The following is a 57,671-nucleotide window of genomic DNA, read 5'->3' as shown; positions in this document are numbered from 1 at the left end:
CCGCATAGGCTTCACCCACGCTGTACGGAGTGACCGTCATAAAGGCCGCGATCGCCAGCAACGCCGCAGCCAGAGGATCAACTTTCTTCTCTTCAGCCAAGGCCATACTGATAAAGAATGGTGTCATTAACGACATAATACCGAGCGTACCATTATAAACGTTGCCACCAATTCCTTTAAAACCATTCAGCATAGTTATTGTATCAGCGTCTAATCTTACGCCCATTGAGAAGAAAAATGACCCTTCACCAAAACTTAAGAACACATTATTGATAAGAACGAACATGGCCCCGGTCAGGGTTAATGGCATCAACCGGATAAATCCATTTTTGATGGCATTGATGTGTTGCTGTCTGCCTATTTTAATAGCAAAAGGCAAAACAACCTTTTCCAGAGAATTAATAAATGCGCTCACAGTGATCCCCTTATTGTTTTGTCTTTTTTTATTGCGGCCACAGCTGCTTTTAATACCCCCAAACCATCTACCTTGCCGTAGAGAAGAGTGTCGATCACTTCAACCGGCTTATTCGGATACATTTTTGATATTTCAGGTAGCATATAAGCTATCTGCGGCCCCAGAAGGATCACATCTGCATCAGTACCACGTTCCGCAGCCAGCGCTTCTGGGTAGGCATTGATGATCACGGGTACTTCATATTTTTCCGCCTGCACTTTCATTTTAGAAACCAGTAGCGAGGTGGACATACCGGCAGAACAAAACAGATAGATCTTTTTCTTTTCCATACCAACACCTTTTGAAGTTCAAAAGACACGAGTGATTCATATGCCAGTGCAATGGTGAAATTCCCTTTATCTTTGTTTCATTGCCACCTTGCCCATCCCCATTGTTTCTGGTTGTCGTCAGTATACGGCGTTGATAGATAAGACAGTAATTCGCGGCCTACCACAATCGTCTCTCATTGACTTCCTACATTGATGACGTTCACATTTCTCAGCGATTAGAATGTGATGTTTATCGCAAAATTGTTTATTTTTTTGCTTGACGAATTAAGTTTAAATCATTTGTATTTCATATGGTTAGTTTTTATTTTTAGATCTCGATGTAGAACATTCAACAGTAAAAACAATAAAAGTTCAGATGAGGATAAGTTAGGGAAATTTATCTGTTTGGCAAATTTTTCAACTGTTTGAAGTGACAGAGAAAACGGTGGCCGGAATCACTCCCCGATTTAATCGACAGTATGTAGAACATCGCCCGATAGACGTCGTGAGCCGACAACAGCGAATAGCTGATTCTCCCTTAATACTCTAAAGTTAACGGGTGATTGCACATTTATGGAGTGGCGGATGACAATATTTGGGAATAATACACTGGGTTACAGCTTGTCAGGATTATTACTCGGCGTGTTTATTTCGATGTCTACGCTTGCAGCCCCGGCACTGACAGTAATGGAATTACAGAATGGGCTAGATCACCCTTGGTCACTGGCATTCCTGCCCGATAACAGTGGCATTTTGATCACTGAGCGATCAGGTCAACTGCGCTTGTGGCAGCAAGGGAAGAAACTGTCTGAGCCACTAATCGGCGTGCCGCCAGTGTATGCCAACGGACAAGGTGGCCTACTAGAAATCGCATTATCACCGAATTTCGTTCAAGATCACCGCATATATCTGAGTTTTGCAGAAGTTGGTCTGGATGGTAAAGCAGGCACAGCTGTGGGATATGGCCGTCTTAATCCACAGCATACCGCCATTGAGAATTTTAAGGTGTTGTTCCGTCAGCAGCCGAAACTGTCTACCGGAAACCATTTTGGTGGCAAACTGGCTTTCGATGAACAGGGTCATCTGTTTATTACTCTTGGCGAGAATAATCAGCGCCCTACCGCGCAAAACCTGAGCCTACATCAAGGTAAAATCGTGCGGCTGACCCTCGATGGTAAGGTACCTACAGACAATCCCTTGGTGAATAAATCATCGGCCAGACCTGAGATCTGGTCCTATGGTCATCGTAATCCGCAGGGGCTGGCGCTGAACCCGTGGAGTGGTGTGATGTGGGAAAATGAACACGGCCCTAAAGGGGGTGATGAGAACAATATCCCACAAGCTGGCAAAAACTATGGCTGGCCACTGGCGACACATGGCGTTAATTATTCGGGTTTGCCGATCCCTGAGGCCAAGGGTGCCTATGTGGACGGTACTGAGCAACCGGCTTATTACTGGGAGATCTCGCCTGGTATCAGCGGGATGGCATTCTATAATGCAGATAGATTTCCGACATGGAAACATTCACTGTTTATTGGCGCACTGGCACAAAAAGAGTTGATTCGTTTGCAATTAGAGGGCGATAAAGTGATTGCTGAAGAGCGTCTACTGAGCGAGCGAGGCGTGCGCATCCGTGATGTCCGCGTCGGGCCTGACGGCTATGTTTACCTGTTAACAGATGAGAGTGACGGTAAGTTACTGAAAATAGGTCTTACCGCAGTTAAATAACCATCTTACGGTTAGATGCTGGCTATTAATTAATAAATTATAATACCGAAGTGCTTCCCGAAGTTATATTATATATCGTTGACCTCATCTATTTATACTACAATTATTCCTATTGTGATGGATAGCTATAAGGATATTATTATGACTGCAATCGATATAATGTGGGTAGGGCTTGGAGGAGGTGTCGGCTCGATTTTACGATGGTGGATAGGACTCAGTGCAGGCAAAATATATAAAGGAAATTTCCTCTCGGTACGTTTCTTATCAATATTTCAGGTGCATTTGTCATCGGCTACCTGAGTATTCTATTCAGTGTTGACTGGCGTGATCGCTATGGTGATGTAATGAATGCTGCGGTATTAACCGGTATTTTAGGCGGCTACACCACCTTTAGTAGTATGCAATTAGATGCGGCAAAACTTGCTACCGCACGAGGCAGAGCCATTGCTGCCGGCTATCTAATTATTTCTGTAGTCGTTGGTCTGGCAGCTGCGGCATTTGGCGCATGGTTGGCTTATTAATCAGAAAACTAATTTATTAATCGGAGAGAGTTATCATGCCAAATCTTGTTATTCTGGTTTTTGTCGGTGGTGCTTTTGGTGCGATGTGTCGTGAGTTTATTATGCTGTTAGTACCAAGACTGGCAGATGGTTTCCCAATGGATATTTTCATCGCCAATATAATTGCGGCATTCTTATTGGGGTTAGCGACCTCTTTCTTTAAGAATGGGAAGATCAACCAATATGTGCATCTGATGGTAGGCACAGGAATTATGGGAGGGCTTTCAACATTCTCCAGTTTTGTATTCGGTGCCGTCGAAATGATGAAAACTCCCACTGGGGTTTTAGTCTCAATCTGTTATTTGGTCACCAGTCTTATTGTTGGTTTTATTGCTATAGAGTTAGGTTTAATGATCGGGACAAAAGAAAAACCTAAAGATCCCCCGGCAACGGCCTAATAATAACGGCATTAACATCGTCGTCGTGAGATAGAAAATAAAACGCCCTCGATATGAGGGTGTTCAGCATAAATACACCCAAGTAACAGATACCAGAATTAATCCAGCTTCACGCATTTACCAAAAAACATTTCAGTAATAAGGTCATTATTGATAGTATCGCCATTCAAGGTTCTAACCAACAACTCACTTCCCAATAACGGCAATGAGAACACCATATCAGGGTTAACTCGTTTCACTTTCTGCATATTCTGAGTTTCATTGACTAATGCCAATGTCTTAGTGAACTCACCAGCAATTTCTTTCGCTGCCAGAATAGTGAAGGTGTTATCAGCATCACTATTGCATAGCGCAATAATATATTTAGCCTTAGCTGCACCTGCTAATTTCAATGTGGCAACTGAGGAAGGGTCGCCTTCGATAATATCTGCATTGGCAGGAAAACCGTGCTGTTCTCCCACTGCGCACACTACCGTGACATCATCACCACGGTCACGCAGACCGTTATATACATTCAGCGCCAGAGAGTTGGTACCGACAATAATAAAATGATTTTTACGTTCCACGTGAGATATCCTACCTTTAACTATCCGTTTGATATTATCACTGATAATTGGCCCAGCAATAGAAGCCACTGAAGCAGCAAAGACCGTGATACCAGAAATAATTACTGTAAGCGTAAACATCCGCGCCAGCGTGGTATGCGGGATAATATCCCCAAAGCCCACGGTCGACATACAAACAATTGCGAAATAAAAAGCCGTAGGTAAATCAGTGACTACCGGCGAGAATTGATCACCGATATAAAGGGTGCCCAACATGCTATAGACAATCAATGAAGCAATACTGACGATAGCAAAGAACGTAGCACTGCCGAGACTATAATAATCAAACTTACGCCAATAAAAGAGTAGAGCCAGCATAACTATGCTGGAATACGTCGTGAGGCTATTATGATCTTTAAGAATATAGAGATTGATAATAACAATGGTAAACAGTAACAATACCGAGAAAAACCATGCCGTGCGCACTTTCATCGATAATGAAAATGCCATAAATATCAATACCAGACCGATCATAAAACGTGGTATTTCGAATAGTTCCAGAAAACTGAGCGCATCCTTCCAAGTGCTGAAATTATTTATTGCATCGGTTGAGTGAGAGATTGCTCGATGGAGTACGGGGCTTAAAATAAGATACCCATTAATGGCTACCAATATAGCCAAAAAAATGGGGATCGATAACTTAGACTTAATTTCCTGTAATATTTTCATCAATAGAGTGACTAAAATTGTTATAGGTAACTTAAGTATAGATAAAAAAACCACAAAGATCATGGATGAATTTAATTGTTTTTGATTATAATCAAATGACAATTCGTTAATTTTACAAGCATCCAAATCGCAATATTAATTTTACATCTTGTAAAGTTATCCATACTCAATAACAAGTGAAATGACAGGGTAACTGTTGGCATTAATGATTTTTTGGTTAATAATATAACGGTATCTGGCATATCATAAATGCTAGTGTTCGTAGACTTGAGTGATATCTATCACCCTTAATTTAAGTATCTTAAATATCTAATCATATTTAACAGATAAATAAGGAAATAAGCATGTCCTACAAATCACTTCGTAATATTGCATTGACTGGTTTACTGCTTTCAGTTGCTGCAACTTCTTTTGCAGCTACTCCCACCGCGACTAAAGCAACCGGTACAACCCCCAGTGATATGACCTGCAAAGAATTCCTGGATCTGAATCCTAAGTCATTTACTCCGGTAGTTTATTGGGTATTAAATGATGATACTCAGTATAAGAAAGGTGATTATGTTGATTTTCATGAGACTGATACAATAGTGACGCCCAAAGTGGTCGAAGTCTGTAAAAAATCACCTGAAAGCAAACTCTCTGAAATAAAGCAGGATATCTTAGGTTTTGCTAAAAAACATATGTAACCTGTCAATATAGACCTTACAAAAAAGGTGCTTATTAAGTTAATTTAAGCGCCTTTTTTATTAAATTGTAAATTAACGATTAATACTTAATTTATCATAACCACGAACATAATAATTAATTGCGGAAATTAACCAGCACAATATGAACATACCAATGATCCAGTAACCTATCTCACCTAAGCTTCCACTAATATTATTAATCGGTGTCCAAATCCCTCCAGTTAGATTCATTTTATCTGCAATTAATCCCAATACTTCAATTCCGCCGATAAAGAAAGCAATAATCACGGAAGCTGCCGTGATGGTAATGTTATAGTACAATTTCCGTACCGGTTTGGAGAAAGCCCAACCATAAGCTCCGATCATCACAAAATTATCAAGTGAGTCGACCAATGCCATGCCCGCAGCAAATAAAATTGGAAATACCATAATCGACCACAAATTCATGCCATGAGCTGCACTGGCTGCGGAAATACCCAATACGCCCACTTCTGTGGCGGTATCAAAACCTAAACCAAATAAGAAACCGACTGGATACATATGCCAACTTTTATTGACCATATTAAATACACGTCTGAAGATTCTGGCTAATAGACCACCATTATTCACAACTAAAAGATCAAGTTCTTCTTCTTGATAGACATGGCCTGCTTTGACTTTTTTGAATTTTTTATAGACTGAAATTAGGATGGTTAAATTAAGAAAGGCGAATAACAGTAGAAACACCGATGACACCAGCGTACCAATCAAACCTCCGGTTTCACGAAACCACACCATATCATTTTTGAACGCCATCGCTGTTGCGGCAATCGCTAGTGAAGCTAATATCACAATGGTGGAATGGCCGAGCGAGAAAAAAGTGCCAACGGCAATCGGTGTTTTACCTTGCTGCATCAGTTTACGGGTGACATTATCGATAGCCGCAATATGATCCGCATCGACGGCATGTCGCAAGCCAAAGCTGTATGCCAAAAAGGCCATTCCCATGAGTACCGCATTGTTATTAAACTCACTAAAAGCCCAAACCCAAGCCAGTCCATTAACAACCAATAAACCAATAAGCAGGTAGATGGCGCGACATTTAGTTTGCTGATTACCAAACGCCACTCTTTTTTCTGTCACTGTTGTCATGTTCGCACTCCAGATTATTATCAACCGTCCTGCGGATAAAATGTTCAGAACAAAGCGTCCAGAGTGAAATAGTTATTGTCGATGTGCTGGCATCACATCTTTATTAGGAACCAGAAATAGCCATGAGGCTAAAACAAACGGCATGGTCAGGGTTGGAATACCAATGGGTGACAATAAAGTATTCATAGCCCCCTGCACCAACACAGTAAAAATAACCCCCACGATGGTGTAAGTCAGAACACGCCAACTGGGTTGATTAAAGGTTGATCCTAAAGCAATTGCGGTTAATACGGCGCTAAAAGCATAAAGCCCGGCATGAATACTGTGAGGGCTGGCATCGAGAAAAGCAGCGGTAAAGATCGCTAATAACGCGCCTAAAAGGGCAAAGATGGCGGCCCATAAAGATTCAACAGCTAATCCGATAACAAATATAATCCCTCCGACCAAGCTACTGAATAGAAACACCTGAGAAATACCGTTAAACATGCTGACAAAAACATTGCCACCACCAAAAATGGTGCCGGGCTCAGAGATTAATTGTTGCGGCAACGTCGGTGTCGGTAAGCCACTGCTATGCAAACCGGTAAAGGCATAGCTGGCGAGTAAAATCATCCAGGTCGTGAAGACGAAGGGGGCGGTCAATGCCGCAACTTTCCAGGTTTTTAAAATATCGGCAATACACACAGTAGCGATCACGGACACGATACTACCCAACACAATGCAGGCCCAGGCCACCGGAGTAGCCACTAAAAATGTGGGCAGAGCTGCGCCCACCAAGCACCCATTGTAGCCATACAGCCCTGCGCGCCATGATTTACGGTCGCGCATGGCTAAGCCGGTGAGAGTAGCAACGATGGTGCCTAAAACACAGCCATAGGCCACCGCCGGGCTTCCTTCACCATAAGCACCAACAAATATGGCAATAAAGAAGAGTAACCCAGTCAGAGGGTTATTCTGAAACATGACTTGAGCACAGCCGCGCAGCGTTGTATCGATAAATTCAATGAAAACATTCGAAGCACACAGTTGTGCCCAGCCGAATTGATTGCCCGTTTTCGCGTTCATTATTTTACCCTTCTAACTTGAAGCCGCAACTGTATTAGCTGCACTCACTTATCGTTGCACCCATCTATTGTTGCACCCATCTATTGTTGCAACGATGTTTTGCTGCAACGCCAATACTTTTGGGCAACACCTTAGCGCCACAAGAATTTCTCCGGCAATGTCACGCCGAGAATTTCCTCACGGGCTATCTTCCAAAACTGTCGAATTTCGTTCTTAACACCGGCGCTATCAATTCCCAGTGCTTTAAACACTAATCCGCAATCATTCGGTAAGCGTGTCGCTCCGCTGGCGATACCACCTTTGACATCAAAATGGGCAGGAACCCGCGCCAGAATGCGGTCGTGATGCTCTTTGGGCGTGAGTAAAATCACGTTGCCGAACACATCAAATGTCTGCATTACCCCGATGGCATCAAGGCTCTCTGACTTCGGCTCCAGTACATACTTTTCAACAAACAGCTCTTTACCTGTGGGCTGTTCTTTACCCAAAAAAACGTGTGCCGCCACTCGGGAGGAATAAACATCAAAACCGAATCGTTCGTCCGCATGGTGATATTTCCGCCCAGACATCAGCACTTCTGAATAAATCGCCGTCGCCGTAGGATGAATATTAATGGTGGTATCAGTAATAAAACGCGAATTACGATGTGGAATCAGCGGGTCTGGTATAAATTCCAGATAACCCCCCTCTTCCACCGTAAAATGCTGTATCTGCGAGGCATAGTTGGCATTCATCATATGAACTTTGGTCGCCGACTGCGTGGTGACATGGGCGCACGCCCCCTCCTCGACAATCACGTCAGTGGCCAGACGGTCACCTTGCAGAATACACCCTGACGTCGAAATCATGGTGATACACGGCAGTTCGGGCATTTCTTCATCCCAGTACAGTGCTTTTTGCACCATTGAGGGCACCCGCCGCTCCATTTCCGCCAAAATACTACGATGCTCACGTTTGGCGAATCTCAGTTTGAGATAGCCACTTTTCCCTACCGCTCCGCTACGCATCTGCGCCGGTTCGTCCTGATACTTCGCTAATTCCGGCGCGTTAACACCCAATGCGTGAGCGCGAACCCGTGAAGGAGTCTCCACGATATTCTTGCTCTGCGAGGTCATGCGTTGGCTCCTTGAGGCTGGACGTGAGTAAACAGGAAATCACGCATAATCATATCCACCAGCTCTTCAATGCCTTGCCCGGTTTTGCAATTGGTCAGGATATAAGGGCGCTCACCACGCACCACTTTGGTATCACTTTCCATCACATCCAGGCTGGCCCCCACATAAGGCGCAAGATCGATTTTATTGATAACCAGAATATCTGCCTGAACCAAACCAGGGCCATTCTTACGTGGGATTTTTTCACCTTCAGCCACATCAATAACATAGATATAGAAGTCTGCCAGTGCCGGGCTGAAAGTCAGTGTCAGGTTGTCACCGCCACTTTCAATCATGACTAAATCGCTTTCAGGAAAGCGCTCTTCCATCTCTTCTACCGCAGCAATGTTCATACTGGGATCTTCGCGCACCGCAGTATGTGGGCAAGCACCGGTTTCTACCCCAAGGATCTTCTCTTCATCCAGAATACCTTTCAGGGTGCGTTTCACCTGTTTGGCATCCTCGGTGGTGACGATATCGTTGGTAATGATCAGTGGTTTGATACCCCGCTTGATCAAAATAGGTGTAATGACTTCGATAATGGCGGTTTTACCTGAACCTACCGGGCCACCAATACCAATGCGGGTGATCTTTTTACGTTTATCGGTTGAATGGCTATTCACGGGGTTATCCTCTTAATTTTATCTGATATCAACGATGTGCCTGGTTAACAAACGCGCCCAGCACTCAGAATTCGTGTTCGATCAACCAGTTATTGATCAATCAGTTACTAAAGAGACGAACATGTGCTTTGACATGTACCGCCGCCAGAACATCCACAATCGGGACATAAGAAGACATCTGCTCGATATCGCCGATTTCGGCAATATCACAGAACTTCTCAATATCATGGTTCAACTCAAACAAGATATGTTGTGTGTCAAAGTGAGTGACGCGCATTAACCGCATCGCCGCACTCAAGATAGTCATCGCGACACCGTATTGGTGCATCACCACCACCTCTCGCTGCCCTATTCCCTGTGCTGCCATCACCACTGCCTGAGTCACAGGATAGGTTCCCGCCGTATTGCCACTTTTTATCTGTTCCAGCCACCAACTGATCAGCGGGTGCTGCACCACATGGATTGACATTTCCGCCAGTTTTTTCCCCATTCGGGTTGCCATCAGGCGGCTTTCTTCATTCAACTTACGGTTATTCACCGCCCAATCAGCGCGAATAATGCCATCGCGTTCATTAGCCATCACCGCACGATGGGCAGCAACCACCCCCATGCCATCACAACTGGCTGCTTGTTTCAGCGCCGTCAGAACAAAGCCTTTTAACGTCGGTACATCTCGCACGACGCCAGTTTGAATGGCAGACTCCACGCCATTGGAAAACGTGAAGGCCCCGACCGGCAGCACGGAATCACCAAATTGCATAATACGAATCAGATCTGATGCATTCATTACGGTGCCTCATTGCCTGAATCAGTGTTTATGATCGTGGTCGTGATCGCCGTGACTATGGCTGTGGTCATGGTCGTGATTATGCGAATCTCCATCACCGTGGGAGTGAATAGCGTGAATATGTAAACCAGAGCCATGAGGTTCATCCAGAGGGCTGGCAACATGAACATGGGTATCGCTGTCCTCGGCACCACCAAACAGCAGACGTGCTTCAGAGTTACTGAGCTGCGGTAAAATCTCTCCGCCTTTGACAAAACGGAAAGGCAAATGCTGGAAACCATGCGTTCTCATCACTGAATCCATCATGGTGGTGGCAACGGTTAGTGGCACGTACACTTCGTTATTCTTGGTGACAGCTTTCCAGTGCTGGTTCCCCAGCGCATGGCCAAGTTCAAAACAGGTTTTAATTAATTCATCCGGTGAACGGCTTTTCAGTTCACTTAAATCAATCACCATCACATCACGCAAATTGATTTGCACCACGACGGCAACGTTGGTTTCTTCATCCCAGGCCAACACATCGCCATCGGCAAGCACCACGTTTCGGTCAAGAGAAATACCCAGATCCAGCCCATGAGTGGTGGATTTGCGGCAGCGGCTTTTCTGCGCTTCCCGCTGATCCAGCACTAACAGATCCAGAGTGGCATGTTTAAGTTTTTCCTGCCAAACCGGATCTTTTTTACATTACCCAGAACGTGCTCGATCAAAATCATATTATTGATTTTTTGCATCATAAGACTCCTTGCATAGCTTCATCGCCAACAGCCGCCGCCCGTAGCCATGAAATCCGTTTCGATGACACCCTTCCCAGAGAATATCTGCCTCCGTACTGGGAACGGAGTGATACTGACTACAGGCGAGCTGGATTAATGCTCCTACATCGGATTAACCAAAGCTTTTATTAACCAAAGCTTTTATTAACCAAAGAAATAGCGCTGGTTCATTGACGCCGTTTCTATCGGCTCACAGGTGGCGTGTACCCCATCCACTTTCACCGCAAAGGTTTCTGGATCAACTTCAATGTTTGGCATTTGGTCATTACGCACCAGATCACGTTTGGAGATGGTCCGGCAGTTCTTAACCGCGATAACCTGACGATCCAATCCGGCTTTCTCTTTCACACCGTCATCCAGTGCCGCCTGAGAAACGAAGGTGACACAGGTGTCTTGCAGGGTTTTTCCCATTGCGCCAAACATTGGGCGATAGAACACCGGTTGCGGAGTCGGTAATGAAGCATTTGGATCACCCATTGCCGCCCAGTTGATCATGCCGCCTTTGATAACCATTTTAGGTTTCGCCCCGAAAAAACGCGGATCCCACAGTACCAGGTCAGCCATTTTGCCCACTTCGACGGAGCCGATGACATGGCTGACACCCTGTGCGATTGCGGGGTTGATGGTGATTTTTGCCACATAGCGCAGTACGCGGAAATTATCGTTACCCGGCGCATCTTCCGGCAACTTTCCGCGTGAGGTTTTCATCGCGTTAGCCGTTTGCATCACACGCAACCAGTTCTCCCCGACACGCCCCATCGCCTGCGAGTCACTGGAAAACATAGAGATAACCCCCATATCATGCAGCACGTTTTCTGCCGCGATGGTTTCCGGCCGCACACGGCTTTCAGCAAAGGAGACGTCAGCCGGCACGTTCGGGTTGAGGTTATGACACACCATAATCATGTCGAACAACTCAGCCTGGCTGTTGACGCCGTATGGCAGGGTTGGGTTAGTCGAGCTTGGCAGTACGTTAGGCTGGCTGGCGACACGAATGATGTCAGGTGCATGCCCCCCACCGGCACCTTCGGTATGGAAAGTATGGATAGTGCGGCCTTCAAAGGCATCAATAGTGTCTTCTACGTAGCCACATTCGTTCAAGCTATCGGTATGAACCGAAACCTGAATATCCATTTCATCCGCCATTCTCAATGCATGGCGCAGAGCATTAGCGGTCGCCCCCCAGTCTTCATGGACTTTATAACCCACAACACCGGCAATAGCCTGCTCCAAGAGTGGGCCACGCCCGTAGGAATTCCCTTTTCCCAGAATGCCGACGTTAACCGGCAGACCTTCGATGGAGCGCAGCATCTGGCGAATATTCCACGGCCCCGGTGTGACTGTCGTCCCGTTAGTGCCGTCGGTTGGGCCAATGCCGCCACCGAAGAAAGTTGCAACACCATTAGACAGCGCATGGTACGCCTGCTGTGGTGAGATCAAATGAATGTGGGTATCAATACCAGCGGCAGTGAGAATCAAATGCTCACCGGAAATAGCATCGGTACTGACCCCCACCACCATGCCGGGCGTCACCCCATCCATCACCCCGGGGTTACCACTTTTACCGATACCGGCAATTTTACCGTCGCGGATACCGACGTCAGCTTTAATCACCCCTAAACGGGCATCCACAATGGTGACGTTGGTGATAACCAAATCCAATACACCGTTATCGCGGGTCAGATGGTTATTTGCGCCCATCCCGTCACGCAGCGATTTCCCACCACCGTACACCGACTCTTCACCATATCCACGCAGGTCTTTTTCGATTTCGATAAATAGATTGGTATCACCCAAACGTATTTTATCGCCCGTAGTTGGGCCAAATAGACCCGCGTATTCTTGCCGAGAAATTTGAGGCATCTGTCGCTCCTTTCTTTTTCCGGTGCGTGTAACCTTCATCTTTCACGTTGCAGGTGTATTAGCGGCCCGCGCTCACCCGAATCACTTACCGGTGTAAGCTCATCGGACTCTCTCGTTTGCCACCTTCCTGAAACTTGAAATCTATTGGGTATAGCTAATTACACGTATGCGAATTTCGATGATTTTTAGTTACATAAGGCGTTATTTAGATGATTTAAAACCACGTTCAGCCGCACGACGAATAGCCGCCAGTTTATCCGGGCGTTCACTGTTAGGTACCACGCCGTCACCAGTCCAGCCATCCACCAGGTTATTGAAACCATACAGCGTTTGTTTGCCGCCAAAAGGAATCAGCGGAACTTCGGTTTCATCGCCGGGTTCAAAACGGATTGCGGTGGTGGAAGAGATATTCAGTCGTTTGCCATAAGCCGCCGCACGGTCAAACTCCAAGGCGCGGTTAACTTCAAAGAAATGGAAGTGCGACCCCACCTGAATTGGCCGGTCACCGGTATTACGGACTTTCACTTTGGTAACAGGCTTATTTTCATTAAAGGTAATCGGTGTATCGGCTAAAATGCAGCCTCCGAGCGGAGTATTCTGTTCTGCATTATCTTTACTGCTTTTCTTTGCGCTCATGCTTTAATCCTCTGCAATAATCAGTTCAGGTTTTTACTCGCATGTTGCCATCATTTATTTGATTGGATCGTGTACGGTGACCAAACGGCTACCATCGGTGAAAATCGCTTCAACCTGAACATTTGGAATTAGATCAGCTACCCCGTCCATCACATCATCTTTGGTGAGAACTTGACTGGCTTCTTTCATCACATCTTCTACCGATTTGCCATCTCTGGCACCTTCCATCGCGGTCACGGTAATGATTGAAACGGCTTCCGGATAATTGAGTTTCAAGCCGCGGGCTTTACGTTTGAATGCCACATCAGACAGCGTATAGATCATGAGCTTTTCAACTTCTCTTGGGGTGAGCTGCATAAGCCCTCCTGTTTATGTTAAGAAAGTGAAAGTGAGAAAAAGAACCTACTCGTTCTGTAACTTGCTGGCCTATACAAGGGTCACCCTTGTCGTTACTGACTAATCATTGTGACCAATAAATACGATGACGGGTAAAGGATAGGCCACCAAGACGCGCTACTTTGAATATTTCAGAATTAAGCACAACCTCCTGTCTAACTGATTAGGTCTCATACTGAAAATTTATTTTAAATAACAGTAAGGTAGACGAATAACATCCCCCACCCAATAAGTTTGCATGATAAATAAGTCTTGAAAAAATATTCTTATCGTTTTTAGTTATTTTATTCAACAGGAGAGTACAGGTAAGTAATATTTATTTACTAAAAAATGGTTACTGATTATATACACAGTAGATCATCTGCAGTTTGGCCTGTTAAATTTTCGTTTTCCATAGCCACTAAATTCCTTATTCCTTATTCCTTATTCCTTATTCCTTATTCCTTTAGAATTCGGCATGAGATGCTTGTAACAGGGATTAGCGTAAATCAACGCATAGCTATAAAGAATCGATTCCAATTAATATAGGCTAAAATTTAGAATTTTCACCATTAATTATCAATTTAACATCAAATGGTCTAAAAACAATTGACCACAAATAAAATAACTATTAAAATCAATTGAATAAAGAAAAACTCACAAGATTTGATGCTAATCAAGAAGTAGCTACAATGATATTAAACATTAATAACCGGAGTTTTAATTGATATTTTTCAGCGAGAAATAACCACCATAAATTCCAGGGAAAATTATCCAAACAGAATTTTCAACAACTCAACTTTGACTAACAGTATAAATATAGATTAATTAGTTAATTTATTAAACCATATCCTACCTTAATGGAATAAAAAGAGATAAATACTGAAATTCATTACTGTAAATTTTTATGAGCAACAGGTTAAATATCTTCCCTCTAGCTCGATATTATTATTTTCTCAAATAACCAATAACATGATCTCAATCAATAAAAATGTAACTCAACTAAAATAAGTTCAGCACACTCAGTAATTATCACATCAGATTATTATTAATAATAGTAGCTTTAATTACCCTGTAATTTCTGGCTATTATTTAGCAGGTTATTCACATCGCCAGACCAAGGTGGGTTTTCACATAGCAAGATGCCTTATTTTCTTTTTCCGGTATCCATATACGTGAACACACTTTGTCTAATAAGGACTTATTGTGGCTGAAAACAATTAGCCCCAATGGACGATGCGCGGCCTCCGCCAATAAAACTTGCCAAATCTTCGCCTGAACATGCGCATCCAATTGTGCCGTCACCTCATCAGCAATCAGATAACGCGTCCGTGGGTCGAGTGCTCGTAGCAAAGCAATGCGCGCCAGTTCCCCTCCCGATAACTCATCTGGGCGGCGTTGCAACCAAACAGGATTAATCACCATGCGCTCAAGCCAATGAGCATTGGGGTTCCAGGCATCGCGCAGACTCTCACCGGTAGTTCGATAAGGATTGAAGCTCTGTTCCGGATGTTGGGGAACAAGTTGAATCGGGCAATAGCCTTTCTTTTCAAGTGGTTTTCCTGCAATCAGAATTTGCCCCGATGTGGCAGATTGCCATTGTGCCAATACCCTGCCAAGAGTGGTTTTACCGAAACCACTGGGAGCCGAAATACCTAAGCGCTCACCTGCGGTCAGAGAGAATGAGATGCCATCCCATAGCCGTTTCCCGCCTTGAACCACCGTCAGGTTATCGACACTAAACATATTCGGCCACCTCAGCCTGCGAGCTGATAAATTGTTGCTCCGGTAATGCCGCCCATAATGATTGTAGCCACGGGCTACCCCCGTTATTTTTCAGTTCATCTGCACTCAATGTTTCATGCAGTTTACCCTGATGTAACACGGAAATTTTATCGGCAAACCGTGCCGCCAGCGCCAAATCATGTGTCACCCACAAAATACCGCGCCCTTGTTGGCAGAAGGCCCGTAGATGGGTCAGCAACTGGCAAGCATGCTCATCATCGAGCCACGAGGTCACTTCATCGGCCAAAATATAGCGAGCATGGGTCAGGGTTGCACAACTGGTCAGCACCCGTTTTGCCATACCGCCTGAGAGTTGCCGTGGGAAATCATGTATTAGCCCCGGCGCAAGATTATAGGTTTGCAGCTGCATCGCGACATCCTCCAGCCGCAGTTTTACACCGCTAAGCTGGGCTGCTCGGGTCATTTGTGAACCCACTTTAATCAAGGGATTCAGGGCACTGACGCCTTGAGGAACGTAACATAAGGTTTTACCGCGCTGCTCGGCTTTATCGCGCGCACGCAACACCTCGCCATCGAGCATTATTTCGCCGTGGCAGCGCATATTATCCGGCAGTAAACCGAGCGCACTTTGCAGTAACAGGCTCTTGCCCTCGCCACTCCCCCCCACTAATGCGACCAGTTCCCCCGGATTCACCTCCAGCGAGATATTACTCAGCAATGGGCACCAGGTTTTTCGCCCCAACCAGCGGTAATGAGCGATATCAATAGCAAACTGGTCAAACTTCAACATCAGGCTATCCTCACCCAGAGTTGCTGTAATGATCGTGCGAATTGATCGAATATCAACACCAATCCGACCAGAATCAGACCTGGGAAAAATGCTAACCACCATGCACCGCTACTCAGATAACGCAATGCATCGGCCAATAATATTCCCAGCGACGGCTCATGAGGTGCTAATCCAAAGCCGAGAAAACTAAGTGCTGCGCTGTGCAATACCGCATGAGGAAACATCAGCAGCGTACCAACAATCCATTGTGGCAGTAATAACGGTAGCAGATGGTGACGCCAACGGTAAAAATGACTGTTACCCAGCCGATGAGACAGCATGACGTAATCTGTCTCACGAATACGCAAGATTTCCGCACGCAAAATCAAGGCAAGTTTTGGCCAATGAGTCAAGGCCACCGCCAGAATCACCCCGTGTTTCCCGCCCCCCAGAGTAAAGCAGATCAACACCAGTAGCAGCAGGTGGGGCAATGCCAACAGGCTGTCAATCAGCCCGCGAATCAGGTAATCCAGCGTTCTATTGACCGCACACAGGCTGGCAGTGAACATCGCCAACAGGCCACTGGCAAAGGCGGCAATCAGGCCGATTTGCAAGCTGGTGGTCATTCCCTGAAAACAGCGCAGCCACAAATCACGCCCCAAGCTATCAGTACCAAACCAATAAGTGATGGAAGGTGGCTGCCGCCGCGCCATTAAATCCATTGGAACTTCAGCGGTATAAATCACCCAACCATAAACAATCAGAATGGATAACAGTGTCAGAGAAACAAAGAGTCGGAACAAAGCCCGGTTCGGGTTATAAGTCATGATTGCCGCGCAGCTCCCCGATTCAGGCGGTGCAACAGGCCATTAGCGACACTGTTACCGCAAAAAACCAAGATGGCGCAAAACATCACAATCCCCATTAACAGCGGAATGTCACCATGTAATCCGGCATCAATTGTGGCCTGCCCTAGCCCCGGATAGGCAAAGACCTTCTCGGCTAGTAATGACCCACCTAATAATTCACCCACCGAGGCAAATTGCAGACACAACGCGGGCGTAATAGCATGACGCAGAATATGAAAATTCACCAAAGGCCAGCCTTTGTCGCCCTGCGCTTGTGCATAGCGAATAAATTCGCTGTTCATCACCTCCGCTACTCTGGCGCGGGTATGTAGGGCAATATTACCCACACCCAATAATCCGAGAGCCAGCATTGGTAGGATCAAATGATGCAATTTATCGCCCCAACTGGCGGTTGTGGCATTGCTGCCGGGCGTCCAGGCACAGCAAATCGGTGCCCAGTTAAGTTTGACGGCAAATAATGACAGTAGTAATAGACCTATCCAGAAAGTCGGCAATGAAGCTAATAAATAGGACAGACTTGAGATAATACGATCCGGCCAGCGATTGAGATAACGCCCCGCAGTCAACCCCAGTAATAACCCAAGCACGCCTGAGAATAACCACGCCGATAATAGCAAGGCAAACGACGTCGCGAAGCGCTCACCGATAACCTGCGACACCGGCGCGTTGTACAGCATTGAATAGCCCAGATCCCCTTGCAATACTTGCATAAACCAATGGAGAAAACGTTGCCACAATGGTAAATCCAGCCCCCAACGCGCCGCAATCAGCGGATATTGCTCCGGCGGTACATGCAGCAAATCACTGCCAATATAGGCGCGTATTGGGTCAACTGGGGAGAAACTCAGCAGCGTAAAGGTGCCCACAGCCGTGACCAGCAACAGGCAGACTAAACGCAAGGTAAAGAGTGAAACCCCTTTCATTACTGGCAAGTCCATTTCCAGCTATCAAGGCTATTAAGCAGTGACCAGGAGCCGTGGATTTCCGGCGCACCTTTGCCTAAATCGACACAATTATTGGCCAGATAGGTGTGCTGGACATTAAGCAACCACGCCCAAGCCGCATCGCCTCGAATACCGGTACCGGTGGTGCCGTCCCAATCCACTTGCTGCCAAAATGGTACGGCTTGCTCCCAAGTTTTGGCATCCAGCGCTTGTTGCAGATGTTTATCCACCACTGGGTTTTGGTAGTAGCCCGGATTATAATATTCCACACCCGCGGCTTTGCTGCTGTAGTGGTGATACAACTCCATCGGGTCGAGGCTGCCCCAGCCAAACAGCGTCGGGTTGGCGTGCATGTTCCGTTCTACCGTTTCCCAGCTACCGGATTTCAAATCAGCCTCAATGCCAATCGGTTTAAGCATGGAACGCAGCGCCTGCGCCAAATCACGGCGTGTAGCATCACCACTGGTATACCACAGGGTTATTTTTGCCGGTATACCATTTTTCTCTCTGATGCCCTGGCTGTTTACCACCCAGCCAGCTTGTTCTAATATCTGTTTGGCTGTTTCAATATCACCGTCGTTGATGGCAGAGTCAGGGTTATTCCACGGCAACCCCTGCACGCCGCTATAGGCGGGAATGGCATGGCCTTCCATGATTTGATCGGCAAGTAGCTGACGATTGATGGCGTAGTTAATCGCGCGACGAATGGCGACATCGGCGGTGACATCATTACCAATTGGGTAACCCTGTGCATCCTTTTTACCCGCAGGCGTGGTCGGGAACACGATGCCACGGTTTTCCACGCTCGGTCTGACCCATAATTTCATGTTATTAACCGGGCCAACTGCCATTGATGGAGGAATACGAACTACGTCTAACTGCCCACTTTGCGCGGCGGCAAAAGCGCTGTCCTCATCAAGAAACACAAAAATCAGCTTGTCGAAATCATTTTTATTGCCCGCATAGTAAGGATTCGCCTCCACAATCATCTGTTGACCGGGTTGGAAACTGATTAAACGGTATGGCCCAGCACCAACCGGGTTTTGCGCATATGTTTTTGCATTGTATTTATCCGCTGAAACAATACCCAGCGAACCCAACACGTTCACAAAGGTGCTTTGTGGCGCTTTCAGTTGGATACGAACATTAAGAGGATCAATATCTTCTGCACTGACGAAGTTACCCATATCAACCTTGCCGCCGCTGGCCGCCGCATTGTTGTAGGTAAAAGCCACGTCTTTGGCGGTCAGAGGTGAGCCGTCGGAGAATTTGAGGTCAGGTTTGAGTGTCAGAGTCCAGGTTTTGCCGTCATCACTGGTTTTATAATCGCTCAGTAAAAAGCCATTCCAACTGAGATCTTCATTTTGTTTTAATAATGGGCTATGCAGCAGCAGATAACTGCCATGACTCCACCCGAGCATAGGGTCGAAACCTTCGGTTGGCTCGTCACCAATAGCCAGTTGCAGTGTGTGAGTTGTGGCACCGACCGGAGCTGCAAAAGCACTCAATAAAGCGGCAGTCACCAACGTGTTGTGTAGCCATAGACGTTTAGACATTTATCATCCTTTGACAATTTAATCAGCGAATATAAGTCATTGCCTGTCAAGGCACAGATTCAACAAGTTATTAAGCGTAGCACTAAACATAAACATGGATAATATATGCTTTAATCAGCATCAATGACTTATTTTTACGCCAAGTTAAGTGAATTTAAAGCACTTCCGTGACAAATATCAGATTTATATGAGTAAAATCAAAATAAAGCAAGTGGGAAATAAAAAACAGGAAATTGAAATTGATCTACATCTAAAAAAAGCGAAATAAATCCTTCGTTGCATCAACAGTTAACAGTAAAAACTAAATTCACCCCTATCAGACCATGTCTACCAAGAGATTAACTCTATGTATTAGCATGATTATTATTTTCAAACCTGATTGCTAACCAACTTAATTATCAATGAGAATTATATAGTCACAGGGTACGTTAGGTAATATACATAATAAGACAAGCTCAAGAAATTATTATTATTTTCTGACCAGAATTTATCATCACAAGAATGAAAAGAGAGCGATTTGGTAAATATTATTGAAACAGGAATTATGACAATACCATCTGCATAATCAATAAGTCGGTTGGTAGGTCATTTCATAAAAATAAGGGCTAAATGGTAGCTCATACAACACATGGGTACTTTCCAATAGCAATGGCAATATCCTTGATTCACAGTGTAAAGAGTCCTCATTGGGATACAGACGTTGGCAGTTACCTCGTGGACTATCGATAAAATTTATCTCTGAGGTACGCTTTAGAACCAACACTTTCCCCTCGCTGATACCAGCTTGAGGCTCGATAAAAAAGAAACTGAGCTGTGATACAATTGCTGTAATGCTAATCGCCACCACGACTATCCACAGATAAACAGAGCGCATACAGTATTCCTGTAATGAATAAACCGCTATAACTCTACCAGCAACCCCATATTGAGTACCAAGAATAATAGCTAATTCTAAGACATGCAACGTTATCTGGGCATTCATATTGGTGCCAATCTCTTATTTACAGATGGAGGGCCATCATTCCTTCAGCAGGCCGCAGTGCAGCTATTTTTATGGCGTTTTTCAGCCACGACCGGCCAGCGCCCAAAAACGGGCTACAGTATGAAAGAATGAATCAATCGAGGAGTTGCAGGAATAGGATAAAATAATATTACAAAAACGGTGAAATATTGTGGATAACAAACAAGAGGGGATTCAGAATGCATCTCGTCAGGCGGTAAGTGTTATATCGCCAGCAGTCCAAATATTGTTAATAGCAGAAATCAAAAAAGCCACATCCATAAGACGTGGCTTTTTATTACAGCTAAACGTGTATTACAGCAGTATAAATTACAGTGCTACAACGTTTACAGCTGAAGGGCCTTTCTGGCCTTGCTCGATGCTGAACTCAACGTTCTGGCCTTCATCAAGAGTTTTGTAATCATTACCCTGGATTGCAGAGAAATGTACGAATACATCTTTGCTACCGTCTGCAGGAGAAATAAAACCAAAACCTTTACCAGCATCAAACCATTTTACTAAACCAGTCATTTTAGTAGACATAAGATATTTCCTTCATTATTTGTGCCAAAAGTCGGCAAATTGTGGTCTGCTTATCAAGAGTTACTTATGGGGGCACTAAAGAAGGAAATTCGTCGGAGAAGTGATGTCTAGAAATATCGCTTTAACTAGGAACTGCTTTACTTAAATGGCTTACATAAATAGGTCTGTGCTACAAACCGATGCACCTATTAACGCATACTGTGAGAATAATGGCAAGGCTTATTTATTTTGCCTGTAAATGAGTGATAAAAACAAATCATTCTGATTTTATGATAAAACGAACAGTAATACATCGCCCGGTTCAATCCGCCACCGGAAACAAAAGTCAGATTCTAGCGGATGAGGTTATGCTCTGATTTCGTTATACTGCCCTTGAACATTGGAAGACGCCATAAAGGAAAAGCAATGACAATGCGTGAGCTTGAAGTACAGTTTCTTAATGCAATGAGTGAGTTGCAATCTACCTTTGAGAAACAACATCAGACCTGGCAGGCAAGCTACAATGCGTTGCAACATGAGCTGGAACAGTCAAAAGCGCGGGAAGCCGCAACGCGGGCAAAGAACGATATGTTATTGCGAAAACTCAATACGGCGAATACGTTGCCTGAACAACATTCACTGGTCAGGCAAATAAAAATGCTAGGTGCTCATCTTGATGCACTGGCGAAAGATGCCGCCGCGTTTAATCATCACCTGAATAATCAGCAGAAAAACAGCGATAATTTTAGTGGCGATAATCGTTAAGGACTGCATTGACGTTATCGGTTATGGCTATTTAACAGCCGGATGATTTTACGTCGTCAATTTCACCTTTTATGGCGCAAAGAAACATTAAATGACGTGGATAATTATTGCTGTTTTGATTGTTGTTTTTATTGTGGGCTACCGGGTCTTAACCTCGGATACCCGTAAAGCCGTGGATACGCTGGCTAATTTATTAAAGATCAAACCGATTTATATTGAATCCATGCTGCAAGAGATGGGGCAACGCCAGACACAAATGTTTATTCGCTCTACCAGCAATGGGTATGCCGAAGATGTCAGAAAGGCAGCCTATCTGATATTTATTTATCAGACCTTTATCAAAGATGCTTCCGATGAGAATATTATTCAGTGGCGTAATATATTGCTTCGTTCTCATATATCACCAGTGCTAACAGCCGAACACACTGATTCTGCTTTGTTCTATTTTGCTGAACTGGATTTAGATGCTTTTGAGTTAGCGCAATTTCGTCGCAATTATAATTCACAATTTAATCAAGAAGTTGACGCCGTATTGCATTAAATATTACGCTACGGCGCATTGAGCGTCCCTCAGCCAGGGAAAGGCAAGTCTACTGAAACATACTGTTCAGGTAGCGCAATAGCAATTCCCTTGAGCTAAATCCGTGGGCAATACCGTAGCGTTCTTCCTTTTCACTGGCCAGATAGAGAGGAAACTCAACATACTTATCACTGATGCGAATCGTTGCTGTCGGTGTGGCAAACAACAGGCTTTTATCTTTTTGCGCTGGGTGGATAACCAAAGCCGTTCTGCCCATGCGGGCTTCACGGTTAATATAAACGTAGTGTTCTCCCTTCCGATAACCATAAGCCTGATCAACCGTATAATCCCGTTCAAAACCGGCATTTTCCAGAACTTTAGCCACTTCATCTGGCCGTAAATACATTTATTTCCCCTCTTTTGGGCTGCAATCTTGCGACCTTACCGCAATAAATAAGGGAAACCACGTATTTATTAGCTCAAAGCGGCTATTTCGGAATAGTCTACACGCCATCGAGCCGGACGGTGTTATCCCGACGTTGTTGCCGCTGTAATAACCGTAAGGTGAGCAACACCCCAAAAACGACAATCAAGGCCGCTCCCAGATAAATTGCCGGTATACCAAATTGGCCGATTGCCAGCCCCGCCAGTGGGCCGGTAATCCCCAATCCTAAATCAAGAAATGCAGAATAGGTGCCAAGCGCGGTACCCTGATTCTGAGGCGCTACTTGTTTAACGGCCTCAACGCCCAAGGCAGGAAAGACCAGCGAAAAACCAGCACCGGCCAAAAATGCACCGACCTGAACCATCCAGGGTGCTCCCGCCCCCCAAATCAGTAACAAACCAACGATTTCTATCAAAAAGGACACCGCAGTCACTTTCAAGCCACCGTGGCGGCCAATGCTGTTGCTGAATAGCAAGCGGATACCGACAAATGCGACACTAAATAAAGTCAGGGAGAATGCGGCACCGCCCCACCCTTTGTCGGCATAGAAAAGTGTAATAAAGGTGGCTATCACCCCGAAACCCACAGTACCAAAACCCAGCCCCAAACCGTAAAGCCAGATTTTCCCAAGCACCGCACTAAAGGCAATGCGCTTACCCGCTGCCACCGAAACCGCCGCTTTACGACTGGCTAATACTAGCGCCAAGACCACGGCCAGGCAGATAAGCCAGGCGATACCCGCTAATCCCCAATGCAGATTAAGATAAACGCCCAGTGGGGCACCTATCGCCATCGCGCCATAAGTTGCCACACCATTCCAGGAAATAACCCGCGCCGTATGGATTGATCCCACCACGCCCATGCCCCATAAGGTCGATCCGGTACTGGCAAAACTTTCGCCTATTCCCAGAAAAAAGCGGCCAATCACTAACATCAACACACTGATTAATGGCAGATTATCCAACCAAAAAGCCAGGCCACAGAATATCCCGCTAACCCCGCAGCAGCTCAGGCCAAATAACACGACTTTTTTCGGCCCTAATAAATCAGCATATCGTCCGGCATGTGGGCGACTGATCAAAGTGGCAAAATATTGGGCGCTGATAACCAAACCGGCCAACAGTGAACTGTAACCCAAATGGTTATGGACAAAACCGGGCAATACCGCCAGCGGCAGGCCAATTGTCAGATAACAAACGAAAGTAAAAATAACAATCGAGAGGATACGTTTATTGATTTGGCGAGTGCTAAGTGGCGCACTATTCACCACCGCAAGGGCTGAATCAGCAGACATAAACAAGGCTCAAACAAAAAAGAACGTATTATCACCATACGCCGATCAGCTTTCAGTCTGAATCGAATATGTATAATAAAATATTATTTCAGATTGCAGACAAGCCTCTACAACTCGATCTTGCAAGGTGAGGACAGGTAGAAGAGTAAAGCGTCCGCGCCAAGGATGGCGCGGCTCTAGCCCCCAGGGAAGGCTTGTTTTAACAAAAGAAGTGTGGCGTCTTTACGATCTGCCTGTTTTCGCCGCTACAGCGACTTTGTCATTAACTTCATATTATTTACTTATTATTCCGCGCCTGCTGGTGCTCGCGCCACAGCGAGGGAGTCATCCCCTTAACCCGCATAAACTCACGGTTGAAGTTAGATTTGGTTTGAAACCCTGCCTCTAACATAATATCGATCACCGGTAGCTCGGTTGTCGCCAATAACTGCGCGGCCTGTTCAATGCGCAACTGATTGACATATTGTGAGACATTTTGCCCGGTTTGCTGATTAATCGCCTGTGACACTTTGCGCGCGGGCACCCCGACTTTACGTGCCAATTTAGATAAGTTGAGTTGGCTGTCCAGATACAGATTATGGTATTTTAAGGCCGATAAAATAGTCGAGAATAATTCATCCAGCGGTTCGCTCTCCGGTTTACCATTTACTGGTACCTCGGTGATAGGATCCGCACGATGAGCGCTGGTGAACAACGTGTAGCACATAGCTAATATAATCAATAGATTACTGATACTGACTATCACCCCTGCTTGATTTCCAGCAAAAAAGGCATAATCCACACTGATAATCATGTCGCCCACCCCAGACCCTATTAATAAAAGAGCCATCAGTAGCCATAAACGATAGCTGAGCCAACTTTTCTCTAACGAAACCTGTTGTAAGCGATCCTCACCGAGGCGCAAATAAAACAGTATTGCCACGCCATAGAGTAAATAGCTGATAATCACGATGGCATCGAGCCACTGTGGTGCCAGCCAGACACAAACCACGGTACTAATAGGTGCCAGACAGTGTTTCCACCATTGCCCCATCCCCACATTCCCTTTCGCTGTGCTTAATAAAGCTAAATAGGTCAGTGGCGGAATAGTCATGGCAACTATCGGTTGTAGGCCATTAAACAGAGTCAGGTGATAACCATAGCGCAACCCAATCAGAGCACTTTGTAATGCACAAACCAACAATAACAGCAGCAGAAAAATGCCTTGCCGATGGGTTTTAATCAAATAAAAAAACAGACCAAAACATAATAGAGACAGTAGAAAAGAGACCGGGATCAGCGGCATACCATTGCCTTAACAAATAGATATCGTGAATAGCTATTTTGCAGTGTAGACAGCCAGATGATTGAAAACAAGCAGGATCAGGGACTGGATCATGATCGAGGTCGCAACAGAATTTATGACTCGCTACGGTGATGGGAAACCCAATCAATCAGGATGTTACACCATGAAAACTACGTTTTTGTCTCTCTGCTTTCTGCTGTTTTTTCCGCTGACCGGCTACAGCTGGCAAACAGCAGCGACCGCTGTTTCATTCCATGACCTCCAACGCAATCGACAACTTGATAGCATCATTTACTACCCCACGGCTGATCAAGGGGAAACCCACTTGCTAAGTGATACTGCCGTTTTCCGGGGCATTTCTGTTTTACCCAACGCCCCCCTTGCTGAGGGTAAATTTCCATTGGTAGTACTCAGTCATGGCAGTGGCGGCAACAATACCAGCCTGGCGTGGTTGGCGGATAAGCTGGTGCAGCAAGGTATGGTGGTGGTCGCCGCCAATCATCCGGGCAGTACCACCGGAGATTCAATCCCAGCACAATCGGCTCAATTATGGTTACAAACTGAAGATATCTCTTTTATCATCAGTGCATTACTGTCAGACCGACGCTGGAAGTCAGCTTTGGATGAGCAAGCCATCGGGGTGATAGGCCATTCAAAAGGAGGCTACAGTGCTATCGCGGCATTAGGAGCTACACTTTCCCGCCCGCATTTTATTGCAAGCTGTCAGCAACAACCTGACCAACCTAATTGCCAGTTTTATACCCGTGCAGGCGTGAAGTTAGACCAGTTACCCGCTGATAAATTTGAAGGAAATTATGCAGATAAACGCCTGCGTTTTGCGATTGCGCTAGATCCGGGGATGGTTCCTTTTTACCCAAAAAGCAGCCTACTTCACTTAAGCGCTCCACTGCTACTGATCAACGCTGACTATTTTATTTCACCGAATGAATCCCTGAATCTGGGCGGTGCAACATGGGTAAAACAACTGAATCAGCCAGGTATTACCGCGGTCACGTTAGCCAATAGTGGGCATTTTGATTTTCTACCGCTATGTAAACCGGCGGCAGGTGCTATTTTGGCAGAAGAAGGAGAAGCCTTTATTTGTGCAATACCGGCAGTTGAAAGAGAGAAAATACATCAGCAGACGGTTCAACAAATAATCACTTACCTTCAGCAACTACATATTTTACATTGAGATTAGATAACAGAATCAGTGAGGAACAACGCACAGGCGAGTAATACACCACACAGAGTCATCACACTGAAAATCAGTTCGAACAGATAGCGATTGATCATGATGGTTAGCCTATAAAAAAAGTCACCCGGTATTAACCGGGTGACTAGAATTGGCTAGACTGTGCGGGGCGATGTCGCCCGCATTCCGGCGTTATTATGCAGCTGGAGCTATAGCTGATTTTTTAGCAGTTTTGTGGTGTTTTTTAGCAGCTTGCGCTTTCTGTTCCGTAGTTTGTTGAGTTGCTTTATGTTTTTTATGATGGGTCGCTTTAGCTGGAGCGGCAGTAGTGCTGGTTGCGGCAGGTGCTGCTGTCGCGGCTGCGGTTGTTTCGGCAGCGAAAGCAACAGAAGACAGACCCATGGTTGCAGCAACGATCAGCGCTAATACTTTTTTCATTTTAAAATCCTCAGAGTTTGTTTCGCTAAGCCCCCTATGGGGCCGTTGGAAGAATCATAGAGGAATGAAATTTTCCTTTCCGTGAGTCATTGGTTTCGCTAAGTAACCAAATGTACAAAGAGTGATCATAGGGTTCACCCCACACTCGGATTACTCCTGAAACCCATTTGCAGGCGAAATGATCGTCTATGCTTAGTACTCATCAGATAAATTGGAGTGTCAAATGTTCAAGAAATCAGAGAAAATTGAAAGAGACCTCAATCAGGACGTGACCCTTCTGGCTGATACTCTCGACGATGTATTGCGTTCATCAGGCGAAAAAACGAAAGAAGAATTGACCAAAGTACGTCAGAATGCCGAAGGTGTTTTACGTGATGCCCGTGCCCGTTTCAGTGGTTCAACCAACCTGAAACAACATGCCCGTGATGTTGCCGGTAATGCCGACAGTTATATCCGAGACAAGCCGTGGCAAGGTGTTGGTATTGGGGCTGCCGTTGGCATCGTACTGGGTGTGTTGCTTGCTCGGCGCTAAGGCCAAGTTGATTACCGCTAAATTTTTGCGCTGCCCCCCTCATTTTGGTGTCTATTAATACGTTTTTTGTTTTTGAATCATAGCGTTGTTAATCTGATTGGCTAAGCGGTTAATCAGTGGCCCGGTGATGTTGATACCGGGCTATTTTATTTTATGTCTTGATACTGAAGTGATTAGCGATGCCAACTGAGCCACCAGCCAGTTGGTTTATGCCATCGAAGTGAGATTGGTAAATCTTATTAGTACCCAATCTGATACTGAGATCTCTAATTTAATCTTTACTATCAGCATTATGAATTCTTTTAACCGTTTAGCGGTCAGTATGCGCCAGCAAGTAATCAATTCTGCCCCCAACCTGCAATAAAAATATTTTTACTCTCTGATTATTTTCAAACTCAGTCTCCAGCCCTGTGCTGGCGGCCTTGTCTCTAAAAAACCACTGAACTCACACAATTAACTACATATAGTGTGGTTGAATTAAATAAACACTAGATATAGTATTTATTCTATCACTGACGTAAATGAAACCACAGTTGATAATCATAGACAGGTCACCGCATTACACCAAAAACTGGACTATGCCGCCTTTCCTTAACCAAAAAGGTAAATACGAATCATGAGCATTATTATTTACACTAAACCAGATTGTGTCCAGTGCAATGCCACCTACCGCGCATTGGATAAACAAGGGATTTCCTATCAGATTATTGATTTAACAAAAGATCCCCACGCTTTAAGCCATGTTAAATCTCTTGGTTATCAGCAAGTACCGGTGGTGGTTGCAGGCACTGAACATTGGTCAGGTTTTTGCCCTGACAAAATTAACGCGCTGGTTCAGGCTGTCAGTGCCTGATGAGAATAATGCCATGAATCCGCTGGTTTATTTCTCCAGTTCCTCGGAGAACACCCACCGCTTTGTCAGGAAGCTGGAACTCCCGGCAATACGGATACCCATAGCAGGGGCACAGCAAAAGCTTCGGGTCGAGCAACCTTATATCTTGCTGGTACCCAGTTATGGCGGCGGTAGCCCGGTTGGCGCGGTGCCCATCCAGGTAATTCGTTTCCTGAATGACTCTCATAACCGCTCTTTAATCCGTGGTGTGATTGCCGCGGGTAATACTAATTTTGGCGACGCCTACTGCCTGGCGGGGAAAATCATTTCCCACAAATGTCAGGTTCCTTATCTGTATCGCTTTGAACTACTGGGTACAGCAGAAGATGTGGCAAACGTGCGCAAGGGAGTAACTGAATTTTGGCAACGACAGAACTGAGAATGACAGATTCATCCAGCAGTGAACTTGACTATCACTCACTGAATGCGATGTTGAACCTCTATGATGCCGACGGACATATCCAGTTTGATAAAGACCGGCTGGCGGCGCGACAATACTTCCTGCAACACGTCAATCAAAATACTGTGTTCTTCCATAACTTGCAGGAAAAACTCGACTATCTGGTGGAAGAGGGATATTACGAAAAAGAAGTGTTAGAAAGGTATGATTTCAGCTTTATCAAAAGCTTATTTCAACAAGCTTATGGTAAAAAATTCCGCTTCCCCACTTTCCTCGGCGCATTTAAGTATTACACCAGCTATACCCTGAAAACCTTTGATGGCAAACGCTATCTGGAGCGCTATGAAGACCGGGTTTGCATGGTCGCGCTGACACTGGCGGTAGGTAACCCGACGCTGGCGCGTGAGCTGGTAGAAGAAATCATCTCTGGCCGTTTTCAGCCTGCCACACCCACCTTCCTCAATTGCGGTAAAAAGCAGCGTGGCGAATTAGTCTCCTGCTTCTTGCTGCGTATTGAGGATAATATGGAGTCGATTGGTCGTGCTATTAATTCCGCGCTGCAATTATCTAAACGTGGCGGCGGTGTTGCTTTCCTGCTGAGCAATATCCGTGAAGTGGGTGCGCCAATCAAAAGGATTGAAAACCAATCCTCCGGCGTTATCCCGATTATGAAAATGCTGGAAGATGCCTTTTCTTATGCTAACCAGTTGGGCGCAAGGCAAGGTGCGGGGGCGGTATATCTCCATGCCCATCACCCCGATATTTTACGTTTTCTCGACACCAAGCGGGAAAATGCGGATGAAAAAGTTCGCATTAAAACCTTGTCGCTTGGGGTGGTTATCCCGGATATCACCTTTGAACTGGCGAAGAATAATGAAGAGATGTACCTGTTCTCACCTTATGATGTAGAGCAGGTCTACGGTGTGCCGATGTCTGAAATCAGTATCAGCGAAAAATACCGTGAGATGGTCGATAACAAGCGCATCCGTAAAAGCAAAATCAAAGCACGCGAGTTCTTCCAGGTTCTGGCGGAGATCCAGTTTGAGTCTGGCTACCCTTATATGATGTTTGAAGATACGGTTAATCGTGCCAATCCGATCAAAGGCCGTATTAATATGAGTAACCTGTGTTCAGAGATTTTGCAGGTGAATTCAGCAACTGAATATAACGACGACCTCAGCTATCGCCATATTGGTAAAGATATCTCCTGTAATCTCGGGTCACTGAATATTGCTCACACGATGGATTCACCAGACTTTGGTAAAACCATTGAAACAGCCATCCGCGGGCTGACGGCGGTATCTGATATGAGCAACATCCGCTCGGTGCCCTCAATCGAAAAAGGCAATCAGGAATCCCACGCTATCGGCCTTGGGCAAATGAACTTGCACGGTTATCTGGCGCGGGAGCGTATTTTCTATGGCTCGGAAGAAGCGCTCGATTTCACCAATATCTACTTCTACAACGTGGTCTATCACGCCATTCGCGCCTCCAACCAACTGGCGATGGAGCGTGGTAGTTACTTTAAAGGTTTCGACCAATCTACTTATGCTTCAGGCCACTATTTCACCAAATATATAGAACAGGGCTGGCAGCCTAAAACAGCCAAAGTTCGAGAGCTTTTTGCTACTGCGGGGATTTCCATTCCAAATCAACAGGATTGGACAGCCCTGCGCCAATCAGTGATGGAACACGGGATTTATAATCAAAACTTGCAAGCCGTACCCCCTACTGGTTCCATTTCTTACATCAATCATTCGACATCCAGCATTCACCCAATTATCTCACCGATTGAGATCCGTAAAGAAGGTAAGATTGGCCGCGTTTACTATCCTGCACCTTACATGACAAACGATAATCTTGAATATTATCATGATGCTTATCAAATTGGGCCAGAGAAAATCATTGATACCTACGCCGAGGCAACACAGCACGTCGATCAGGGGCTGTCACTGACCCTGTTTTTCCGCGATACCGCCAGTACCCGTGATATCAATAAAGCGCAAATTTATGCCTGGAAGAAAGGGATTAAAACCATCTATTACATCCGGTTGCGTCAAATGGCACTGGAAGGAACCGAAGTCGAAGGCTGTGTTTCCTGCTCGCTGTAACGCGCAACGTTGAATGAATAAGAATGGATAAATAATATGAACACAACAAAATCGATAACCCACGTCAGTGCCATCAACTGGAATAAAATTGAAGACGATAAAGACTTGGAAGTGTGGAATCGCCTCACGTCTAATTTCTGGTTGCCGGAAAAGATCCCGTTATCCAATGATATTCCCTCTTGGGCGACCCTGACACCAAATGAGCAGCAGTTAACTATTCGTGTTTTCACCGGCCTGACGCTGCTGGATACTATTCAAAATACACTGGGCGCACCGGCGTTAATTAAGGATGCTATTACGCCCCATGAGGAAGCCGTATTTTCCAATATCAGCTTTATGGAAGCGGTACATGCACGCTCTTATAGCTCTATTTTTTCTACCCTTTGCATGACATCTGATGTTGATGATGCCTACCGCTGGAGTGAAGAGAATGGCCCGCTACAAAAGAAAGCTGATATTATCTTGCAGCATTATCATAATGACGACCCCTTAAAGAAAAAGATTGCCAGTGTATTTTTGGAATCATTCTTGTTCTATTCCGGTTTCTATTTACCTATGTACTGGTCTAGCCGGGCTAAATTAACCAACACCGCTGACCTTATCCGCCTTATTATCCGCGACGAAGCCGTGCATGGTTATTATATCGGCTATAAATTTCAGAAGGGATTGGAGAAGGTGGATAACGCCCGACGTTTGGAAATAAAGAATTTCGCTTTCGACTTATTGCAAGACTTATATGATAATGAGGTTCGCTATACTGAAGACCTTTATGATAAGGTCGGCTGGACAGAAGATGTCAAAAAATTCCTCCATTATAATGCCAATAAAGCATTAATGAATTTAGGTTACGAGGCGTTATTTCCAATCAGTCAGGCGGCGGTCAGCCCAGCCATTTTGGCGGCTTTATCACCTAATGCAGACGAGAATCATGATTTTTTCTCCGGCTCCGGATCATCCTATGTGATCGGTAAAGCGGTCAATACGGAAGATGAAGACTGGGATTTTTAACCTTTAGTAACGCGGCCTCCGCCTCCCTTTCCAATAGGTCGAAAAACAGAGGTTCAGCATCCATCGGCAGTCGTAGCAGGGCTGCCGTTTTTTCTGCTCGATTTTATTGTCTATTTCGCTATGCCGTGACCCTTTAGATCTGGCCTCATTTTAGCCGTGTCCATCACCTGATTTTATCACCCAATGAAAAATCTTTACCCGCCCCTCTGTTTGGCGACAGACCAGAGCACAAAGGGGATTGGGCGCATCAGTCTGGCCCGATGAAAGAGCAAACAGGCGCTCATATCCTCACATAACTTATATGATAATTAGCAACGAAGAACAGGCTAATATAGTCAGTCACAATACAACAAAACATATTACTACTATATGGGTAACAAGCCCCCCATTGAATGCCTAATTCACCCACGCTCAGTTCTCGGATATTCAGTAACTAATAGACCATGAAAAATCACAATATTAACATGCGTAAGTTAACAAATTGAAAAGCTATATATTGGGATATTGACTATTGTACATTAGATTATAATAACATTGAGGGTTGTCTCAGATTCTCATTGTGTTAGGGTATATAGCGCTCTAATTTTCCATCAGGATAACAACGATCGAATAAACATAATTTAAAATTGACAGAGGAATACACCACTGCATGGCAATTAAACTCGAAGTAAAGAATCTATATAAAATATTTGGTGAGCATCCAGAACGGGCTTTTAAGCTGCTTGAATCAGGTAAGAATAAAGAGCAGATATTTGCCAAGACCGGTTTGTCCGTTGGCGTTAAAGATGCCAATCTGGCCATTGAAGAAGGCGAGATATTCGTCATCATGGGGTTATCCGGTTCCGGTAAATCCACCCTGGTACGCCTTCTCAATCGTCTGATAGAACCGACTCGTGGTGAAGTGCTGATCGATGGCGAGGATATTGCCAAAATATCTGAAAGTGCCCTGCGCACCGTGCGCCGTAATAAGATCAGTATGGTATTTCAATCCTTCGCATTAATGCCGCATCTGAATGTACTCGATAATACGGCATTTGGTATGGAGCTGGCAGGCGTTCCTTTACAAGAGCGCCACGATAAAGCAATGGAAGCGCTGCGTCAGGTCAGTTTGGAAAGCTACGCCCATTCTTACCCCGATGAACTTTCCGGCGGGATGCGCCAACGTGTGGGTCTGGCCCGGGCAATGGCGAATAACCCCGATATCTTATTAATGGATGAAGCCTTCTCGGCACTCGACCCATTAATTCGTACTGAAATGCAGGATGAGTTGGTCAAGTTACAAGCCAAACATCAAAGAACCATCGTATTTATCTCCCATGATCTGGATGAAGCCATGCGTATTGGCGATCGCATTGCCATAATGCAAGGTGGCGAGGTAGTACAAGTCGGTACTCCGGATGAAATATTGAATAATCCGGCCAACGATTATGTGCGTACCTTCTTCCGTGGCGTTGATATTAGTCACGTCTTTAGTGCCAAGGATATCGCGCGTCGCCGTCCGGTATCATTGATCCGCAAAACGCCGGGCTTCGGGCCGCGCTCAGCACTAAAACTGCTTCAGGATGAAGACCGCGATTACGGCTATGTGCTGGAGCGCGGGCAGAAGTTTATTGGCGTGGTATCGATAGATTCACTGAAAAAAGCATTAGCCGAGAACCAGCCACTGGACAGTGCCTTATTGGCCGAACCAGCACCGGTTCCCGCAGAGATGCCCCTCAGTGAGTTGATTTCACTGGTTGCGCAGGCCCCGTGTGCGGTTCCTGTCGTCGGTGAAGATAACAGTTATATCGGTATTATTTCCAAAGCCATGCTGTTGCAGGCTTTAGACAAGGAGACGCCAAATGAATAATCCAATCCAAAACAGCACCCCCGTAGACAGTAACCCGTGGGCGACGGATGCGGCGACTTCAGCAGCACCGGTGGCCACAGACACAGCTCCTCAGACACTCTCAGCCGCCGCTGACCCGTGGGGAGCGAGTATGGCCGAGGGTAGCCATGCCGCAAGTAGCGCCAGCCATGAGGTGGCATCTCAGGCCGTACAGAGCCAGGCGGCACAAAGTGCCGATTGGCTCAATAGTGCGCCGGCGGCAGCGCCTGAACATTTTAGCCTGATGGACCCGTTCCATAACACTTGGGTGCCACTGGATTCGTGGGTTACCCACGGTATTGATTGGGTGGTGCTGCATTTCCGCCCGCTGTTTCAGGGCATCCGCGTACCGGTTGATTTTATCCTCAGCGGTTTTCAACATCTGCTGCTAGGGATGCCGGCACCGGTGGCGATACTGGTTTTCGCCCTGATCGCCTGGCAGTTTTCCACCTTAGGGATGGGGGTTGCGACGTTGGTTTCCCTGATTGCCATCGGCGCTATTGGCGCGTGGTCGCAAGCGATGGTGACCCTGGCGCTGGTTCTGACCTCGCTGTTCTTCTGTATCCTTATCGGGCTACCGCTCGGAATATGGCTGGCGCGCAGTAATAATGCCGCCCGTATCATTCGGCCCTTACTGGATGCCATGCAGACCACGCCCGCATTCGTCTACCTGGTGCCGATAGTAATGCTGTTTGGTATCGGTAATGTCCCCGGTGTCGTCGTAACCATTATCTTTGCCCTACCGCCGATTGTCCGCCTGACTATTCTGGGTATCAAACAGGTACCGGAAGATTTGATTGAAGCGGCTGAATCGTTTGGTGCCAACCCGCGCCAAATGCTGTTCAAGGTGCAATTACCGCTAGCGATGCCAACCATCATGGCCGGTGTCAACCAGACCTTAATGCTCGCATTGTCGATGGTGGTTATTGCTTCGATGATTGCGGTCGGTGGCTTAGGCCAGATGGTGCTGCGCGGGATTGGTCGCCTTGATATGGGGCTGGCTGCGGTCGGTGGTGTTGGTATCGTGATTCTGGCGATTATCCTTGACCGCCTGACCCAATCATTAGGCCGTGACCGTCGTACTAAAGGCGTTGGCCGCTGGTATGCCACTGGCCCTATCGGGCTAATTACCAAACCATTCCGTAACACTAAGTAATTTCAATTTATTACGCTCAATGTCATCCCCAAAGTCATTGGCACTGCGGCAAGGCAGCAAGCGAGTAAATCCCGATGAGCTTACATCAGTAAGTGATTCGGGTGCGTGAGCGCCGCTAACACAGCTGCAGTGTCAAGGACGAAGGGGATAAGGGGAAAATTATGCGCACGACTGGAATCTGGGCCCTGGCCCTCACCACACTGGTAAGCACTCAGTTATCCGCCGCAGAATTGCCGGGCAAAGGTGTCACCGTCCAGGCACTGCAAAGCACTATTTCGGAAGAAACCTTCCAGACCGCGCTGGTCAACAAAGCGTTGGAAAAACTCGGTTACGATATTCAACCAACCAAAGAGGTCGACTACAACGTCGCCTATTCAACCATTGCCGCAGGGGATGCCACCTATCTGGCGGTAAACTGGGTGCCGCTGCATAACGACCAATATAAGGCCGCCGGTGGTGATGCCAAATTTTACCGTCAGGGTAACTATATTGAAGGCTTGGCACAGGGTTATCTGATTGACAAAAAAACCGCCGATAAATATCACATCACCAATATTGAGCAGTTAAAAGATCCGAAAATCGCCAAACTGTTTGATGCCAACAACGACGGTAAAGCCGATCTGACTGGCTGTAACCCAGGCTGGGGTTGTGAAGCCCCCATTAACCATCAGATCAAGGCTTATGGCCTGAGCGACACCGTCACCCATAATCAGGGTAACTATGCCGCGATGCTGGCCGATACCATTACGCGTTATAAAGAAGGTAAACCTATCCTGTACTATACTTGGACGCCATATTGGGTCAGCGATGTATTGGTACCGGGCCGCGATGTAGTGTGGCTACAGGTTCCCTTCTCTTCTTTGCCGGATGCCACTATCGACACCAAGTTAGCCAACGGCGCAAACTACGGCTTCCCGCCAAGTATTATGCATATTGTGGCGAATAAAAAATGGGCCGAAGCTAACCCGGCTGCCGCCAAACTGTTCTCCATCATGAAATTATCTATTAATGATGTGAATGCTCAGAATATGCGGATGCACGCAGGTGAATCATCAGATGCCGATATTGAACGTCATGTGAATGGCTGGATTCAAGGCCATCAGACGACCTTTGATGGCTGGGTGAAAACCGCCGCACAAGCAGCGCAGTAATAGCGCTAAGCGGTAAATACAACGCTAAACAGATACCTTCAGCAGTCTGTTTAGCGTTGCGATTTTAAGCGTTCAGTAAGAGGGGTATGGCACCAGTAGGCCATAAAGTTCACGCAGGAACGATCAAGATTGCTCTCACCAATCAGATAACGTCGCAAAGCTTTCACTGTTGAAGATTCCGCAGCGACCCAAGCATAGAAAGTACTCGCACCTTCAGCACGCTCCCACAACACATCACCGCCCAAACTATTCTCTGCCAATGATTGTGCGGCTACCCGCGCTGCAACGGGAATCTGTACCCACTGGCGCACCGCGTCGACTAACAAATGGCCGTGGGCTGGTTGATGTTCCGTATCGCGTGGCAACCAGTGTATTTGTGCAAACGGGAATCGCGCCAGATTGATACAATCACCGGCAACCGGCACCTCAAAAAAAACCTGAACCGGTGGTGGATTGGCCTGTAATGCTAACTGTTCCAAAATTGCCACCGCCGCGGGTAACGCGGTTTCATCAGCAATCAGTAACGCCTGCCTCATCTGAGTAGGTGCGGCCCACTCATAACCGCCACTGTCGGGCTTATACGCCGCATTCGGTGCCACAACCTGAATAGCATCACCCGGTTTGGCATGTGTTGCCCAGGCAGATGCAGGGCCGTCATCACCGTGCAGAACAAATTCCACGTCCATCTCGTTATGCTCGGTACGTAATGCACGCAGTGTATAGGTACGCATCAGCGGACGTTGTTGTTTTGGGATAGCCATGTATTGACCATACCAATCATCGCTTGCGGGTAACTGCGGAAGCTGGCCGTCTGCGGCGGGAAACAGCAGTTTGATACGCTGATCCGGCGCTTCAAGTTTCATACGATTGACGTCTGGCCCTTCAAATATACAACGCAACAGCGAGGGTGAGATATTCTCTTTTACTTTCAATTTGATATCAAAAATTCGGTAGCTTGATGTACCAGACATGTCAGTTACTCTCCCGCAGAATATGCTGTTTTTCGATGCTGACACCACAGCCAACCACTGATACCGCTTAACAGAATGGCCATCATCAGTGCCGCAGTGACCAATTGTGACTCACCGTAAAATTTTGCCACAACGGGCACCATTAACGCGCTCATGCCATAACCCAATGTATGGCTGGTTGCAATCACACCGGAACCTTTGCCGGTAGACAACTTATCGTTCAGCATCAATTGGTAACCGGGTGTCGCCATCGCGGCCCCAAAGGAAGTCAGCGCACAACCCGCATAAAATAATACCAAGGGCTGAGTGCACATCAATCCTAAGCCAAACACCATAAATAAGGCTGCCACCAGCAGCAACTGAGAAGGTGTAAAGCGTTGTGGACGCACGACCAGAAACTGTGCTAACAAAGTACAACCGGCAGCCACACTCAGCAAAATGGCTACATGGTGGCTCACTGTCGTAGCAGAATCATTGAATAATTGGCTCAAATGAGGGGCCAGCCCAAGTTGCATCAGACTCACCGCTGCCGCCAGCAATAGCGCACAGAGCAAATAAGGTAACATGCTGATCTGCAACCTATTTTGTTGATGTACCACCGGCAGTAACGGCGGATCATTATATTGGAAGCACACCACCAGCAGGGCGATCAATGGGGCTATCGCCATCAACCAGAGAGGGGCCATCGGGTGTATTGAAAGAAACAGCGCGGCACACAGCGGGCCAAGTAGACGGCCACAACTCAAACCTGAACTGATGGTGGCCAGTGCCGCCATCCGTTGCTCATATCCGGCGCGCTGCAAGGCCCATGTCTGGCAGGCTGGCACCATGCCAGACACCGTTAGGCCATAAATAATACGCGCCATGATAAGCCCCCCCAACCCGACCATTTCCGCTAACCACCCTGCCGCCAACCCCCACACCGCCAGAGTTAATAACACAAAACTGAGCAAGTAGCCGGTCAGCGCCATGATGACAACAAACTTACAACCACGAATCTCCGATTGGCGGCCCCACCACGGTGAACCCACTAAAAACAGTATTGAACCCAGAGTCAGCAAACCTGCCCATACCGACAGAGATAAGTGAGTCTTACTCACTAATACCGGTAGCACCACCAATAAACCATTTTGCCCGATACCCAATAGCCCAGCGCAAAAAGCTAACGGCCAATTGGAAGAGGACATATTCCCGCATGAACGGGAGCCAGACTGAGGGGAGATTTGCATTAAAAGTGAATTAACCGTTAATAACATTAAGGATTTAAGGGCATTCCATTGAAAAATGGTATCATAATCTTATTGATAATGATAAATATTATTGATATAAGAATTATTCTCAATTGAATCAAGAGTGATATGGGATCATGACTATCCAGTTAGAAACCGCGACAACCGATGTGGCTGCGCAATGTTTCCTCAACGCACTAATGCGTGAAAGCCAGGATTGGCAGGTAATTCCGGCTAAGAACAACCAGCAGTACCCACAACTCCACATTCCGCTGTCATCTTCACAAGCTATCCGCATCGCCTTACTGCATATTTCCCCGACACAGCATAATCACTATCTCTTTCCTGCTTATCTGCATCAGCAAGATGACGGAGCCGGTGCGGTCATCAGCGTGGAACAACTGGTGTCATTACTATTGGAGAAGCCCGCGATAAAAGGTGCGCTCTCTAAAGATGTCGTTGCGCGTTTTCGCCAAAGGGTGCTGGAAAGTCATAACAATACTCAGCAAGCTATCAATATTCGTCTGGATTGGCCGTCACTGCGCGATAAACCGCTCAATTTTGCCGAAGCAGAGCAAGGATTACTGGTCGGCCACGCTTTCCACCCAGCACCAAAATCCCATGAACCTTTTGATGAAAAACAGGCGCACCGTTACCTGCCAGACTTTGCGGCCCGCTTTCCACTGCGCTGGTTTGCCGTGGATAAAAACTACCTGTGCGGCGAGAGCCTCAAGCTGACACTGCAACAGCGCCTGCAACGCTTCGCCAGCGAGAGCGCACCACAACTGCTCGCGCACTTTACCGATGACATTTGGCTATTACCGATGCACCCGTGGCAAGCTGATCACCTGTTGACACAGGATTGGTGCCAACAATTAGTGCAACAAGGCGTATTACGGGATCTGGGCGAAGTTGGCGAACGCTGGTTACCCACTAGCTCCTCGCGCTCGCTCTACAGCTCATCAAACCGCGACATGATCAAATTCTCACTCAGCGTACGCCTAACCAACTCGGTACGTACCCTGTCAGTGAAAGAAGCCAAACGCGGTATCCGTCTGGCTCGGCTGTCGCTAACCCCGCGCTGGCAAGAGCTGCAAGCGCGCTACCCGACCTTCCGCGTGATGCAGGAAGATGGCTGGGCGGGTTTACGGTCGGCGGATGGCACGGTTCAAGAAGAGAGCCTGCTGGTGCTACGCGACAACCTGTTGTTCAGCCAGCCAGATACACAAACCAATGTCCTGGTGACCTTGACACAAGCAGCGCCGGACGGTGGTGACAGCCTATTGGCTTGCGCAGTACGCCGTTTAGCCACGCGGTTGAGCTTGCCATTACAACAAGCCACCCACTGTTGGTTAGATGCCTATTGCCAGCATGTGTTGTTACCGCTGTTTAGTACCGAGGCCGACTACGGGCTGGTGCTACTGGCGCATCAACAAAACATTCTGGTGGAGATGCAGCAAGACTTGCCAATCGGCATGTTGTATCGCGACTGTCAGGGCAGCGGCTTTACCCGTGGTGCGGCCCCGTGGCTGGAAGAGATTGGTGAAGCTGAAGCGGAGAATCGCTTCAGTGAGCAACAATTGCTGCGGTACTTCCCATACTACCTGCTGGTGAACTCCAGCCTGGCGGTCACCGCAGCGTTAGCGGCGGCCGGTTTCGACAGCGAAGAGAATCTGATGGCTCGGATTCGTGACGCACTTAGCGGCCTACGCGCTAGCGCTAAAAATACCCTGTGCCTGGATTATGTGCTCAATAGCACCCACTGGAACTGCAAAGGTAATTTCTTCTGTTATCTGCACGATCTCAACGAAAACACCATCGTGGATCCGGCAGTCATCTATTTTGATTTTGCTAACCCGTTTAATGTCATTCACCCAACCAAACAAGGTGTTACCCGATGATGCCACACGCCAAATTGATGCACTCTGGTGGCGGTTTTCGCTGTGAACATCTGGAAAAAAACCTCACCCTCGGTTTAGGCTTGGACGGCAGCGCCGTGTTGCACTTACCGGGGCCGCTGCCAACCGGCTGGCTGGTGTCCATGTTAGATCAATTATTCATCGCCGCACCAAAATTAACCGGTATTGCCTTACCGTATACTGAGTGGCGGGAAGAACCGCAGGCACAGGCATTGTTTGCCTTGGCAAACGGTGACTATCTGCCACGGGAGCTGTTTTATCAGTTTCCGCTGTGGCGGATAGCAGCACCCAACCAGAGTTCTGGTCAGATGCAATATGATGCCGAACGGGATATCTGCTTCCCGCAACGCCCTGCCCGCCCACACGGTGAGGTCTATCGCCGTTTCGATCCCAACATTAAACGCATCCTGAGCTTCCGGTTACCCGACATTGGCCGTGACGCCGAGCAATTTACCCGCTGGATGAACTCACCGCGCATCGATGCCTTCTGGGAAATGAGCGGCCCACTTGAGGTTCAGACGGCTTATCTGCAACGCCAATTAGATTCCAGCTATTGCTATCCGTTACTGGGCTGTTTCGACGACCAACCGTTTGGTTATTTTGAAGTTTACTGGGCAGCGGAAGATAGAATTGGCCGCCATTACCGCTGGCAGCCTTTTGACCGTGGGCTGCATATGCTGGTGGGTGAAGAGCACTGGCGGGGTGCGCAATACATTCGCAGTTGGCTACGGGGCCTGACACACTATCTCTATCTGGACGAACCACGGACAACCCGAGTGGTGGCTGAACCGCGCGCCGATAACCAGCGTTTGTTCCGTCACCTGCCAGCGGCGGGCTACCACACCTTGAAAGAGTTTGATTTCCCGCATAAACGCTCGCGGCTGATAGTGAATCAGCGCACTGATTTCTTCCGGGAGGGGGCGGTATGACCACCAACGATTATAGCCACTGGCAGCGGGTTAACCGCCAAATGGTAGCCAAGATCCTCGCCGAACTGGAATATGAGCGCACCCTGAATGCCGAACCACAGGGTCAGACATGGCGCATAGCCTTACCGAGTGCGGTTTATACCTTTCACGCTGAACGGGGTATCTGGGGTTGGCTGCAAATTGATCCCACCTCATTGCACTGCGAGGGAGTACCACTGACCGCTGATCACATATTGCGCCAGTTGGCTCAGGTGCTAAACATGGATGACGCACAGGTGGCCGAGCACCTGGAAGACTTATACGCCACATTACGGGGAGACATGCAATTGCTTGCTGCGCGTCATGGCATGAGCGCTGACAGCCTGATAGCACTCGATGCTGATGCGCTGCAATGTCTGCTCGCCGGCCACCCGAAATTTATTTTCAATAAAGGCCGCCGTGGTTGGGGCCTGACCGCCCTGCAACATTATGCGCCAGAATATCAAGGCCAATTCCGCCTGCATTGGGTTGCGGCCAAACGTCGCAGTTTTGTCTGGTGCGCGGATGCTGAACTCCCGTTGGACAGGTTGCTCAGCAGTGCGATGGACAGCACTGAACGCCAGCGCTTTGAGCACCGCTGGCAGGAGCTTGCGTTGAATGACGATTGGGTGCCGGTCCCTTTACACCCGTGGCAATGGCAGCAAAAAATTGCCCTACACTTCCTGCCACAGCTAGCCGAAGGTGAATTGGTAGAACTGGGGGAATTTGGCGATCACTATCTGGCGCAACAGTCACTACGCACCTTAACTAATGTCAGTCGTCGTGTGCCATTTGATATCAAATTGCCACTGACTATCTATAACACCTCTTGCTATCGTGGCATCCCCGGTAAGTACATTAGCGCAGGCCCAGCAGCGTCGCGCTGGTTGCAGCAAGTATTCGCACAAGACCGGACGCTACGTGAAAGCGGAGCCGAAATCCTCGGCGAACCGGCTGCCGGTTATATGACACACCCAACCTATGCCACGTTAAACAAAGCCCCGTATCGCTATCAGGAAATGCTCGGCGTTATCTGGCGGGAAAATCCATCCTGCTATTTGCAACCGGGCGAGCAAGCTATTTTGATGGCGACGCTGATGGAAACCGATAATCAGGGCTATCCGCTGATCGCGGCCTATATAGCACGATCAGGGTTAAGTGCCGAAGCCTGGCTGGAACAGATGTTCCGCGTGGTAGTGGTGCCAATCTACCATCTGATGTGCTGTTACGGCGTGGCGCTGATTGCCCACGGACAAAACATCACCTTAGTGATGAAAGACCATGTGCCACAGCGCATCTTATTAAAAGACTTTCAGGGTGATATGCGCCTGGTCGATGAAGAGTTTCCGCAAGCAGCCTCCCTGCCAAACGTGGTGAAAGAGGTGACCGCACGCTTGTCTGCCAACTATCTGATCCACGACTTACAAACGGGACATTTCGTCACCGTTCTGCGATTTATCTCACCGCTGATGCACGTTTGTGGTGTCAGTGAACAGCGGTTTTATCAACTGCTGGCACAAGTGCTAAAGCGCTACATGGCGCAACATCCCGACATGGCAGCGCGCTTTGCCTTATTTGATTTGTTTAAACCACAAATTATTCGTGTGGTTCTCAACCCGGTGAAACTCACCTATTCAGAGCAAGACGGTGGCAATCGTATGCTACCGAATTACTTGCAGGATCTGGATAACCCTCTTTATTTGGTCACCAAGGAGCTAGCCCAATGAATCAGACTCTGGATTTCATCGGCATTGGCATCGGCCCATTCAACCTCAGTATTGCCGCGCTCGGCAGTGAAGTTTCTGGCTTTAACAGCAAATTCTTTGAGCGTAAACCGCACTTTTCCTGGCACCCCGGTATGATGGTGCCGGATTGCCACATGCAGACCAGTTTTTTGAAAGACTTGGTCAGCGCAGTATCGCCCACTAACCCATACAGCTTTCTTAACTATTTGGTTCAGCGGAAGAAATTCTACCGGTTCTTAACCACAGAACACCGTACCGTCTCACGGGAAGAGTTTGCAGATTACCTCTGCTGGGCGGCCAATGGCCTGAATTCATTGGCGTTCAGTCAGGATATTCAGAGTGTGGATTTTGACGATCAGCAGCGCCATTTTGTCGTCACCACAGCACGGAAAGTCTACTATGCGCGCCATGTTTGCTTGGGGATAGGCAAACGCATCAAGCTGCCGGAATGCGTGACAGAACAAAATGACCGCTGTTTCCACGCCAGTGAGATGGCGCTACGCAATCCGAACCTGACGGGCAAACGAGTCACTCTTGTTGGCGGCGGCCAGAGTGGTGCGGATTTGTTCTTGAACATCTTCCGTGGGGAATGGGGTCAACCGGCACAACTGAACTGGATTTCGCGCCGCAATAACTACAACGCGTTGGATGAAGCCGCTTTTGCTAATGAGTATTTCACGCCGGAATACGTTGATAGCTTCTATACCCTTAACGATAACGCCAAACAGCGGATGTTGGCCGAGCAGAAAATGACGTCTGACGGCATAACCAGTGAGTCGCTACTGACTATTTACCGGGCGATGTATCACCAATTTGAAGTATTGCGTGAGCAGCCTTGGACCTGTTTGTTACCCAGCCGCTCACTGACAGCGATACATGCGCAGGGCAACGGCTACCAATTAGTGACCCATCACCATCTCGACCAAGGCAAAGAAAGCATTGATACCGACGTGGTTATCTTTGCGACCGGTTATCAGCAGGAACGCCCGGCATTCCTGCAACCACTGGCCAACCGCCTGATAACCACCGCCGACTATCAATACCGGGTGGCACCCGACTTTACCCTCGACTGGCGCGGCCCACGCGATAACTGCTTATTTGCGGTAAACGCCGGTATGCACAGCCACGGCATCGCTGAACCTCAACTCAGCTTGATGGCTTGGCGGTCAGCACGAATTCTCAACCGGGCTTTAGGATGTGAACAGTTCGACTTAACCTCCACCCCGGCGGTGATCCAGTGGCGAAGTCAGCAATCGGGGGTCACTCCCTGCACAGAACACGCCACGCTCAACCATACCGAGTTTTAAAACCACAACGACTTTTAACACAGCCCCCAATAGGGGAATACAGGGAATAATAATGAAACGCAGACACCTCTGGGTATTAAATCCGTGCCTGTTAGCCATGCTCGCACCCGCTGCATGGGCAGAAGATCAAATGGTAGTTTCCGCCAGCCGATCGCACCGCAGTGTGACAGAAATGGCACAAACAACGTGGGTGATTGAAGGCCAGGAACTAGAACAACAGGTTCAGGCGGGCAAAGAAATCAAAGACATTCTGGCACAATTGATTCCAGGCATGGATGTCAGCAGTCAAGGGCGAACCAATTACGGCATGAATATGCGTGGTCGCTCAATGATGGTGATGATCGACGGTGTTCGCCTGAACTCATCACGCAGCGATAGCCGCCAGCTTGATTCAATTGATCCGTTCAATATTGGCCACATTGAAGTGATCTCAGGTGCCACCTCGCTCTACGGCGGTGGCAGCACCGGCGGCCTGATCAATATCGTGACTAAAAAAGGTCAGGAAGAAAAACAAGTTGAGTTACAGCTCGGCGGCAAAACGGGCTTTAACAGCCATAATGACCACGATGAGAATGCCGCCGCCGCCGTCAGTGGCGGCACTGATAAAGCATTCGGGCGATTTTCTGTCTCTTACCAGCGTTATGGCGGCTGGTATGACGGCAAAGGCGATGAAGTCTTAATCGATAACACCCAAACTGGCCTACAATACTCCGGCCGCCTCGATGTGATGGGCAGTGGCACGTTCAATATTGATGACCACCAGCAGTTGCAGTTGACCGCTCAGTATTTCAACAGCGAATCCGATGGCAAGCATGGGCTGTATCTGGGGCAGAACTTCTCAGCCGTTACCGGTACTGGGCTGGCGTCTAACAGCTCAAATCTAAACTCTGATCGCATTCCAGGAACTGAGCGCCATCTCATCAATCTGCAATACTCCAATACCGATTTCTGGGGGCAGGATTTAGTCGCGCAGGTATTCTATCGTGATGAATCCCTGACATTTTATCCGTTCCCAACTCTGAACAAAACCGGCTCGGTGGTAACCAGTATTGGCGCTTCGCAGCAAAAAACCGATTTTTATGGCGGTAAACTGACGCTAAACAGTAAACCTATCGACAGCCTGACGCTGACTTACGGTATTGATGCCGAACATGAAAGCTTCAACGCCAATCAACAGTTCTTTAATTTGGCGCTGGCGCAACAGACCGGCGGTATGACATTACAAAATGCCTACAACGTAGGCCGCTACCCAGGTTACACCACCACCAACCTTGCGCCGTTCCTGCAAACCAGCTATGACATCAACCCAATCTTCACCCTGAGCGGTGGAGTGCGTTATCAGTACACCGAGAACAAGGTCGATGATTTTGTCGGTTACGCGCAGCAGCAAGCGATAGCCAACGGTACGGCGAGATCGGCCGATGCCGTGCCGGGGGGAAAACCGATTACAACAACCTCCTGTTCAACGCCGGTTTACTGGCACATTTGGCAGAGCGCCAACAGACCTGGTTCAACTTCTCTCAAGGATTTGAGATCCCCGATTTGGCGAAATATTATGGCTCAGGCAGCTATCAGTTAGTCAACGGCCACTATCAGCTACAAAACAGTGTCAACGTCAATGATTCCAAACTAGAAGGCATCAAAGTTAACGCCTATGAACTGGGCTGGCGCTACACCGGTGATAATCTGCGCACTCAAATCGCCGGTTATTACTCGCTATCTGACCAGACCATTTCAATCAACAAAACAGATATGACTATCAATGTGTTGCCGGATAAACGCCGGATCTACGGGGTTGAAGGTGCGGTGGATTACTTCTTCGAAGAGAGCGATTGGAGTACTGGGGCAACATTCAACCTGATCAAATCTGAAACCAAAAATAGCGGTAAATGGCAGAAATTGACGGTTGATACCGCCAGCCCATCGAAAGCCACCGCTTATGTTGGCTGGGCACCAGGTGACTGGAATCTGCGGGTACAATCCCAGCAGACCTTTGATGTTTCTGACAGTAAGGGCCGTAAAATCGACGGTTATAACACCATCGATTTCCTCAGCAGTTACGCCTTACCGGTGGGGAAAATCAGCTTCAGTATTGAAAACCTACTGGACAAAGACTACACCACGGTTTGGGGCCAGCGCGCACCGATTCTGTACAGCCCAACCTACGGTTCACCCGACTTGTATACCTACAAAGGCCGTGGCCGTACCTTTGGTGTGAACTATTCTGTCTTGTTCTGATAAGCCAGATTTTGATAAATAAAGAGTCATTCTGATGACTCACGCTAACTCAAACCCACCAGAATAACGGTGGGTTAACGCCCAATGAATCAGAATGAGTGTATTGCAGACTTTATCCATCCTCACCCCAATCAATTGGTTTAGTGGCGGCGAACGGAATATGGTATCCCCTAAAAAAGCACAAACAAAAAACCCCAGTCTGTAATAAGACTAGGGCTTGAATGTTGGCGGTGCGGACGGGACTCGAACCCGCGACCCCCGGCGTGACAGGCCGGTATTCTAACCGACTGAACTACCGCACCACGCTGCTGTTCCGGTTAAGAACGAAACGAATATTACGTTTGGAACGCTATCTCGTCAACACTTTTTCCAACAAAATAAGCCGGTTGCACAGTTTTTCATCTGGAAGTCGTTTTATTCTGCATTTGCACTATCTTCCGATTCAAGCGGCATCCGCCACAAACAACTGCCGCCCTTCTTCATCACCAAATCCAAACGCGATTCATGGGCTAGCAACTCATCTTCAGCCGCATAAATTATTTTCAACGCAGATGCTGGTCGGGTAATTCGCTGAATATCTTCGGAAGAATCATTTTGCGACTGATCGCCTTCCATAGAGAAAGACAGTGACGTCTGACCGCCAGTCATCGCCAGATACACTTCAGCCAGAATTTCGGCATCGAGTAATGCGCCGTGCAGCGTTCGCTTGGTATTATCTATCAGATAGCGATCGCACAACGCATCAAGGTTATTACGCTTGCCTGGGAACAGACGGCGCGCCAATAACAGGCTATCGGTGATGGTACAGAAGGTTTCCGTTTTCGGAATATCCTGCTGCAACATACGGAACTCGTAATCCATAAAGCCGATATCAAACGCCGCATTATGAATGACCAGCTCAGCACCACGGATAAACTCAAGAAACTCTGGTGTAATATCAGCAAATGAAGGTTTATCCGCCAAAAACTCATCACTGATACCGTGAACACCGTAGGCTTCCGGGTCAACCAGACGATCCGGCTTCACATAGACATGGAAGTTTCTACCGGTCAGGCGACGGTTGATCACCTCAACCGCACCGATCTCAATAATCCGATGGCCTTCATAATGAACGCCCAGCTTATTCATACCGGTGGTTTCAGTATCCAGAACAATCTGTCTGGTCGGTGTAACTTGCATATTGCCAGTGCTCATAGCGCTCGTTTATGTCAGACTTAACGTTTAATGAAACAGATAGGAAGAGTCTACCAGAGATGACTAAACAGGTAGAAATTTTCACCGATGGATCTTGCCTTGGCAATCCGGGTCCCGGTGGTTATGGCGCAATATTGCGTTACAAGCAACATGAAAAAATGTTTAGCGCGGGCTACTATTTAACGACCAACAACCGCATGGAGTTAATGGCTGCTATTGTCGCGCTAGAGGCGTTGACCTCGCCGTGTGAAGTGACAATTAGCACCGACAGCCAATATGTACGCCAAGGGATCACCCAGTGGATACACAATTGGAAAAAACGCGGCTGGAAAACCACTGACCGCAAACCGGTGCGTAATATGGATTTATGGCAACGGCTGGATCTGGCTATTCAGACTCATACAATACAGTGGGAATGGGTCAAGGGCCACGCCGGTCACCCAGAAAACGAACGCTGTGATGAATTGGCACGGCTTGCGGCTAACTCACCAACACAGGACGATGTCGGCTATAACCCCGACTAACCCCATTGCCCCGAATCAGGATTGGTCACGATAACTCTTCGTTGCACCCACCGCTCGGCTAAACCAGGGTTTACGCGCACCAAACTTCATCGGGTTGAAGGTCAGCGGCACCGTGCGTTTACGGGCCACAATCAAGCTGACACACCCCAAAGCAGGTAGGTGGGTGCTGATAAAGCGCCCCCCTTCTTTATGCCAGGGTAAAACGTGAAAGCATGACATATGCATAACTTCATAATTCAGCAAACTCAGCCAGTCGAGTAAACGCATCTGGGTAAACATCCGGCTGACATAAGGTTGCCGCTGACGTAATAATGGCACCAGCTTCCCGGCCCCTAATATACTCATGGGATTAAAATTGCTGATAACCAGCCAACCGTCATCAATCAGCACCCGATCCACTTCGCGTAAAATGCGGTGAGGGTCTGCGGCATAAGCTAAAGTATGAGACAGTAAACAGGCATCAACCGACTTTTCAGCAAAGGGCAACTGATATGGGCTGGCAAGTACCTGCATATTCTTGCCCTGCACCCCCACATTGACCTGATGCGAGATGGCACAGGTATCGCTGGCGATTTCAGCGCTCAAATGCCCTATCTTCAACAAGTGAAAACCAAAGAATTTCGGCCACCAGGGTTGCAGCTGCTGTTCAAGCGCAGCGCGATAATACTCCCCCCACGGTAATTCAGCCCAGGACGCGGGCGCATTGATCTTTTGGCGTGTTTGCGCTGGTTTCATGTTTTAACGTCTTCTTTCAAACTATTGCCAATAAAAAGAGGTATCTAATGAATCTTATCAGCATTCCGGCATTTCAAGACAATTACATTTGGCTTCTGGCTGACTCGCAAAAACAGTGTGTCATTGTGGACCCCGGAGAATCCGCTCCGGTGCTGGCGGCGCTGAGCCAAGATCAGTACCTTCCGCAGGCTATATTATTAACTCACCACCATAACGATCATGTGGGCGGTGTGGCCGATTTATGTCGCCATTTCCCCAACATTCCCGTCTATGGGCCACAAGAAACGGCGGATAAAGGTGCAACAGAAATTGTAAAAGGCGGAGATAGCCTGACAATTAATGGTCGAAATCACACCATTATTGCAGTCCCCGGCCATACCCTTGGGCACATTGCATACTACAGCAAACCTTATCTTTTCTGTGGTGACACGCTTTTTTCCGCCGGTTGCGGCAGGCTATTTGAAGGCACGCCAGAGCAAATGTATGCCTCTATTCAACAGCTCGCGCAACTTCCTGATGACACCTTAATTTGCAGCGCGCATGAATATACTCTCGCCAATCTTAAGTTTGCGCGTTTTATTCTGCCCGCAGATCACGACATTGCAACATATCAGCAGAAAATCATGCAATTACGAGCGAAAAACCAACCTAGCCTGCCCGTAAAGTTGCAAATTGAGCGGGAAATTAATGTTTTTTTACGCTGTAACGACATTGATTTACAAAGGAAAATAGGCGTAATGTCGCCACCGGACTCACTTATCTCAGTTTTTTCCGAATTACGCGCCCAGAAAGACCGATTCTGAGCTTTTAGTTGTGTTTTTTGTCGAAGCAAAGTATGATTGTTCGTCTTTTAAGCAACTACATTTGACACACACATGAAGACTAAAGCGATATTTCTCGCCTCAGTCTTGCTTGTCGGGTGCCAGACGTCCAAGGTGGGCGTTCAGGCTCCAGTACAGCATGCACAGAGTTTGTCTTCGGCAGGTCAAGAGAGTGAAGCAGGAGAGTACACAAATAGCGCCCGAGTGGGCAACGCGCGATGGCTGGATAATGATAGTAGCCTCGCGCAGCAAGATTTGTGGAACTTCATTAGCGACGAGCTGAAGATGAAGGTTCCGGAAAATTCCCGGATCCGTGAACAGAAGCAAAAATATTTAAAAAATAAGAGCTATCTCCACGATGTAACATTACGGGCAGAGCCGTACATGTACCTGATAGTCGAGCAGATTAAGCAACGTAAGATGCCGATGGAACTGGTACTGCTACCCATAGTGGAGAGCGCTTTTGACCCACACGCGACATCATCCGCCAACGCCGCAGGGCTATGGCAGATTGTGCCAAGTACAGGTCGAAATTATGGCTTAAAACAGAACCAATGGTATGACGGTCGCAGAGATGTGGTTGCGTCTACCAAAGCAGCGCTTGATATGATGGAACGCCTGAACAAAATGTTTGACGGTGACTGGTTGTTAACAGTTGCGGCTTATAACAGCGGTGAAGGCCGAGTCATGCAAGCGGTGAAAGTAAATAAGGCAAAGGGTAAACCGACGAATTTTTGGGCATTGTCGCTTCCTCGTGAAACGTCAATCTATGTACCAAAAATGCTGGCCTTGGGTGAGTTAATCAAGAACAGCAAAAAGTACGGTATAAACTTGCCGGAAACCAACAAAGACCGAGCATTAGCCCGTGTCGATGTTGGTCAGCAGATACAGCTAACTCAGGCGGCTGAGATGGCGGGGATGTCACTAACAAAGTTGAAATCCTTTAATTCTGGGTACAAGCGCAATGTAACGGCACCTGCTGGACATGGTCCCCGTTATATTATGTTGCCGAAAGCCCATGCTGAGCAGCTTAAAGATTCATTGGCAGATACTGATATTGCCGCCGTTCAACCAACCAAATTGGCACAGAACAGCACAAAATCAGCATCAAGTTCGCAGTATAAAGTTCGCCCCGGCGATACCTTATCTACGATTGCCAAGCGGTTGAATATCAAGACCAGCGATTTGCAGAGTTGGAACAACTTACGTGCCAAGAGCACCTTGAAAGTTGGGCAAACCCTGCAATTGGCAAGCAATACAACCACCAGCAACAGCATCACCTATCAAGTTCGTAAAGGTGACTCTTTTGCCAGTATTGCCAAGCGTCACGGTGTTAACACCGACGATGTGATGCGATGGAATTCGGTAGTCAGCAAGGCTAATAGTTTACAACCAGGTTTGAAACTGACGTTGTTTGTTAACGGAAAATCAGCCCCGGATACGTAAAGCCAGAATCGCTATTAACGCTGTTGAAAAGCACCCTTCGGGGTGCTTTTTTTATGACTAAAATTCAGCAGCAAACCATAAAGTGCCCTGTAATTTCACTACCGTAACAATTTGGTTTTATCTCAAAATTACAATCAAATAGTATCCCTGGCCTCACTACCGGAATTGATACCACAATCGATGTAAAAAACCGCGATTATTTAGCTCAAAAGAAAAATATGGCTACTTTTACAATAATCCTTCATCCAGTAGAACTCATTTATCCGTATCTAATATCCTCTACGCTTTCTTTTCTAATATATCCAACCTTCTTACTCAACTATTATCAGTACATTAAATACCCATTAGGTAAGTTAACAATATCCAGCCTCTATTGTGTTAATACTTTTAACTCAATCTCTATTTAATCATCCCTTTAACCACAGGAATAATCTTAGCGTTGGCATGAGAAGTCACGACACCTACTTATTGAAAAGACATTTAGCATTTGTAGAAATGATCAATAAAAAAATACATTGAGAGTATATTTTCGTATAAATCTACTGGAAAAAATCAGACCGGTTATTACGTTTATGGCGCAGGTTCATCCATTAATAATCAGACAACCGGTGCCCAGAATGTCGCAACTGAAGGGTCAACACTGTATCGCATTGATGGCGGAGCCAGCTTTAACGGCGGTTCAACGTAATCATTGATCAACGCTGATGGTAAAAATAGCACCGCATTGTTAGTCACAGGCAAGAGTGACATGGGAAATATTGCCAGCACCCTGTCCACTGGCTCAATGAAATTGAATGTAAATGGCACAGGAGCGACTGGGGTAAAAGTGGAAGGTGGCGCTAACGGCACTATAGATGCAGAAACCACACTGATCTTAAACGGATCACAGACCACTGCCGGTATTGTTGATGGTAACTCGACCTCAATCATCGGAACGGCCGGAGTCGTAGGTTTATCTACGCTAACCTCACTTGCGACGCTCACCAGCGGAAATACCGCCAGTGATGCGATGGGTTATATTACGCGTAACGGCGGCAAACTTATCCATAACGGTACACTTAATTTCGATCAGGCGAACAGTACTGGGGTACTGATCTCAGGCGGTACGCTTGAGAACAATAGCGGAATTTCCGTGAATGGTACGGCAGTAAATATTCAGGGGAAAACTCTAAAGTAACGAATACCGGCACCGTGGCAGCAACCGATGGTACGGCGGCATATCTGGTTGGAGCCAATGCATCGCTGGCTCTTGATGGCAAAGGGACAACGACAGCCAGCGGCACAGCGCACGGGATATTATTGGATAGCGGTGCGGTAGGTTTGACGGTCAATGACGCGATCATTAGTGTTAATGGCAGCGGTAATGGCATTGAAAACAAAGCTAATATTGCTGGCATTCAGTTGAACGCAACCACACTCGATGCTGGCAGTGGCGCGGGCGTGCGCACCGGTGCATCAATGGCAACCACTAACAGCGGCACCATCAATGTAAACGGTAAAGGTGGTACCGGCATTTTGTTCGCCAATACCGACTTGAGCATGACCAGTTCGATACTGGATATGTCGAAATCACAGCAGTTGATCATCAATGTGACAGGCGAAAATGGAATTGGTATCGATAGCCGCTCAACGGGTGATATCAAAACCGGTGCCAGTGTCAATGCATTGAACGGTGGCCCGGCCTTGAAAATAGGCGGCACCAGCAGCAGTGTGGAGCAATCGGGGAATTTGGTTTCTAAATCAACACAATCTCCGGTCGTCGACATCAGCAGTGGCTATGTTACAACCTTCATTAACTCAGGCAAAATTCAGGCGGCGACAACCTCACAGAGTGCGGTACAGAACAGCGCGAACAATGGCGTTGCCTTTACCAACGATGCCGGTGGGGTCATCAACGGTAAAGTAAATTTACGGTCAGGTAACAACACCGTCACCTTAATGAGTAGCAGTCAAGGCACTGATTTTATTACTGGTAGTGGCGATGACACCTTTATTCTGAAAGATATTACCGCAACTGACAGCGCTCTGTTTACCTCATTGCAAGGCGGTGCTGGCACTGATAGTTTGATATTGGATAACTCACTATGGACACTGAGTGATGCCACATCGCTACAGCAGATAGATAAAATCAAGCTGATCAACAATTCCACTTTCACGCTGGATAACACCTTGCTAGCCTTAGGTGATGCTGCCGATGACAATGCCTCAACCGGCTTTAACATTGAGTCAGGTAGCCGCCTCAATGTACGTAATAATCAGGCAGTCAGTTTTAATAACAAATTATTAGGTACCGGGCTGGTTGATGTCGATACCACCGGTAACGCCTTTGATTTTACCACCAATGCCGCCAGCAATACTTTTACAGGCACATTAGCGCTCGGAAACTCACGCTACGCCCTTTCTGGGCTGAATACACAAGCACTAACAACCGCGACACTGCAACTGAACCAAGGAAACTATACAAAAGTTGGTACAGGCAAGCAAACCATCGGTGGTCTGGCGTTTAATGGCGGCACCGTAGATTTCGGCAACGTATCACCGGGTGATAAAACGGCGGTCAATAATATTCATACCCGTCAGAATATGGATCTGCGTGGTAATGGGGTAGTACAAGTTACCCTATCAAATATGATTATAATCCGACACCGGATACGAAATTATCCCTACTGGCACAAGATGACGCACAGACAATATTAAAACTGGCTGACTCCGATACCACGGTCGTAGGAAGTGGCGGCAATCTGGTGCTGGAAGATCAACACGGCGATGATGGTAAAGATCGTGAGTTTGAACCATTCATTGAAGCAAACTGGATTCATAATACTAAAAACGTCTCCACCAATATGGACGGAGCTACGGTTTCTCAACAAGGCACCAAAAATATTGCTGAAATTAAAGTCGGCGTTGAAGGGCAAATCAACAAACAGCTTAATACCTGGGGTAATGTGGGAGTGCAGGTAGGTGATGCGGGTTATAACGATACGGCGGCAATGATAGGAGTGAAGTATAACTTCTGATTGGAGTATAATTAACCAGTAAATACAACAGATTGAGCCAACGGTGATATACCGTTGGCTCAATACATTACCAAGATATGTTCTGATTTTGGATTATTGAATGTGAGGTTAAAAAAACAATCCATAAGCCAGAGATAAAACACATCACGCTGAAGGCGATGACCGATAGCAATCAACTACATGATAAACAAGATGTTACCACCCACCCATCACGAAATTTTAAAGCTGAAATTCAACCAAAAGTGGGTTGTGATCAGAGGCTCGGGTCACTAATACCGAAGCATCAGCCACCGAAAGACCACGGTAAAAGACAAAATCGAGCGGGCGACCAAAGGCACGGCTACGGTTATCTGCACGAAACGCCACTTCTTCCAAACCAGAACCTTGAGCGAAGCGCTGTAAAGCATTGACGCGCTGACGGCTCCAGGCATTGAAATCCCCCGCCAAAATCACCGGGCCACGGTGTAAGGCAATTTGCTCACCAATCGGCTCTAACTGCTTACTGTATACATCGACACCCAGGCTAAAATTCACCGCATGAATGTTCACAACCATCAACAGCCGGCCATCATGAATCGGGTAAACCGTCACTAAAGCTGATTTAGATAAACGCAGCAGCGGTTCACGCTCGCGTAACGGACAACAATAAACTGGATGTGCGGCAGCCAACGTCATCACGCCAGAGGGATGCTGGGGCAGCGCAAAAGCAGGAACTTGATCGGCGGCCTGGTAATGAGACGTAGCAAACCGCACCAGCTCAGGTGTCGTTTGTGCTTCTTGCAGTAACATCAGTTGAGCATCGCGCCCGAACTCTTTGAGCACAGAGAGCCATTGCGCCCGCTGCTGCTTAAAGATATTCCATACCATCACCCGCAGAAACTCAGATGTCGGTAATGGAGCACCCGGCGGTAACCCCTGCCCCAGTAATTTGGCGGAGCCTGGGAAAATCTGTTCAACCGGTTGACCTGCAACATACCGCATTGCATAGGTTCGTTTCGGCACTTTAATGGCCTATTCCTTATTCGAAATAACTCCGGCTTAAGAGGAGCGGCAGCCGGTCGTTTCTGATTATACGCTCAGTTGCTGCCACCCGTAATTTCTTTTAGCCACGATATTATTCTGATATTGGGATACTCAAAGACAGATTCAATCTATGCGCTTAATGAAGATAAATAACGCATCACGTTTAATACCGCTTTGAGCAATCGCCCCCCTCGCCATCGCATTGATTTTCATTGCTCAATATACTGCGTTATACGTAATTTCTTGATAAAAAATCAACAATAGAGTTGTTACGGCCAGCGACGGATCACCAATGAGGTATTAATACCGCCAAAAGCAAAGTTATTTGTCTGGAAAAATTCGGTATCGATATAGCGCCCTTCGCCCATCAGATAATCCAGGTCACCGCAGGCCGGGTCTGGATCGGTCAGGTTAATGGTGGGGGCAAAACGCCCGGCTCGCATCATCTCCAAACTCATCCAGGCTTCAAGCGCGCCGCAGGCACCTAAGGTATGACCGAAATAACTTTTCAGAGAGGAAATGGGCGTCCGATTACCAAAAACTGCGGCCGTAGCCTGACTTTCTGCAATATCTCCGCGTTCAGTCGCGGTGCCATGCGCACTGATATACCCAATGTCAGCAGCAGACAGGCCCGAACTCAATAACGCCTTTTCAATACAGATTTGCATCGTCTCTTTTTGCGGCTGAGTAATATGGCTGGCGTCGCAATTCGTGTAAAAACCAATAATTTCGCCATAAATTGTGGCTCCACGGGCTTTGGCATGATCTAACTCTTCCAGAATTAGCGTGCCTGCCCCTTCGCCAATGACCAAACCATCACGCTGACGATCAAATGGCCTTGGTGATAAGTTTGGTGAATCATTTAGCTGGCTGGTCGCAAATAAGGTATCAAATACCGCGGCTTCTGAAGGGCATAACTCTTCTGCACCACCTGCAACCATCACGGTTTGATAACCATGACGGATATGATAAAGACAAAATGAGTGCTTTAGCGGCAATCACTGAAGCTCAGAAAATAGCTTTTTCCCCTATGCTATTTCAAGCTGCGCTTAACCTGAGAGAGTCAGGAATTTTAGCTACATTAGATGAATCAGGTAAAGGTGGTATTACACTCGATGAGCTTCAGACTCATTGCACACTAAGCCGATATGCAATCAGCATCCTGCTAGACATGGGGCTTAGCGGTAATATCCTCTACCAGCAGGAGAAGCGATTTTATTTGGGCAAGGTCGGTCACTACTTATTGCATGATCAAATGACCCGCGTAAATATGGACTTCACTCAGGACGTTTGTTACCAAGGATTATTTAATTTAAAAGAAGCCCTAGCGACAGGCAAACCCGCTGGACTATCCGTGTTTGGTGAATGGCCTACGATTTATCCTGCCCTGAGTGAACTACCTACTGCCGCCCGTGAAAGTTGGTTCGCCTTTGACCACTTTTATTCTGATAATGCCTTTCAACTTGCGCTCAAAACTATTTTTGATCTTGAACCAAAACATATATATGACATTGGTGCCAATACTGGTAAGTGGGCTTTACAGTGTGCGGCCTATGACCCTGATGTGAAAATAACATTGCTGGATTTGCCACAGCAGTTAGTCTTAGCCAACGAGAACGTCAAAAGCAAAGGCTATAGCGACCGTATTAGTTCGTATCCCGTAGATCTGTTACTGGCAGATAAATTACCTGGGGAAGCCGATGTTTGGTGGATGAGCCAATTTCTAGACTGTTTCAGCGAAGAAAGAATTGTACATATTCTAAAGCTTATTCACCGCGCGATGAAACCCGATAGCTACGTATGCATTATGGAGATATTTTGGGATAGGCAACAATTTGAAGCTGGTGCATTCAGTTTGAATGCCTCATCTCTTTATTTTACATGTATGGCTAACGGTAATAGCCGTTTTTATCATTCAGATACTTTTTACCAGTGCTTATCTACTGCTGGATTCTACGTTGAGAAAGATATTGATGGTCTTGGTATTGGGCATACATTATTAATTTGCCGTAAAGAACCCGCATAACATTAAGCCCTCAGCCAGGGGGCCTAATATCCCGATGATAAGCCCATATCCTCACATTTCCACCTGTATCTTGGCTACTTTGGACCAAATCACTCTCTTTATTTAAACCTGTACTGACTAACCACCAGTAAAATTAGAAATGAAATCACACTAAGGGTAAAAGCCTTGGGCATGAATATTGTAGTAAGAGAGTGATAATGGATCTTTATCGGAGAATACATCTGGTAGATCGAAGATTTTTAAAAAATGTAATGCAAAAATCCCTGAATCTATGATCCAGGGATTTGC

Annotated in this window: 52 protein-coding genes, 1 tRNA gene and 5 pseudogenes (1 of these 58 running past the window's edge); 27 read left to right on the top strand and 31 right to left on the bottom strand. The window is 47.0% G+C overall.

Annotated elements, in window-relative coordinates:
- Positions 1-415, bottom strand: partial view of a PTS N,N'-diacetylchitobiose transporter subunit IIC gene (gene chbC, locus YALDO0001_RS11345; protein WP_042839860.1) — the 5' end (the start) only. It extends 947 nt beyond the left edge of the window; only the first 415 of its 1,362 coding nucleotides appear in the window; its start codon is at positions 413-415; its stop codon lies beyond the left edge, outside the window.
- Positions 412-744, bottom strand: a complete 333-nt coding sequence (locus tag YALDO0001_RS11340) for a PTS sugar transporter subunit IIB (protein ID WP_004703251.1) — start codon at positions 742-744, stop codon at positions 412-414. The genes chbC and YALDO0001_RS11340 overlap by 4 nt, the downstream gene beginning before the upstream one ends.
- A 564-nt stretch (positions 745-1,308) precedes the next feature.
- Here YALDO0001_RS11340 and YALDO0001_RS11335 point away from each other — a divergent pair.
- The 3 genes and pseudogenes from YALDO0001_RS11335 to crcB all read left to right on the top strand — a co-directional run bounded on the left by YALDO0001_RS11335 (position 1,309) and on the right by crcB (position 3,409).
- Positions 1,309-2,451 carry a PQQ-dependent sugar dehydrogenase gene (locus YALDO0001_RS11335; RefSeq protein WP_042839859.1) on the top strand — a complete coding sequence of 381 codons (1,143 nt, stop codon included), beginning with the start codon at positions 1,309-1,311 and terminating at the stop codon, positions 2,449-2,451.
- 141 nt (positions 2,452-2,592) lie between these two features.
- Positions 2,593-2,972: pseudogene (locus tag YALDO0001_RS11330) on the top strand (fluoride efflux transporter FluC).
- Positions 2,973-3,007: 35 nt separating this feature from the next.
- Positions 3,008-3,409: a fluoride efflux transporter CrcB gene (gene crcB / locus YALDO0001_RS11325; RefSeq protein WP_004703245.1), complete on the top strand. Its 402-nt coding sequence runs from the start codon at positions 3,008-3,010 to the stop codon at positions 3,407-3,409.
- 98 nt (positions 3,410-3,507) lie between these two features.
- Here crcB and kch read toward each other — a convergent pair whose 3' ends face one another.
- Positions 3,508-4,683, bottom strand: a complete 1,176-nt coding sequence (gene kch, locus YALDO0001_RS11320; protein WP_042839880.1) for a voltage-gated potassium channel protein — start codon at positions 4,681-4,683, stop codon at positions 3,508-3,510.
- Positions 4,684-5,027: 344 nt separating this feature from the next.
- On the opposite strand from kch, the gene hdeB reads away from it, so the two are divergent.
- Positions 5,028-5,369, top strand: a complete 342-nt coding sequence (hdeB, locus tag YALDO0001_RS11315; RefSeq protein ID WP_042839858.1) for an acid-activated periplasmic chaperone HdeB — start codon at positions 5,028-5,030, stop codon at positions 5,367-5,369.
- Positions 5,370-5,441: 72 nt separating this feature from the next.
- On the opposite strand, the gene YALDO0001_RS11310 is transcribed toward hdeB, so the two are convergent.
- From YALDO0001_RS11310 to cspE, 16 genes and pseudogenes are all read right to left on the bottom strand, one after another.
- Entirely contained in the window at positions 5,442-6,500 is a 1,059-nt protein-coding gene (locus tag YALDO0001_RS11310) for a HoxN/HupN/NixA family nickel/cobalt transporter (RefSeq protein WP_004703241.1), read from the bottom strand.
- A 72-nt stretch (positions 6,501-6,572) separates the two neighbouring features.
- Positions 6,573-7,565: an urea transporter gene (yut, locus tag YALDO0001_RS11305; protein WP_004703240.1), complete on the bottom strand. Its 993-nt coding sequence runs from the start codon at positions 7,563-7,565 to the stop codon at positions 6,573-6,575.
- 131 nt (positions 7,566-7,696) lie between these two features.
- Entirely contained in the window at positions 7,697-8,680 is a 984-nt protein-coding gene (locus YALDO0001_RS11300; protein ID WP_042839856.1) for an urease accessory protein UreD, read from the bottom strand.
- Positions 8,677-9,342: an urease accessory protein UreG gene (gene ureG, locus YALDO0001_RS11295; RefSeq protein WP_004703238.1), complete on the bottom strand. Its 666-nt coding sequence runs from the start codon at positions 9,340-9,342 to the stop codon at positions 8,677-8,679. Before ureG ends, YALDO0001_RS11300 begins: the two co-directional genes overlap by 4 nt.
- 100 nt (positions 9,343-9,442) lie before the next feature.
- Positions 9,443-10,129, bottom strand: coding sequence for an urease accessory protein UreF (locus YALDO0001_RS11290; protein ID WP_004703237.1), 687 nt, complete (start codon positions 10,127-10,129; stop codon positions 9,443-9,445).
- Positions 10,130-10,150: 21 nt separating this feature from the next.
- Positions 10,151-10,842, bottom strand: a pseudogene (gene ureE / locus YALDO0001_RS11285) (urease accessory protein UreE).
- 204 nt (positions 10,843-11,046) lie between these two features.
- Positions 11,047-12,765 carry an urease subunit alpha gene (locus tag YALDO0001_RS11280; protein ID WP_004703230.1) on the bottom strand — a complete coding sequence of 573 codons (1,719 nt, stop codon included), beginning with the start codon at positions 12,763-12,765 and terminating at the stop codon, positions 11,047-11,049.
- A 201-nt stretch (positions 12,766-12,966) separates the two neighbouring features.
- Positions 12,967-13,401, bottom strand: a complete 435-nt coding sequence (locus YALDO0001_RS11275) for an urease subunit beta (RefSeq protein ID WP_004703228.1) — start codon at positions 13,399-13,401, stop codon at positions 12,967-12,969.
- Between the two features lie 54 nt (positions 13,402-13,455).
- Positions 13,456-13,758, bottom strand: a complete 303-nt coding sequence (locus tag YALDO0001_RS11270; protein ID WP_042547974.1) for an urease subunit gamma — start codon at positions 13,756-13,758, stop codon at positions 13,456-13,458.
- Positions 13,759-14,880: 1,122 nt separating this feature from the next.
- Positions 14,881-15,522: an ATP-binding cassette domain-containing protein gene (locus tag YALDO0001_RS11265; protein ID WP_042839854.1), complete on the bottom strand. Its 642-nt coding sequence runs from the start codon at positions 15,520-15,522 to the stop codon at positions 14,881-14,883.
- Positions 15,515-16,312, bottom strand: coding sequence for an ATP-binding cassette domain-containing protein (locus YALDO0001_RS11260; RefSeq protein WP_004703222.1), 798 nt, complete (start codon positions 16,310-16,312; stop codon positions 15,515-15,517). Before YALDO0001_RS11260 ends, YALDO0001_RS11265 begins: the two co-directional genes overlap by 8 nt.
- On the bottom strand, positions 16,312-17,118 hold the full coding sequence (locus YALDO0001_RS11255) for an ABC transporter permease (protein WP_042839853.1): 807 nt from the start codon (positions 17,116-17,118) through the stop codon (positions 16,312-16,314). The genes YALDO0001_RS11260 and YALDO0001_RS11255 overlap by 1 nt, the downstream gene beginning before the upstream one ends.
- On the bottom strand, positions 17,115-18,083 hold the full coding sequence (locus YALDO0001_RS11250) for an ABC transporter permease (RefSeq protein ID WP_082167954.1): 969 nt from the start codon (positions 18,081-18,083) through the stop codon (positions 17,115-17,117). Before YALDO0001_RS11250 ends, YALDO0001_RS11255 begins: the two co-directional genes overlap by 4 nt.
- A complete protein-coding gene (locus YALDO0001_RS11245; protein WP_042839850.1) occupies positions 18,083-19,660 on the bottom strand; it encodes an ABC transporter substrate-binding protein in 1,578 nt (525 codons plus the stop codon). Before YALDO0001_RS11245 ends, YALDO0001_RS11250 begins: the two co-directional genes overlap by 1 nt.
- A 565-nt stretch (positions 19,661-20,225) precedes the next feature.
- Positions 20,226-20,534: a hypothetical protein gene (locus YALDO0001_RS11240; protein ID WP_004703218.1), complete on the bottom strand. Its 309-nt coding sequence runs from the start codon at positions 20,532-20,534 to the stop codon at positions 20,226-20,228.
- A 456-nt stretch (positions 20,535-20,990) separates the two neighbouring features.
- Positions 20,991-21,203 (bottom strand): transcription antiterminator/RNA stability regulator CspE, encoded by a 213-nt coding sequence (cspE, locus tag YALDO0001_RS11235; protein ID WP_042547968.1) that lies wholly within the window; start codon positions 21,201-21,203, stop codon positions 20,991-20,993.
- Between the two features lie 405 nt (positions 21,204-21,608).
- Here cspE and YALDO0001_RS11230 point away from each other — a divergent pair, with 405 nt between their 5' ends.
- Both YALDO0001_RS11230 and YALDO0001_RS11225 read left to right on the top strand, forming a co-directional pair.
- Positions 21,609-21,947, top strand: a complete 339-nt coding sequence (locus YALDO0001_RS11230) for an MbeD/MobD family mobilization/exclusion family protein (RefSeq protein ID WP_042547967.1) — start codon at positions 21,609-21,611, stop codon at positions 21,945-21,947.
- A 91-nt stretch (positions 21,948-22,038) separates the two neighbouring features.
- Positions 22,039-22,488 (top strand): DUF1198 domain-containing protein, encoded by a 450-nt coding sequence (locus YALDO0001_RS11225; RefSeq protein ID WP_004703209.1) that lies wholly within the window; start codon positions 22,039-22,041, stop codon positions 22,486-22,488.
- A 49-nt stretch (positions 22,489-22,537) separates the two neighbouring features.
- Here YALDO0001_RS11225 and YALDO0001_RS11220 read toward each other — a convergent pair whose 3' ends face one another.
- The 3 genes from YALDO0001_RS11220 to YALDO0001_RS11210 form a co-directional block, all read right to left on the bottom strand.
- Entirely contained in the window at positions 22,538-22,873 is a 336-nt protein-coding gene (locus tag YALDO0001_RS11220; RefSeq protein WP_004703208.1) for a DUF2002 family protein, read from the bottom strand.
- A gap of 97 nt (positions 22,874-22,970) precedes the next feature.
- Positions 22,971-24,206 (bottom strand): MFS transporter, encoded by a 1,236-nt coding sequence (locus YALDO0001_RS11215; protein WP_004703207.1) that lies wholly within the window; start codon positions 24,204-24,206, stop codon positions 22,971-22,973.
- 277 nt (positions 24,207-24,483) lie between these two features.
- Positions 24,484-25,491, bottom strand: a complete 1,008-nt coding sequence (locus tag YALDO0001_RS11210) for a helix-turn-helix domain-containing protein (RefSeq protein ID WP_004703200.1) — start codon at positions 25,489-25,491, stop codon at positions 24,484-24,486.
- A gap of 91 nt (positions 25,492-25,582) precedes the next feature.
- Between YALDO0001_RS11210 and YALDO0001_RS20770 the strand changes: the two genes are divergently transcribed.
- Positions 25,583-26,686 carry an alpha/beta hydrolase family protein gene (locus YALDO0001_RS20770; protein ID WP_004703198.1) on the top strand — a complete coding sequence of 368 codons (1,104 nt, stop codon included), beginning with the start codon at positions 25,583-25,585 and terminating at the stop codon, positions 26,684-26,686.
- 195 nt (positions 26,687-26,881) lie between these two features.
- On the opposite strand, the gene asr is transcribed toward YALDO0001_RS20770, so the two are convergent.
- On the bottom strand, positions 26,882-27,124 hold the full coding sequence (gene asr / locus YALDO0001_RS11200) for an acid resistance repetitive basic protein Asr (protein ID WP_004703196.1): 243 nt from the start codon (positions 27,122-27,124) through the stop codon (positions 26,882-26,884).
- 223 nt (positions 27,125-27,347) lie between these two features.
- On the opposite strand from asr, the gene YALDO0001_RS11195 reads away from it, so the two are divergent.
- The 8 genes from YALDO0001_RS11195 (at position 27,348) to proX (ending at position 36,241) form a co-directional block, all read left to right on the top strand.
- Positions 27,348-27,656: an ElaB/YgaM/YqjD family protein gene (locus YALDO0001_RS11195; RefSeq protein ID WP_004703193.1), complete on the top strand. Its 309-nt coding sequence runs from the start codon at positions 27,348-27,350 to the stop codon at positions 27,654-27,656.
- 616 nt (positions 27,657-28,272) lie between these two features.
- Entirely contained in the window at positions 28,273-28,509 is a 237-nt protein-coding gene (nrdH, locus tag YALDO0001_RS11190) for a glutaredoxin-like protein NrdH (RefSeq protein WP_004703188.1), read from the top strand.
- A gap of 13 nt (positions 28,510-28,522) precedes the next feature.
- Complete coding sequence (gene nrdI, locus YALDO0001_RS11185; protein WP_004703186.1) at positions 28,523-28,927, top strand: class Ib ribonucleoside-diphosphate reductase assembly flavoprotein NrdI; 405 nt, start codon at positions 28,523-28,525, stop codon at positions 28,925-28,927.
- Complete coding sequence (gene nrdE / locus YALDO0001_RS11180; RefSeq protein WP_042839847.1) at positions 28,909-31,059, top strand: class 1b ribonucleoside-diphosphate reductase subunit alpha; 2,151 nt, start codon at positions 28,909-28,911, stop codon at positions 31,057-31,059. Before nrdI ends, nrdE begins: the two co-directional genes overlap by 19 nt.
- A 36-nt stretch (positions 31,060-31,095) precedes the next feature.
- A complete protein-coding gene (gene nrdF, locus YALDO0001_RS11175) occupies positions 31,096-32,067 on the top strand; it encodes a class 1b ribonucleoside-diphosphate reductase subunit beta (protein ID WP_004703180.1) in 972 nt (323 codons plus the stop codon).
- A gap of 649 nt (positions 32,068-32,716) precedes the next feature.
- Entirely contained in the window at positions 32,717-33,916 is a 1,200-nt protein-coding gene (gene proV / locus YALDO0001_RS11170) for a glycine betaine/L-proline ABC transporter ATP-binding protein ProV (RefSeq protein WP_004703177.1), read from the top strand.
- Entirely contained in the window at positions 33,909-35,090 is a 1,182-nt protein-coding gene (gene proW, locus YALDO0001_RS11165; protein ID WP_042839845.1) for a glycine betaine/L-proline ABC transporter permease ProW, read from the top strand. Before proV ends, proW begins: the two co-directional genes overlap by 8 nt.
- Positions 35,091-35,251: 161 nt before the next feature.
- The gene (proX, locus tag YALDO0001_RS11160; protein WP_004703174.1) at positions 35,252-36,241 is read left to right on the top strand and encodes a glycine betaine/L-proline ABC transporter substrate-binding protein ProX; all 990 of its coding nucleotides are present in this window, start codon (positions 35,252-35,254) and stop codon (positions 36,239-36,241) included.
- A gap of 50 nt (positions 36,242-36,291) precedes the next feature.
- Here proX and YALDO0001_RS11155 read toward each other — a convergent pair whose 3' ends face one another.
- Positions 36,292-37,212: a siderophore-interacting protein gene (locus YALDO0001_RS11155; protein WP_004703171.1), complete on the bottom strand. Its 921-nt coding sequence runs from the start codon at positions 37,210-37,212 to the stop codon at positions 36,292-36,294.
- A gap of 5 nt (positions 37,213-37,217) precedes the next feature.
- A complete protein-coding gene (locus tag YALDO0001_RS11150; protein ID WP_042839873.1) occupies positions 37,218-38,441 on the bottom strand; it encodes an MFS transporter in 1,224 nt (407 codons plus the stop codon).
- Positions 38,442-38,578: 137 nt separating this feature from the next.
- On the opposite strand from YALDO0001_RS11150, the gene YALDO0001_RS11145 reads away from it, so the two are divergent.
- The 5 genes and pseudogenes from YALDO0001_RS11145 to YALDO0001_RS11125 all read left to right on the top strand — a co-directional run bounded on the left by YALDO0001_RS11145 (position 38,579) and on the right by YALDO0001_RS11125 (position 46,597).
- Complete coding sequence (locus YALDO0001_RS11145; RefSeq protein ID WP_004703168.1) at positions 38,579-40,342, top strand: IucA/IucC family protein; 1,764 nt, start codon at positions 38,579-38,581, stop codon at positions 40,340-40,342.
- The gene (locus tag YALDO0001_RS11140) at positions 40,339-41,289 is read left to right on the top strand and encodes a GNAT family N-acetyltransferase (RefSeq protein ID WP_042839843.1); all 951 of its coding nucleotides are present in this window, start codon (positions 40,339-40,341) and stop codon (positions 41,287-41,289) included. Before YALDO0001_RS11145 ends, YALDO0001_RS11140 begins: the two co-directional genes overlap by 4 nt.
- Positions 41,286-43,034 (top strand): IucA/IucC family protein, encoded by a 1,749-nt coding sequence (gene iucC, locus YALDO0001_RS11135; RefSeq protein ID WP_042839841.1) that lies wholly within the window; start codon positions 41,286-41,288, stop codon positions 43,032-43,034. Before YALDO0001_RS11140 ends, iucC begins: the two co-directional genes overlap by 4 nt.
- Entirely contained in the window at positions 43,031-44,359 is a 1,329-nt protein-coding gene (locus YALDO0001_RS11130; RefSeq protein WP_042839840.1) for a lysine N(6)-hydroxylase/L-ornithine N(5)-oxygenase family protein, read from the top strand. The genes iucC and YALDO0001_RS11130 overlap by 4 nt, the downstream gene beginning before the upstream one ends.
- A gap of 52 nt (positions 44,360-44,411) precedes the next feature.
- Positions 44,412-46,597: pseudogene (locus tag YALDO0001_RS11125) on the top strand (TonB-dependent siderophore receptor).
- 225 nt (positions 46,598-46,822) lie between these two features.
- Here the strand turns inward: YALDO0001_RS11125 and YALDO0001_RS11120 are convergent.
- A tRNA-Asp gene (locus tag YALDO0001_RS11120) sits at positions 46,823-46,899 on the bottom strand.
- 112 nt (positions 46,900-47,011) lie between these two features.
- Positions 47,012-47,776 carry a DNA polymerase III subunit epsilon gene (gene dnaQ / locus YALDO0001_RS11115; RefSeq protein WP_042839872.1) on the bottom strand — a complete coding sequence of 255 codons (765 nt, stop codon included), beginning with the start codon at positions 47,774-47,776 and terminating at the stop codon, positions 47,012-47,014.
- Positions 47,777-47,850: 74 nt separating this feature from the next.
- On the opposite strand from dnaQ, the gene rnhA reads away from it, so the two are divergent.
- Positions 47,851-48,315 carry a ribonuclease HI gene (rnhA, locus tag YALDO0001_RS11110; RefSeq protein ID WP_004703152.1) on the top strand — a complete coding sequence of 155 codons (465 nt, stop codon included), beginning with the start codon at positions 47,851-47,853 and terminating at the stop codon, positions 48,313-48,315.
- A gap of 15 nt (positions 48,316-48,330) precedes the next feature.
- Here rnhA and YALDO0001_RS11105 read toward each other — a convergent pair whose 3' ends face one another.
- Complete coding sequence (locus YALDO0001_RS11105; RefSeq protein ID WP_004703150.1) at positions 48,331-49,050, bottom strand: class I SAM-dependent methyltransferase; 720 nt, start codon at positions 49,048-49,050, stop codon at positions 48,331-48,333.
- Between the two features lie 47 nt (positions 49,051-49,097).
- Here YALDO0001_RS11105 and gloB point away from each other — a divergent pair, with 47 nt between their 5' ends.
- Both gloB and mltD read left to right on the top strand, forming a co-directional pair.
- A complete protein-coding gene (gloB, locus tag YALDO0001_RS11100) occupies positions 49,098-49,853 on the top strand; it encodes a hydroxyacylglutathione hydrolase (RefSeq protein WP_004703149.1) in 756 nt (251 codons plus the stop codon).
- A gap of 72 nt (positions 49,854-49,925) precedes the next feature.
- Positions 49,926-51,317 (top strand): murein transglycosylase D, encoded by a 1,392-nt coding sequence (mltD, locus tag YALDO0001_RS11095; protein WP_071986400.1) that lies wholly within the window; start codon positions 49,926-49,928, stop codon positions 51,315-51,317.
- A 597-nt stretch (positions 51,318-51,914) separates the two neighbouring features.
- Here mltD and YALDO0001_RS21275 read toward each other — a convergent pair.
- Entirely contained in the window at positions 51,915-52,067 is a 153-nt protein-coding gene (locus YALDO0001_RS21275; protein ID WP_156170996.1) for a hypothetical protein, read from the bottom strand.
- Between YALDO0001_RS21275 and YALDO0001_RS19730 the strand changes: the two genes are divergently transcribed.
- The 3 genes and pseudogenes from YALDO0001_RS19730 to YALDO0001_RS11085 all read left to right on the top strand — a co-directional run.
- Positions 52,066-52,494: a hypothetical protein gene (locus tag YALDO0001_RS19730; protein ID WP_004703143.1), complete on the top strand. Its 429-nt coding sequence runs from the start codon at positions 52,066-52,068 to the stop codon at positions 52,492-52,494. The two genes, YALDO0001_RS21275 and YALDO0001_RS19730, sit on opposite strands and share 2 nt — an antisense overlap.
- 14 nt (positions 52,495-52,508) lie before the next feature.
- Positions 52,509-54,014, top strand: coding sequence for a beta strand repeat-containing protein (locus YALDO0001_RS11090; RefSeq protein ID WP_004703141.1), 1,506 nt, complete (start codon positions 52,509-52,511; stop codon positions 54,012-54,014).
- Positions 54,014-54,334 (top strand): annotated as a pseudogene (locus YALDO0001_RS11085) (autotransporter outer membrane beta-barrel domain-containing protein); the annotation flags it as partial. The gene YALDO0001_RS11090 and the pseudogene YALDO0001_RS11085, both read left to right, overlap by 1 nt.
- Positions 54,335-54,553: 219 nt before the next feature.
- Here the strand turns inward: YALDO0001_RS11085 and YALDO0001_RS11080 are convergent.
- Both YALDO0001_RS11080 and YALDO0001_RS11075 read right to left on the bottom strand, forming a co-directional pair.
- Complete coding sequence (locus YALDO0001_RS11080; RefSeq protein ID WP_071841541.1) at positions 54,554-55,336, bottom strand: endonuclease/exonuclease/phosphatase family protein; 783 nt, start codon at positions 55,334-55,336, stop codon at positions 54,554-54,556.
- Positions 55,337-55,626: 290 nt separating this feature from the next.
- Positions 55,627-56,322: pseudogene (locus YALDO0001_RS11075) on the bottom strand (beta-ketoacyl synthase N-terminal-like domain-containing protein); the annotation flags it as partial.
- Between the two features lie 14 nt (positions 56,323-56,336).
- Between YALDO0001_RS11075 and YALDO0001_RS11070 the strand changes: the two are divergent.
- On the top strand, positions 56,337-57,383 hold the full coding sequence (locus tag YALDO0001_RS11070) for a methyltransferase (protein WP_042839836.1): 1,047 nt from the start codon (positions 56,337-56,339) through the stop codon (positions 57,381-57,383).
- Positions 57,384-57,671 lie beyond the last annotated feature (288 nt).

The sequence above is a fragment of the Yersinia aldovae ATCC 35236 genome (assembly GCF_000173735.1).
Taxonomy (GTDB): domain Bacteria; phylum Pseudomonadota; class Gammaproteobacteria; order Enterobacterales; family Enterobacteriaceae; genus Yersinia; species Yersinia aldovae.
Note: the sequence above shows the minus strand (reverse complement) of the source record. Positions and strands in the feature narration are given on the sequence as shown.

What these genes read in the sequence shown, in the direction of transcription:
- YALDO0001_RS11340 (WP_004703251.1), bottom strand. Translation starts at nt 744, where the DNA reads ATGGAAAAGAAAAAGATCTATCTGTTTTGTTCTGCCGGTATGTCCACC.
- YALDO0001_RS11335 (WP_042839859.1), top strand. Translation starts at nt 1,309, where the DNA reads ATGACAATATTTGGGAATAATACACTGGGTTACAGCTTGTCAGGATTA.
- crcB (WP_004703245.1), top strand. Translation starts at nt 3,008, where the DNA reads ATGCCAAATCTTGTTATTCTGGTTTTTGTCGGTGGTGCTTTTGGTGCG.
- kch (WP_042839880.1), bottom strand. Translation starts at nt 4,683, where the DNA reads ATGAAAATATTACAGGAAATTAAGTCTAAGTTATCGATCCCCATTTTT.
- hdeB (WP_042839858.1), top strand. Translation starts at nt 5,028, where the DNA reads ATGTCCTACAAATCACTTCGTAATATTGCATTGACTGGTTTACTGCTT.
- YALDO0001_RS11310 (WP_004703241.1), bottom strand. Translation starts at nt 6,500, where the DNA reads ATGACAACAGTGACAGAAAAAAGAGTGGCGTTTGGTAATCAGCAAACT.
- yut (WP_004703240.1), bottom strand. Translation starts at nt 7,565, where the DNA reads ATGAACGCGAAAACGGGCAATCAATTCGGCTGGGCACAACTGTGTGCT.
- YALDO0001_RS11300 (WP_042839856.1), bottom strand. Translation starts at nt 8,680, where the DNA reads ATGACCTCGCAGAGCAAGAATATCGTGGAGACTCCTTCACGGGTTCGC.
- YALDO0001_RS11290 (WP_004703237.1), bottom strand. Translation starts at nt 10,129, where the DNA reads ATGAATGCATCAGATCTGATTCGTATTATGCAATTTGGTGATTCCGTG.
- YALDO0001_RS11280 (WP_004703230.1), bottom strand. Translation starts at nt 12,765, where the DNA reads ATGCCTCAAATTTCTCGGCAAGAATACGCGGGTCTATTTGGCCCAACT.
- YALDO0001_RS11275 (WP_004703228.1), bottom strand. Translation starts at nt 13,401, where the DNA reads ATGAGCGCAAAGAAAAGCAGTAAAGATAATGCAGAACAGAATACTCCG.
- YALDO0001_RS11270 (WP_042547974.1), bottom strand. Translation starts at nt 13,758, where the DNA reads ATGCAGCTCACCCCAAGAGAAGTTGAAAAGCTCATGATCTATACGCTG.
- YALDO0001_RS11265 (WP_042839854.1), bottom strand. Translation starts at nt 15,522, where the DNA reads ATGTTTAGTGTCGATAACCTGACGGTGGTTCAAGGCGGGAAACGGCTA.
- YALDO0001_RS11260 (WP_004703222.1), bottom strand. Translation starts at nt 16,312, where the DNA reads ATGTTGAAGTTTGACCAGTTTGCTATTGATATCGCTCATTACCGCTGG.
- YALDO0001_RS11255 (WP_042839853.1), bottom strand. Translation starts at nt 17,118, where the DNA reads ATGACTTATAACCCGAACCGGGCTTTGTTCCGACTCTTTGTTTCTCTG.
- YALDO0001_RS11250 (WP_082167954.1), bottom strand. Translation starts at nt 18,083, where the DNA reads ATGAAAGGGGTTTCACTCTTTACCTTGCGTTTAGTCTGCCTGTTGCTG.
- YALDO0001_RS11245 (WP_042839850.1), bottom strand. Translation starts at nt 19,660, where the DNA reads ATGTCTAAACGTCTATGGCTACACAACACGTTGGTGACTGCCGCTTTA.
- YALDO0001_RS11240 (WP_004703218.1), bottom strand. Translation starts at nt 20,534, where the DNA reads ATGCGCTCTGTTTATCTGTGGATAGTCGTGGTGGCGATTAGCATTACA.
- cspE (WP_042547968.1), bottom strand. Translation starts at nt 21,203, where the DNA reads ATGTCTACTAAAATGACTGGTTTAGTAAAATGGTTTGATGCTGGTAAA.
- YALDO0001_RS11230 (WP_042547967.1), top strand. Translation starts at nt 21,609, where the DNA reads ATGACAATGCGTGAGCTTGAAGTACAGTTTCTTAATGCAATGAGTGAG.
- YALDO0001_RS11225 (WP_004703209.1), top strand. Translation starts at nt 22,039, where the DNA reads ATGACGTGGATAATTATTGCTGTTTTGATTGTTGTTTTTATTGTGGGC.
- YALDO0001_RS11220 (WP_004703208.1), bottom strand. Translation starts at nt 22,873, where the DNA reads ATGTATTTACGGCCAGATGAAGTGGCTAAAGTTCTGGAAAATGCCGGT.
- YALDO0001_RS11215 (WP_004703207.1), bottom strand. Translation starts at nt 24,206, where the DNA reads ATGTCTGCTGATTCAGCCCTTGCGGTGGTGAATAGTGCGCCACTTAGC.
- YALDO0001_RS11210 (WP_004703200.1), bottom strand. Translation starts at nt 25,491, where the DNA reads ATGCCGCTGATCCCGGTCTCTTTTCTACTGTCTCTATTATGTTTTGGT.
- YALDO0001_RS20770 (WP_004703198.1), top strand. Translation starts at nt 25,583, where the DNA reads ATGATCGAGGTCGCAACAGAATTTATGACTCGCTACGGTGATGGGAAA.
- asr (WP_004703196.1), bottom strand. Translation starts at nt 27,124, where the DNA reads ATGAAAAAAGTATTAGCGCTGATCGTTGCTGCAACCATGGGTCTGTCT.
- YALDO0001_RS11195 (WP_004703193.1), top strand. Translation starts at nt 27,348, where the DNA reads ATGTTCAAGAAATCAGAGAAAATTGAAAGAGACCTCAATCAGGACGTG.
- nrdH (WP_004703188.1), top strand. Translation starts at nt 28,273, where the DNA reads ATGAGCATTATTATTTACACTAAACCAGATTGTGTCCAGTGCAATGCC.
- nrdI (WP_004703186.1), top strand. Translation starts at nt 28,523, where the DNA reads ATGAATCCGCTGGTTTATTTCTCCAGTTCCTCGGAGAACACCCACCGC.
- nrdF (WP_004703180.1), top strand. Translation starts at nt 31,096, where the DNA reads ATGAACACAACAAAATCGATAACCCACGTCAGTGCCATCAACTGGAAT.
- proV (WP_004703177.1), top strand. Translation starts at nt 32,717, where the DNA reads ATGGCAATTAAACTCGAAGTAAAGAATCTATATAAAATATTTGGTGAG.
- proW (WP_042839845.1), top strand. Translation starts at nt 33,909, where the DNA reads ATGAATAATCCAATCCAAAACAGCACCCCCGTAGACAGTAACCCGTGG.
- proX (WP_004703174.1), top strand. Translation starts at nt 35,252, where the DNA reads ATGCGCACGACTGGAATCTGGGCCCTGGCCCTCACCACACTGGTAAGC.
- YALDO0001_RS11155 (WP_004703171.1), bottom strand. Translation starts at nt 37,212, where the DNA reads ATGTCTGGTACATCAAGCTACCGAATTTTTGATATCAAATTGAAAGTA.
- YALDO0001_RS11150 (WP_042839873.1), bottom strand. Translation starts at nt 38,441, where the DNA reads ATGCAAATCTCCCCTCAGTCTGGCTCCCGTTCATGCGGGAATATGTCC.
- YALDO0001_RS11145 (WP_004703168.1), top strand. Translation starts at nt 38,579, where the DNA reads ATGACTATCCAGTTAGAAACCGCGACAACCGATGTGGCTGCGCAATGT.
- YALDO0001_RS11140 (WP_042839843.1), top strand. Translation starts at nt 40,339, where the DNA reads ATGATGCCACACGCCAAATTGATGCACTCTGGTGGCGGTTTTCGCTGT.
- iucC (WP_042839841.1), top strand. Translation starts at nt 41,286, where the DNA reads ATGACCACCAACGATTATAGCCACTGGCAGCGGGTTAACCGCCAAATG.
- YALDO0001_RS11130 (WP_042839840.1), top strand. Translation starts at nt 43,031, where the DNA reads ATGAATCAGACTCTGGATTTCATCGGCATTGGCATCGGCCCATTCAAC.
- dnaQ (WP_042839872.1), bottom strand. Translation starts at nt 47,776, where the DNA reads ATGCAAGTTACACCGACCAGACAGATTGTTCTGGATACTGAAACCACC.
- rnhA (WP_004703152.1), top strand. Translation starts at nt 47,851, where the DNA reads ATGACTAAACAGGTAGAAATTTTCACCGATGGATCTTGCCTTGGCAAT.
- YALDO0001_RS11105 (WP_004703150.1), bottom strand. Translation starts at nt 49,050, where the DNA reads ATGAAACCAGCGCAAACACGCCAAAAGATCAATGCGCCCGCGTCCTGG.
- gloB (WP_004703149.1), top strand. Translation starts at nt 49,098, where the DNA reads ATGAATCTTATCAGCATTCCGGCATTTCAAGACAATTACATTTGGCTT.
- mltD (WP_071986400.1), top strand. Translation starts at nt 49,926, where the DNA reads ATGAAGACTAAAGCGATATTTCTCGCCTCAGTCTTGCTTGTCGGGTGC.
- YALDO0001_RS19730 (WP_004703143.1), top strand. Translation starts at nt 52,066, where the DNA reads ATGGGAAATATTGCCAGCACCCTGTCCACTGGCTCAATGAAATTGAAT.
- YALDO0001_RS21275 (WP_156170996.1), bottom strand. Translation starts at nt 52,067, where the DNA reads ATGTCACTCTTGCCTGTGACTAACAATGCGGTGCTATTTTTACCATCA.
- YALDO0001_RS11070 (WP_042839836.1), top strand. Translation starts at nt 56,337, where the DNA reads ATGAGTGCTTTAGCGGCAATCACTGAAGCTCAGAAAATAGCTTTTTCC.